We start from the raw sequence: 57671 nt of genomic DNA on the forward strand, positions 1-57671 counted from the left end.
GCCGACGGTCAGTGTTGAGCTGGAAGCGGCTAGCGGCGACATCTACAGCGCCGACGAAATCGCCGATGGCGTTAATGCCACCGTCACCCTGGGCAGCAGCACCGAAATCGGTGACACCCTGGTGGTCACCGACGGCAAGGGCAATGAGCTGTTCAACGGCGACGTCACCCAGGAGATGCTGGACAACGGCCTGACCGTGACCATCACCGACCTTACTGATGGCGATACCGACATCAGCGTTACCGCCACGGTCACCGACCCAGCGGGCAACAGCGACAGCGCCACGGATAACGGCGTTATCGACGCCACTGCGCCGACAGTTAGCGTGGCACTCCTAGGTGCGGGCGAAGATGATATCTATAACATTGACGAGATTGCTGCCGGTGAGCCTGATAGCGTAGAAGCTTTAGTCACTTTCCAAGCGGGTACTGAGGTTGGCGATACGTTGGTCGTTAAAGATGCGGGCGGTAACACCCTAACCACAGTGGTGCTGGAGCAGCAAGACATTGATAACGGCGTCACTGTTTGGGTCGCTGTGAGCCAAGGTGCGACTAACGTTAGTGTTAGCGCCACGGTCACCGATCTGGCGGGTAACAGCGCCAGCGATGATGACAGCAAAGGCGTAGCTAACGTTGCACCAGAAGCCACCATTGCAATAGATGCGCTCTTTGGTGGTGATGACTTCCTAAGTAATAGTGAGGCTAAAGAGGAACAGTCAATCAGTGGCTCCGTTGGTGGTGATGCTAAAGCTGGTGACACGGTTGAGGTTACAGTTGGCGGACAGACCTATATCACAGAGGTTGACCAAGACGGTAGCTCTTGGGTGGTGAATGTTCCCAGCGATAAGGTGGCGGGGCTAGCTTCTGGAGATGTGACTGCTAGCGTTGTAGGACAGGATCAATTCGGCAATGCCTATGGGGCAGAGGCTGATCGGCCATTTGAGGTTCAGCCACCGGCTTCACTCACTGTAGGGGGCAATGGAGATGACATCATCGAAAGTGGTGGTGGTGATGATGTCATCCTTGGCGACCGTGGTGGAAAAGTCACCATTATAGATCCGGCCGCTAATTACAATATTTCCCTTATTGTCGATGTGTCGGGAAGTATGAATAATAATTCGGGGCAACCTGGGTTGTCGCTGATGGAGCTGACCAGGCAATCCTTAGTGAACCTGACTAACCAGTTGAGAGATCATGAAGGTTCGATCAACGTTCAGCTAGTGCCTTTCTCAAGTCATGCATCAACCCCCATTGTCATTCAAGGGTTGGATTCGAGTAATGCACATCAGTTGATTAATGCTATCAATGCACTGCAAGCAGGTGGAGGCACTAACTATCAGGCTGCCTTTGAGCAATCGGTCGCTTGGTTTAATGCTCAGAATGGCCAGCAGGATGAGGGAGAGTTTGAGAATCTTACTTACTTCCTAACGGATGGTGATCCTACGTTCTACTACGATCAATCTGGCAACTTGAGCGGCCCAGGTTATGAAACCGATTTTGCCACCTTTGAGGCGTCAGTAAGAGCATTTGAAGGCCTGTCAAATATTTCCCCAGTCAATGCAATTGGTATTGGCAGTCGTGTGTCAGAGAACTATCTGCGCTTCTTCGACAATACTGAGACTGAAGGTTTTGGGTCTGAGAGCTTTGTTGTAGGGCGAGAGTATGTTGGTCGTTGGCCATTTGGTAAATGGCAAGATGTTGTTCGCACTGTCTCAGGGCCTGTTGGCGATGTTGAAATTGTCAATAACGCTGAAGACTTGGCCGCTGCGCTGGAGGGTAGTTCGGAGTTTGATGATCTTGAAGATCTGGGCGATGACATCCTGAAGGGGGGCGATGGCAACGATATTCTCTTTGGCGACACCATCAATACCGATCATCTTGAGTGGACTAACGGAGATACAGGCGTCTTCTTTGGTGCCGGTAGCCATGATGGGTTGGGTTACCAAGGACTACGCGACTACTTAAGGTGGGAAGTGAATAACGGCGCGTCACCTGAAGAGAGTCAGATTATCGACTATATTCGAGAAAACTGGGAATCTTTGGTTGATACCGCACGTACACAAGGTGGTAACAATACCTTGGACGGTGGAGCAGGCGATGATGTGCTCATCGGTGGTGCCGGAACAGACACCTTGATCGGTGGTGAGGGCAACGACATTCTAATTGGTGGTTCAGGTGACGATATCTTCCTTTGGCAGGATGGTGACCAAGGTACAGCGGATGCCCCAGCGGTTGATATTGTGAAAGATTTTGGTAATGGCAACAATGTCTTGCATATTGCCGACCTGCTCCAAGGAGAAGAGGATGCGGTTGATCTGAGTACTTATATCGTTGCGGAACAAGAGGGCAGCGACACAGTACTTTATCTAAACTCTCAAGGTGACCTGGCGGGTGATAAAGAGAATGCCGATCAAGTCATACGCTTAGAGGGCAAAACCTTCGCTGACTTTGGTGGGGGTAGCACTTCTCAACAAGTGATCGACTTTATGATCCAAAACGGTAAACTCGATATCGATCAATAGCCACTGTGTTTGCAAGGCCGCCTACCGGGCGGCCTTGCTACTCTTAGTGGAAGATTACGTTTAGCGACACTTAAGCGCTTTTACTTACCGAGGAAGCCGCTATGTTCTACATCAAACGCAATGCTCAAGGAGAAATTGTGATGCTCAGTAAAGAGCCGTCGCCTGAGTGTAATGACACTATCAATGAAGACTCGCCGGAAGTGTTTGCCTTTTTAGCTGAGCAAACGGGGCAGTCGGCGCAGTTTATTGCTTCTGACCTAGCCTTCGTACGAGTGGTGGAAGATATGCTAGAAGTGTTGTTAGAGAAAGGAGTGATTAGCTTTACTGACCTGCCTTCAGCGGCACAGAGCAAAATCATGGAGCGCAAGTCGTTGCGTTCTAAGAGCTCTGTCAACTTGTTAAGTGATGATGGCGACATTTTCTAACGCGGCAACTGTGACTATGCCGCGTTAGCATTTATGCGCCCTTAAATGCGAACGCCAGGCCCGGTAGCACCATCTACACCTACTTGGAAAAGAGTATCGAGTTCTGCCTGTTCGGTTACACCTTCTGCAATAACCTGAATGCCAAGGGAATGGCATAACGTCGACATTCCCCGCACGATAGTTTGCTGTTCATGCGACGCCTGAATACCACAAATCAAGCTGCTGTCTATTTTTAGGTAGGCCAGCCCGATATCGTGTAAATCCGCAAGCTTGGTAAACTCAGCCCCCACGTGCTCAATCCCAAACTGGCATCCCAGTGGCCTTAGCGCAGTGCAAAGCCCGCGCAGGCTGCCGATAGCCTGGGCATCTAAGGTGGCGGGTACTTCAAAACAGAGCTGCTTGGCCAATTGGGGCTGTTTTTCAAGCAGTGCTCTCAGCTCGTTAACAAATTGAGCATTGGTAATAGAGGCAATCGAGATATTAATGCCAATGCTATGTGTTGGATGGGCCGCTAGTTGCTCCAGGGCTTTTTTGACGACAGCGATATCCAGCCCAGGCTCTAAATGGAAACGCGATACCCAGGGAATAAACATGCCGGCAGTCTGCCAGTGGTTGGCGAGTTCCAGGCGTGCAGGACACTCGTAGTGCAGTATGTTTTGGTCGGCGTCAATAACGGGGAAGTAGGCTAACTGAGGCCCTTGTGTAATGGCGGCCTTCAGTGCTGAGCGCCATTCAATGTGGCTGTTGAAAAGCGAGGTTTGTTCGCGCTCTCGAACGACCACCATAATGTTTGAGCTCGCGCTTTCAGCTTCTGCTAAGGCATCATCTAAGGTAGCCAGCAGTTCGCCGCGTACATCCTGGGGAGTGTAAGCAACGAGTGCTGTGGGTAATCGGATCGTAGTGCCTGGAGCCAACCCTGCGACTGTTTCAAGCGATTGGTAAAGACGATCTACGAGTATTTTGCTGTTTTCTACTAAGGGCAGCATCAGCATAAAATCACTGCCGTTTAAGCGTCCAACAAGCGACTCTTCCGATGAGGGGGTAAGTTGAGAAAGTTGCTTAACTAACTCACTTAATAGTTGATCGGTAGCTTGGTGGCCAAGTTGCTCATTTAGCTCTTCAAGTGCTGGAACGCTTACCATCACCATGACCCCAGTGGCACGTGCATCATCACTACCAAGTAATGATGCCAGGCGCCCCATAAATACGTCGCGGTTAAGTGCACCGGTAACACGGTCGTGCTGAAGGTGGCGGCGGAGTTCGTCTAGTTTTTGACTCTCTTGGCTGAGCATTTGGCGAACATTGGCAGAGAGTATGTTCATGGCTTGTGCCACTTCTCGCAGCTCTAGCGTACGCGGCTCTTTGATGGTGGTAAAACGTCGAGCGCTAATATCTTTTGCCTGGGCGACCATGCGAACCAACGGGTGCTTGATGCCGCGCACGACGAGGGTGGCGATGCCGAGGCTAATGGCGCCAGCTAGCAAGAACCAGCCTGTTAAGCCCAGCATGCTCCGCCACAAAGAGGCATAGGCAAAACTGTGCTGGCTTTCTAGCTCCAGCGTGCCGAACTGCCGCCAGCCATCTTGAATGGTTGCGATGCCAGTAGGGACATCAAACTGAACGATGTTACGAAACCAAGCGGGCACATCACCACGGTACTCACTAGATGCCCGCTCAATAAGTACATCACCTTCGGCATCGCGCAGTACAATACGGCGGTAATAACCGGTATCGAACTGTGCTGAAATTAACAGTTCAAGTGTCACCATGTCCTTATCGAGCTGACTCATGGAGAGTGCCAGCGCCGTTGCATTGTCTTCGTTCTTAATGCGTACTTCTTGCTCAATATAGTCACGGCTGGAGGTAATGCTGATCGCAAGGCTGCCGATAAACGAAAGTAACAGTAGCGCAATAATGGCCAGCCAGAGTTGTTTGATCAGCGACATAGTGCTTTATCCTTTTAAATGAAACCCTGTGATTGCATACGTTCAATAACGTTACGCCAGCGTGATAGCCGTGCTAGGGGGTCGGCCCGTGATTCTGTTCCGCCGCCAGCCCAAAGGCCCTCACTATTGAAACTGAAAAGGGGGTCCAGGTCGGTTCGCTGGGAGGCTGGCGAAATGGAAGGCGCAATATTATCAAGTATCAACGGTTCGCCACTTGGCGTTGAATAATAACCAAGCACCATATGTGCCTGGGAGATCTGACTGCGACCAATACGCGCACGAACGTAAATCATCCTTAGACGTTCGCCTGGCACACCCAGTTGTTTCAGACTGACATATTTAGCAATAGAGTAATCTTCACAATCACCTTGCCCTTTCCCCAATGATTCAAGGGGGGTGGCCCAAAAGTCTTCTTGCCCCCACACGTGTATATCATCGACCCAACGGATGCGACGATTAACGAAGTCGTTGACGTCTCTTAGTTGGGTTTGAATATCTTGCCCGCGCAAGCGCTCAAGCATGGCAAACCACTCCTCCAAAACAGCAAGCCCAGATTGGCCATACTGTTGCTGCATGCTTTGGCGTAACCGCTGGGGGTTGAAGGCTGCGGCGGGAGCGGGGTGAATGCCTAGCCCAGCGCCCAATGCAACAGCGCCAACAGTCGCGAGAAACTGTCGACGCGTAAGTGGCTGACATTGATAGCGGGAGGAGGCAGGCATAAGCGCCGTCGTTAATAGTTAATAAGTGTTAAGACTACAAGTTGCGGCGTTGAAGTGCTATCTCTCCTCGGTAGAAAGTACCAACACAGTCGTAGCAAATAAGCATAAGGCCAAGCTCTGAGATCAGGCCGTGGTTAGCTAGAGGATGCACTAACCACGCTGTCGAGTAGCGGCTCTAGTTCAGGCCAAACATTTTCTAAAATAATGGGTTGGGCTTCAGCGGTTGGGTGTATGCCATCGCTTTGCATCAGCTCATCATTCAATGCCACGCCCTCCAGTAAGAAGGGCACGAGCGCTACGTTATATTCACCCGCAAGAGAGTGGAAAACGCCCGTAAATGCATCGCGGTAGGCTTGGCCGTAGTTAGGTGGAATATCAATGCCGAGAAGTAGAACATCGGCACCTGCCTGCTGGCTTTGCTCAATCATGCTGGCTAGATTGGCACGCATTTGGGTAGGAGGAAGCCCACGTAGACCGTCGTTACCGCCTAATTCTAATAGAACGATATCAGGCTGCCGCTGTCCGATGATGCTAGCAAGCCGCTGCGCACCACCGGAGGTCGTTTCACCACTAATACTGGCGTTCACGACCTGGACTTCATCTTTTAAGCGCTCTGCCAACAGCGTCACCCAGCCTTGCTCTTGTTCAATACCATAAGCGGCGCTAAGGCTATCGCCCATCACCAAGAGGGTAGGGCGTTGATCTGCGCTCAGCCCAGGTGCGCTAAAGATAACTATCAGTACTAGCAACCCAGCGGTTAACATACGGTTCAGTTTTTGCCACGCTACAGGGATTCTTTGCTTCATGTCTTACTCCTCTGACCAATCAGCCCATTTATCTGTCAATGACGCACGGCCCTCCACCGACACCTCAACAGTCAGCAAGGTTCCCCATAAGCAAGCTCACCAGCCGGTACTTCACGCTGAAAAACTGTCTAAACAAGTAAAAAGCGGGGAGCGTGCGCTGACCATCTTACACGACCTATATCTCAGCGTAGCGGCGGGAGAAAGTGTTGCTATCCTTGGCAAAAGTGGTGCCGGCAAATCGACGCTGCTTGGGTTGTTGGCAGGTTTGGATACACCAAGTGATGGCGAATTAACGCTGTTTGGTCAGCCGCTAAGTCGAATGGATGAAGACGGCCGAGCGTCACTGCGTGCAGGCAGAGTAGGATTTGTGTTTCAAAATTTTCAACTGCTGCCAACGTTAAGCGCACTGGAAAACGTGCTATTACCGCTAGAGCTTTCACCAAGAGCAGGCGAGACCCAAACGGCAGCGCAGTGGCTTGAGCGAGTGGGGCTGGGTGAGCGCATGGAACATTTGCCCAAGCAGCTTTCTGGTGGTGAGCAGCAGCGCGTTGCTATTGCGCGCGCCTTTGTCACCGACCCTGAACTGGTATTTGCCGATGAGCCCACCGGTAATCTGGATCCTGATACCGGTGCACAAATTATTGACCTTCTTTTTACCTTGAATCGTGAAGCGGGCACGACGCTCATTTTGGTGACCCATGACCATGCACTTGCTCGCCGCTGTGACCGATGTTTGCGTCTTGCTGATGGACAACTGATGCCGTTCGAGCCTTCCGCTGCTGCCAATGGGGGTGGCGATGAGTGATCTGAACTGGAGGCTTGCTGCACGCAGTTTGAGGCGCGACTTACGTGCCGCGGACGTTCGAGCGCTATTTGTGGCATTGGTATTAGCCGTTGCTGCTTCCACCATGATCGCTTTCTTCCTTGATCGCATAGAGCGTGGCTTGGAACGTCAGGCAGGGCAAATGTTGGGCGGTGATCTGGTGTTAGAGCAGCGTGAGCCGTTCTCTGAAGAGTTGCGAACGACGCTCGAACAGGCAGGCTTTGTCCTCAGCGACCAAGTTGACTTGGTTTCAATGATCAGCCATGGCGAGCAATTCCAACCTGCCAGCTTGAAAGCTGTCGATGACGTGTATCCTCATTACGGCGTGTCTCATGTGGATCGTGGTAATGGCGTTGAACAGATCGCATCAGGGCCGCCGCCTGGAGAAGCCTGGCCAGACCCGCGCTTAGCGCAGTTGATTGAGCTTGAATTAGGTGACCGAGTTCAAGTAGGTCAAACCGAACTGACCGTTAGCGGGATTATTGAACGAGAGGCAGATCAATCGGGTGGGTTTGGTAACTTCAACCCACGTTTGATGCTGAATACCGCGGACTTAGAGGCGACAGGGCTGGTGCAACCAGGCTCTCGTATCGGGTTCGAACTGCTGGCCGCCGGACCACCCGCAGCACTGGAACAGGTGCAGGCGTTACTGGCTGAGTTAAGGCGTGATGGTGTTGAGGTGCGCGATGTACGTGTTGATCGCCCTCAGTTGGGCAACGCTCTGCAACGTGCCGAAAGCTATTTAGGACTTGCAGGCTTGGCAGCAGTGCTGTTGGCAGGGGTAGCGGTGGCTATGTCTACCCGTCGCTATGTCGAGCGCCATCTGGATACTGCGGCATTGCTGCGCTGCTTTGGTGCTAGCCAATATCAGTTAGTGACTATTTTCTCTCTCCAGCTAATGGGGCTGGCGTTAATGGCGGCTGTGATAGGTGCTTTATTAGGCCTGGTTGGCCAGGCCGTATTGCTGTGGCTGCTCACTAGCTTTCTACCCATGACATTACCGCCGCCTGGCATTATGCCGCTGTGGCTGGGAGTTTTTACCGCGCTGGCGGTGTTAGTGGGGTTTGCAGGGCCAACACTGTTGCGGATTAAACGCGTCAGTGCGTTGAAAGTCTTGCGCCGCGAGCTTGACCCGTTGCCGCCGTCAGCTTGGTTGGTGGTGGGTGTCGCAAGCTTGGTGTTTGGTGGTTTGTTATGGCTTTACTCTGGTAGTTTTTCACTCGCATTAGCGTTGTTGATTGGTGGCTCAGCACTGCTTGGGTTGCTTTGGCTGGTCAGCGGTCTGCTGCTAAACGGCCTTCTGAAACTTGTCCAGCGACTCTCTGGAGGCAGCGAGTGGGGGCAAGCATTTAGACTCGGTGGTCGGCAGCTAGCTCGGCGCAAGGAGGCTGGGTTGGGGCAGCTATTAGCATTCGCCGTGACCTTTTTTGCCATGGCAATGATCGTTATGGTACGTGGTGATTTGCTGACCACTTGGCAGGATCAACTACCCGAGAACACGCCCAACTACTTTGCAATTAACATACAGCCCAGTGAGCGTGATGCTTTCGAAGACGCAGTTGCCCTGAGGATTGAGGCGCAAAGTACCCTCTATCCGATGGTGCGTGGGCGTATTAGCGCCATTAATGGTCAGCCGCCCAGGGAGGCTGTGCCACCGGATGCCAGGGGGGATAATTCGTTGCGCCGTGAGCTGAACCTCACTTGGCAATCAGAGCTACCTGAAGGAAATCAAGTAGTGGCAGGGCAGTGGTTTGTGCAAGCCAGCGAGCCGCAAGGGTGGATGAGCGAAGTGGTGGCAACGCCGCAAGCGGCTTCCGAGGTTGTACCTATTTCTATGGAAGATGGCTTGGCGGATCGTCTCGGTTTAGGCCTGGGCGATGAACTTACGTTCTCTGTGGGTGGAAATACAATTACCACGCGCATCGAGAGCCTACGTAGCCTTAATTGGGATAGCTTTAACCCAAATTTCTTCGTGATTTTCCCGCCGGGGGTTCTCGAAACCTTTGGGCATAGCTTCATCACCGCCTTCCACCTTCCGGAGGATGAACAGGGCTTGATTCGCCAACTGGTAAGCGACTTTCCTGGGGTGTCATTGCTCAATGTAGATGCCATTTTAGGTCAGGTGCGGGAAGTGCTGACCCAGGTCACCCGTGCTGTAGAGCTCGTGCTTATCTTAGTGCTTATGGCGGGGGTAAGCGTGCTTTACGCCGCGCTGACGGCTAGCCGCCCTGTACGTGCCCATGAAAGCGGGTTATTGCGCGTATTTGGGGCAGGTAATCGAATGATTTCTCGGGTGCAGGGGGCGGAGTATGCGCTGTTAGGTTTTGCCAGTGGCTTAATGGGGGCCGTGCTCGCGGAGGTTGCGACAGCTGCCCTGTATCTCTATTGGCTGGAGCTAACGCCACGTTTGCACTTAGGGCTTTGGCTTATCCTGCCATTAGGCGGTGCGTTAATGATAGGCGTTATTGGTCATGCGCTTTCTTATAGTCTCCGGCGCCAAGCGCCAGCCGCTAGCCTTGGGCTACTAGGGGAGACGTAACCTTTAATGCACGCCAACATGAAACATACTCATGCACGACCTGACGCGGATGCGATGAAAGTCGCGTCAGGCTGCGTTATGATAGCGCCCTAGCTTCTCCATGATGATCCTTTCGTAACGAGGTTCCCGCCGATGTTCAGCCGCGATATGACAATTGCCGGATTCGATGATGTGCTTTTTGATGCGATGCAAAAAGAAGTTGCACGCCAAGAAGCTCACATTGAATTGATTGCTTCTGAAAACTACGCTAGTCCACGCGTACTGGAAGCCCAAGGCAGCCAGCTGACCAATAAATACGCCGAAGGTTATCCAGGTAAGCGCTACTATGGCGGCTGTGAATTTGTCGATATCGCTGAAAACCTCGCGATCGACTATGCCAAGCAACTGTTCGGCGCTACCTACGTGAATGTTCAGCCTCATTCTGGTTCCCAGGCCAACAGCGCGGTTTTCCAAGCGCTGGTAAAGCCGGGCGACACCATCTTGGGGATGAGCCTGGATGCGGGCGGTCACCTGACTCATGGTGCCAAGCCTAACTTCTCCGGCAAACACTACAATGCTATCCAGTATGGGCTGAACGAGCAGGGCTTCATTGATTACGATCAGGTGGCTGAGCTTGCCCGCGAGCACAAGCCTAAAATGATCATTGCCGGTTTCTCTGCCTACTCGCAAATTGTCGACTGGGCTAAATTCCGTGAAATCGCTGATGAAGTGGGTGCCTACTTGTTGGTTGATATGGCACACGTCTCTGGTTTGGTCGCGGCCGGCGTTTACCCAAGCCCGCTGCCCCACGCCCACGTGGTGACATCAACCACGCACAAAACCCTGCGCGGCCCACGCAGCGGCGTTATTCTATCCGCTGAAAACGATGCGGATATCGAGAAGAAGCTGCAGTCAGCGGTCTTCCCAGGTGGTCAGGGCGGTCCGTTGATGCATGTTATCGCTGCCAAAGCGATCTGCTTCAAAGAAGCCATGGCTCCTGAGTTCAAAACTTACCAGCAGCAGGTGGTGAAAAACGCCCAGGCGATGGCCAAGGTGTTTATTGACCGCGGTTACGACATCGTGTCCGGCGGTACCGAAGATCACCTATTCCTGCTGTCTTTGATCAAGCAGGGGGTGACCGGTAAAGATGCTGACGCCGCTCTGGGCCGGGCTCACATTACTGTGAATAAAAATGCAGTGCCTAACGACCCGCAGAGCCCGTTTGTGACCTCTGGTTTGCGCATTGGTACGCCTGCCGTTACAACCCGTGGTTTCGGTGAAGATGAGTGCAGCCAGCTGGCCGGTTGGATTTGTGACATCTTGGATGTGCTCGCTCAGGGCGATGACACAAGCTCAATCGAAGCCCAAGTGCTCGATAAAGTGGCACAAGTGTGTGGCCGCTTCCCGGTTTACAAGTAATTCCTTGTCCGCCGCTATTTGTGAATAGTCGCTACTAGGATGTGGCAAAGAAAAAGCGCTAGCCCATGAGGGTTAGCGCTTTTTTATCGCGTGTCGCTGCGTTATTTTTTACCAGCCACCCTGGCCTTCTAACAAGCTGCGCAGGTTATTATCCAGTGGCAGCTGAAAGTCTGCGCTGCCTAGTACCATTGCATCGCCAACGCGTACTACCCGCGCGCTAACATAGAGGTAATCCTGTCCTTGGGCATAGGTTCCCATCAAAATAGAGCGCGCATTATGCTGGGCGCTAAGGCGCTGCACTTGGCGAGACAGAATTAACTCGCCCACGGTTTCTTCAATAAACATGCTGTCACGCATTTTAACTTCGCGCACTTGCATGCCTTGTTGCGCCAAGGCTGAGGCCATGATTTCTGAGCTGATGCGACCGAAGGTAGATGACTGACTAAGGTTGTCAATGCTCACAAAGGTTGCCGCAATCATCGGGTTATAGCGAGTAACATCTGGGTTATTGGCGACCATTTGAGCTGCGGCTTGATGAGCTAGCTCGGAAAGGCCCGGTTTAGGCTCAGCATTTCGCGCAGTATTGTTATTGCCAAGCGCGGCGCAGCCTACCAACAGCAGCGTCATCACAATGAGAAATAACAAACGAGAGCTGGCGGCGAGCCCGGGTAACTGAGACTTAAACGGCAGAGATAAACGCATTTGATTACCAAGTATCGGTGATAGAAACAGACGGTATTGTCGGTGCTTGGGGCACCCGGTGAGGCGCGTAATGGCGCCGGTCACCTGCGTTAATGTAATAAATGTTAGAAGATGAATAGAGAATTCGGTCTTCATCAACGATTTGGGTAGTAATGATAATTTCCTCATTTCCCACGTGAGTCCAGCTACCGTTGGTTGTGTCTGCTAGTATCGCAGCAGGAATTAAACCCAGTGCAGGTTGGCTCCAGTTGCTGAGCGCTATACTGGCAACGGCGACGCCGCCGGCAAGTGACGTATAAGTGCCAAAAGGTGGGCGTACATAGCCACGATCGCGATGTTCCACAACCTCAACGTCGATGTTTATAGTGGCGCCATGAGGATGCGGTTGGGTAGTCACGCTTCCGCCACCTGAGACCAGCTCGCTTGTTAGTAATGTGCGAAAGCCACGTTCAAACTCGCCACCTTGGTAGGCATTAGTAAGCGTGTGCTCCTGTACGGGGATATGTAAGTCCCGAAAACGTACCCGTTCGCTGCGCAGAATGCCAGCGGCTTCATGCTGAGCAAGCACTTCCCAGTGCTGGGCGGCCTGCATGCGCTGCTGTTCCGTGTATGGATAAGTTGTCGCAATTGGTGCTTGTGACGTATTGGCATAGAAGCAGCCGCTCAGCATTAAGCTAGCAAGTCCAATGCAGACAGGACGAAATAATTGGACAGTGGGTGATGACATAGGTCGAATGCGCACCTGATAGTTCCTTATCGCTACGAAACGGCTTTTGATAGACTAGTTTGCCACGCTTACCTTAGATCGGCCACGAGGTTAAAAACTTGAATGAGTGCTAACACCCATGCTTGAAGATCACCGCGCTGGTCCACGTCATGATTCCTTGCTAACGGCTTATCCTGAAGACGATAGCAACAGCGGTTGGATGATTAGCTATATCGATGTGATGACACTGCTGGTGGCATTATTTGTGATTATTATTGCTGCCGCTGGTGTGACTAACCCATCCTGGTCGCAGCCGTCTGAACCGGATGAGTATCGTTATGACGCGTTACCAACACTTGAAATACCACTGCCCGGAACGCTTGGTGATTTCCGGCAGCAGCACGAAGTTCTCCCAGTCATTCCTGCCCCAGAGGGGATGACACTTAGCCCGATGGCCATAAGTGCTGCACTGGGTGTTTCGGGGCTGCCGAAGCGTCGTGAGGTAGCTAGCGCGCCGCCTCCATTGCTTGCTCGTGTGACAGAGACCTCCGCTGTTGAGGATCAGCAGGCACTGGCGATTGATGTGATGTTGCCACGTTTGTTGCTGCCAACGGAGGATCGCAGTTCAACATCGCCTTTGGCAAATTATATGGTGCTGCTGACGGATCGCCCCCCAGTCAACGTACAAGAAGTGTCGAATGAGGCGATTAATAGCGCGCTAGCGCTTGATGAGTCGTTGACCGAGCGAGTGGAGACGTCGACGTATCTACCCAATCTCGATGGCGTAGAAGTGTCGCGGGTGGCTGAAGGTATTAGCTTGCGTGTCCAGGACCGCATGTTGTTTCCCTCCGCTGGTGCAGACCTCACAGAGGGTGGGTCGTCGTTGATAGGATCGTTGATGGATACCATCCAGCGTTTTGATGGTGAAGTGTGGGTGGAAGGACACTCAGACAGCCAGCCTATCAATACACCAGAGTTTTCCTCGAACTGGGCACTTTCCAGCGCCCGAGCGATTGCGATTGTTGAATCGCTGGAAGCGGCAGGCGTTGCACCTGAGCGTTTGCGAGCAGTTGGGTTGGCGGCCACACAGCCTCTTGAAGACAACACAACGGCGGATGGGCGTGCACGTAACCGACGCGTTGAAGTCGTTATTCACGTGGAGTAATGGTGGAGTAGTGTAAGAGGCAATTAATAAAAAAAGCCCGCCAGGGTAGGCGGGCATGAAAGGGCTTGGCTCACTGCAGCCCACTGACATCAGGTGAGGGGTGTACAAGGTTGTCAGTGGGTACAATTTGAGTATAGCTATTTGTGAGCTTTTGCCAAGGCTTTGTGTAAATTTTTTATTTTCCTGCGCATTATTTTGGTGCGTTTCGGCCGCATCGTTTTGGTGCCTTAACGGCTTGGCTCTGGAGTTGTTATTTAATTGTTTGATATTAAAAAATAAATCCCTATTGGCACATAAATTGCCTTGTTGCTTATCTTAAATGTGAAAGTGCGTTACGGCTTTTAAGATTGCAAAAGGTGGTGCTATGACCGAACTCACGTGTGCTGCATTGCCCAGAGATGCTTTACCGCCAGGCGGTATGGATCCAGCGCTACAACCTCGTTTGGTGGTCACTGATTTAGATGGCTCGCTTTTAGATCACCACAGCTATGATTTTTCTCCTGCAACCCCCTGGCTTGCACGTCTCAAGCAGCTAGGTGTGCCGGTTATACCGGTAACCAGTAAAACCCGCGCGGAACTCATTCCCTTGCGCGAAACCCTTGGGCTAACAGCCACCCCCTTTATCGCTGAAAACGGTGCTGTTATCGGTCTGCCTCCGGGCTGGTGTCATGCGCGTTTAGATCGTCCCGGAAGTGGTCGTGATGGCGTCGTCATTAAACATACCGGTGTTGACATCGGTTTTATCAAAGCACGTTTAAAGGTGTGGCAGCAGCGCCTGGGCGTTCGCTTCACTCGGATGGGGGAGATGAATATTCATCAGGTAATGGCGTTAACAGGCTTGGATGAAGCGCGTGCAAAAGCGGCGCGGCAGCGGGAAGGAAGTGAGCCGCTTATTTGGGAAGACGACGCCGCTGCACTTGAAGCGTTTCGTGTTGCGTTAGAAGGAGATGGTCTGGAGCTTACCCAAGGAGGGCGCTTTTGGCATGTTATGGGGCGCTTATCCGATAAGGGTGGGGCTGTGGAGTGGCTTATTAAGCGCTTTACTGCATTACGAGGAAGTCAGCCGCTTTCATTAGGGCTGGGCGATGGCCCTAACGATGTCACCATGCTGGAAACTGTCGACCAGGCCGTGGTCATTCGAGGTTGTCATGAGCTCAAGGTAGAGCCTCAAAATGCCTCGTTGTATCGGACTAGCGCCACAGGGCCAAAAGGTTGGGCTGAGGGGGTGGCTCATTGGTGGGGGCGAGATAATGGGCGTTTAGAGGCGGAAGCCGCAGTGCCAGCTGACAAGCCACGGGAGGCCAGCGTATGAGTGATTTCCATCAAAATGGTGTCATTACTGATTTCCACAACTTAACGCGTCGACCGGTTGAAGCGCTTGAACAAGAGCTTTGCCAGTTTTCCAAGCGTCGCCCGATGGGACTGATTTTACCCTCTCTTTTTTCTGAACTTGAAGGGCCTGCACTGTCTGCGATTGTTGATGAGTTAGTCAAAGTACCCTATCTCAATGAGATTGTGATTGGCCTAGACCGAGCCGATCGAGACCAATTTTTATATGCACGGGAGTTCTTTTCACGCCTGCCTCAGCACACACGAATCCTATGGAATGATGGTCCGCGTTTAAGAGCGTTAGATCAGGAGTTGGAGAGCCATGGTTTAGGCGCGTTAGAGCCGGGTAAAGGAAGAAATGTTTGGTATTGTGCGGGCTATGTACTCAGTTCAGGGCGCTCGACGGTGGTTGGTTTGCATGACTGCGATATCCTTACCTATGACCGCAGTTTATTAGCGCGCTTGATGTATCCCGTTACGCATCCCCGTTTCAATTACAGTTTCTGTAAAGGGTACTATCCACGTATTGCCGAGGGTAAGCTAAATGGCCGTGTCTCCAGGCTAATGGTGACACCGCTGCTACGTGCCTTAAAGACCGTCTGTGGCCCGCTGCCTTATCTAGATTACTTAGACAGCTTTCGCTACCCCTTATCCGGTGAATTCGCCATGCGCAGTGATGTGCTGGAAGGCATACGCATTCCAGCCGATTGGGGATTAGAAATCGGTGTATTGTCAGAATTGCAGCGTAATTACTCCCTCCGTCAGTTGTGCCAGGTAGATATTGCCGATACCTACGACCATAAGCACCAGCCCGTTAGCGAAGAAGATGCCAACAGTGGCTTGAACCGAATGAGCTTGGATATCGCCAAGGCGTTATATCGTAAATTGGCTACTCAGGGGGTTAGCTTTAGCAGTGAGGACTTCCGTACGCTGAAAGCGACCTACTATCGTTTCGCCTTAGATCTCATTGAAGCCTACGATCACGACGCGACAATGAACGGGCTAAGTTTAGACCGTCACTGCGAAGAGCAGGCGGTGGAATTATTTGCCAGTAACTTGCTTGAAGCGGGCAACCTGTTTTTAGACAACCCCCGCGAGCGCCCGTTTATTCCAAGCTGGAATCGCGTCCAGGCTGCCGTGCCAGATGTGCTGGCTCGTATGCACGAAGCAGTCGAGCTGGATAATCAAGGGAAGGTATAGCATCACCTAAAGCACCTCAAAGAAGGCGAGGTGCTGTCGACTCAGTGCTCCGCTGCTCCAGCAGCAAGCCATCTTGACCATGCTCAAGAAATGGTCTTAAATTCCAAAAAAGTATAAACATATAACATTTTATGGTCTATGATGGGCGCTAGCAGCATCACTTCTTGCCATTCGCCGGAGGCATAGAATGCAACGCCCAATTGTCACTCACTTTTTTGATGAGCCAACCAATACCTTTAGCTATGTAGTTCAGGATTCCGAGAGTAACGCCTGCGCTATTATCGATTCTGTGCTGGATTTTGATTATGCAGCAGGGCGTACAGATGTTCGCTCGGCTGATGAGATCATCGCCTTTATTCGCGACAGCCAACTTGAGGTGATCTGGATTCTAGAAACTCATGTCCACGCTGATCACCTCTCTGCGGCACCCTATTTGCACCAAACGCTAGGTGGAAAAACGGGGATTGGCGCGCATATTGTCGACGTGCAGGAAATTTTTGGTAAAGCATTTAATGCGGGCACTGAGTTTGCTCGGGATGGCAGCCAATTTGATGCCCTGTTTAGCGAAGGTGATACCTTTACCATTGGTAATCTTCAGGGACATGTTCTTCATACGCCAGGCCATACGCCTGCCTGCCTTACTTATGTGATAGGCGACGCCGCCTTCGTTGGTGACACGTTGTTTATGCCGGATTACGGCACCGCACGCTGTGATTTCCCCGGTGGGGATGCCCGAACGCTGTATCGCTCTATTCAAAAAGTTCTGGCGCTGCCGACGCAAACACGGCTGTTTTTGTGCCACGACTATAAAGCACCTGAGCGTGACGCCTATCAGCACGAAACCAGTGTTGAGGAACAGCGGCAAGCCAACATCCATGTGCATGAGGGCATTAGCGAAGATGCGTTCGTGAAAATGCGCACCGAGCGCGATGCTACACTCGGTATGCCAAAACTCATTATTCCTTCGGTTCAGGTCAATATGCGCGCAGGTGACATGCCGCCCGCTGAAGACAATGGCGTTGTCTACCTGAAAGTTCCCATCAATCGCTTTTAACGCGTTTTTAAGGAGTAATCCGTGGACTGGATGGTAAGCCTGCAAGGGCTCGTTGGTGGTGTGCTTATTGGGCTATCGGCCGTGTGGTTGATGGGGGCGATGGGACGCATTGCTGGCATTAGCGGCATTATTGGAAACTTAATCACCCAGCGACCCAAAGGTGACAGCGCCTGGCGAGTCGCTTTTTTAGCGGGACTGGTGAGTGGCCCATTACTGATAATAGCTGTCGGCGGGGGGCTGGGTAATGTTGCCGATGCTCCTGGTGCTGTGATCGGTGCGCCAGCGGGTGGTGTGCCGTTGATGTTGCTAGCCGGGTTGTTGGTGGGTGTAGGAACAGGTCTTGGCAGTGGCTGCACCAGCGGTCATGGCGTATGTGGCTTGGCGCGCTTGTCAGCTCGCTCGATGGCGGCAACAGGCGTGTTTCTAATCGTCGCGATTGCCACTGTGTATGTGATGCGCCATGTCATTGGGGGTGGTGTATGAGTCTAAAAAGTATGAGTGGCGTTGGTGTCAAGACGGCCGCTGGATACATAGCCGGGCTACTGTTTGGCTTGGGGCTTGCGATTTCAGGTATGACAGATCCTGCTCGGGTGCTTGGGTTCTTAGATATTGCAGGCGCATGGGACCCTACCTTGATGTTTGTGCTAGGAGGAGCGGTCGTCACTACCTTTATTGGCTTTCGTCTGGTGTTCGCCCGTGGGAAGCCTTTGTTTGCCGGTGGATTTCAGCTGCCAAGCAAGCAGGAGCTGGATGCTAAGCTACTAGGTGGTGCGGCGTTATTTGGGATTGGCTGGGGTCTTTCTGGCTATTGTCCAGGACCTGCTATTGCCTCGGTGGGTGGGCTGACAATGCCATTATTCGCCATGTTAGTCGCTATGGGGGCTGGCTGGTTTTTAGCGAGAGAACTCAGCCCTTAACCCATGCAAGCTGCTCCCACTTTGAGCACCTGTCTGAAGTGTAGACGAAAAACAACCCACCAGGGTGCCGTTTCAGTCACCCTGGTGGCGTTCGGTTTAAGGCGCTTCGCCGCCCATCATTTCAATCAACCGTTGCTCGGTGGGTAACCCCTGAATACGGTCGATACGCAAATGACCGTCATCGGTTTCACGTTGAAAGGCGCTAGTGGGGGTAGCATACAAGCCGAGTTCTTCAAATAGCTGATTGTTGGTGTATACCTGCTCTTCAATATCTCTGGGTTGGGCGCTGGCTTCGACCGACTCTCCCTCGCTGTGTCGATGCAGGGCGCTAGCTGGGTCATCTGCGCCTAAGATAGTCGCCGCAAGGGCCGGGCTGTTAGGCGCTAAGATGCCCACCATAATATGCCGGAGCTGAACATCGCCTGCGTCGACCCAAGGGCGCGTCTGTTGCCACAGCTGGCGGCAGTAAGGGCAGTTGCCATCAGTAAATGTATAAATAACTCTAGGCGCATCAGCGTCGCCGTCCTGAATCCAGTGACTCTCTTCAAGTGATTGCCATGTCTGCGCTTCCAACGGCACCCGTACATGCTCATCCAAATGTGCTTCCGTCAGATCGTTACCCTGGCTGTCCATTAACGTACCGACAATGGCATGCTCGCCATCGGGCGTTAAATAAATGGCCATATCTTGTCCTTGCACACTGGCACCATAGCCACGGATCCCCTCCGGCGTCTCAAATTGGCCGTGAATCGTTAATCCTTGATTGGCCAGCGCTTGAACAGGTGCGGGGAGTTCATCAGCAACGCTTGTGGCAGCAGAAGCAATAGTGGTGAGTAGTAACAGGCTACTGAGTCGGGTTAAAGAGAAGTGATGCATGTTTATGTCCTTATAAATGGATGGGAGAGAGCAAAACCAACACCAAAGCAGACGGATGATATCAACGCAAACGTTCCAAACCTTGCTGAAGCGTTGCACGCGAAAGCTCGCCAAAGTGGGTACTGACGAGCTTGCCTTCTGCGTTGTAGTAAAGAGTTGTCGGCATCGCGTGAGCCCCTGTTGCCTGGCCTAGTGCATTACGAGGGTCGAGCCAGACATTTTCTAATGAAAGCGCCTGCTGATCCATAAAGGTTTCAATGTGCTGGGCACTTTCGCCTTGATTGACGAACACGAATGTTATGTCTTTTTCAGCTTGTTGGGCATCCTCAAACACCGGCATTTCACGAATGCAGGGCGGACACCAGCTTGCCCAGAGATTAACAACCATAGGCTGTTGCTGCTGTTTGGAAAGTTGAGGCAGGCTAATGGGGTTACCACTCCGGTCTGCGAGTGTTATGTCTGGGAGAGGACGTGCCTGCTGTTCAATGAATGCAGCGCTGCCAGCGACCAGCCCCCAAGTGAGGCCACCCACCAGCAATGCACCGCTGAGGGGGATTCGTTGGCGCGGAGCTCGCCACAGCGCCCAGATAGCATAGCCGAGTCCCACTGTGATACCGCCGACAATATCAAACCCACCATCACGAATATCCAAGCGATCAACAATACCGTCGTACGCCCCCCAGTAGCGCACCACAAACACCGCGCGAGCGGCGATAAAAGCGACGAAAAGTACGGTAAATAGCGTGTCGCTCACCGCGACATGGTGCCGCCTCCCCAGCAATGCCCCCGTGAGAAGTGCCAACAAAAAAGCCAGTCCTATCACCAGCTGGTGAAGGCTGAACCCCATGGGGCCAAGCGCAATACTTTGCTGCAGCATAATCAGTCACAATCCCTATTATCGATTCATGCCACAGTGTGTCATTACTGGATTATTTGGCGATTATGTTTTGCCATCCTGAGACGTTATGCCGCAATTGAACTCACGCTTCAGCCACCATCCATCTGACAGCGTAGGGTGGCAGTGCTGTTTCTTGTTCAGCATTCTGAGGGGCAAGAGCGTGCCAATCATGTTGGCTGAGCACCTGTTCAACCGCATTTCCAACGTTGCTAAGTGGCAGCAGTGTATCGGTAACGTTAAACAGCGCTAATAAGCGGCGGCCATTGCTAAGTGGACCTCGCTCAATGGCTAATAATTCCGGTGGCGTAGGCAGGGCATGCTGTGGGGCATTCGGGTGGAAGCAGGGCTCGGTACGACGTAGATCTAACAAACGGCTGAGCGCATGGAAAACATCATGGGTTGGCGTCGATGGGCTTTCAAGCAGTAACGCGAGTTCATCGCGCTGCCAACGGCGGCGGTTGATAGAGCGCAAGCGACCGCTGCGCTCCACACCTTCTACATCGTTAAGTGTGCCTGTCAGCGTGTGAATATAGAGGGCTGGAATACCTTGCAGGGTCAGCATAATGGCCTGACTGCACAGGAAGCGGGCAATTTGCCAAGGATCTGGCCCTTTACGCGTACCACGCATGGCCTCGAACCAGGTAATGTTGATTTCATAGGGAGTATCACTGCCATCAGGATTGCTGCGCATGCTGACAAAGCCACCGAAGCGGTGCATCAGTTCTAGCAGCGCATCTCGCTCATGGTCAGGGAGCAATCCTTCTAAAGGACGCACGCCGATACCATCATGGCTGGCGGTGAAGTTTAAATAGGTGCAGTGTTTAGGTAGCACTGGCAGGCTGGAAAGCCATGTCTGGAGGGTGGTGGCTTCACCGCGGGTGAGCGTGTGTAAGAGCAGCGGCGGGAGAGCAAACTGATACACCATGTGGGCTTCGTCAGGGGGACCTTTCGCTATCCGCTCTAGGCCAAAGTAACTGATATTTTCCGCATGCGGCACATTGGTTTCGGTAATGATCAGCGTGCCTGGTGATACTTCATCTACAATGGCGCGCAGCAAGCGCACGACGGTATGGGTTTCAGGAAGGTGGATGCACGATGTTCCCAGTCGTTTCCATAAAAACGCCACCGCATCTAAGCGAATAATGCGCATACCTTGCTGGAGATAAAACAGTAATATGCCGACAAATTCCAACAGCACATCAGGGTTTTCAAAGTTTAAATCGATCTGATCTTCCGAGAAGGTTGCCCATACGTGGCGAGTGCCTCGTCGCGTAGAGATTGGCACTAACAGTGGGCTGCTGCGGGGGCGGGTGACCTGGGAGACATCCGTTTCTGGATCAACCTCAATAAAATAATCACGCCCAGGCAGGCTGCCAGTTAAATAATCCACAAACCACAGTGATTCACGTGACACATGGTTAAGCACTAGATCGGCCATCAGATCATAGTGGTTGGCCAGTTCGCGGATGTGCTCCCAATCGCCAAGTTCCGGATTAACTTCTCGGTAATGAATGACCGAAAAGCCATCATCGCTACTCCAGGGGAAAAAGGGCAGCACATGCACGCCGCTTATGCGTTCGCCCAGGTAGTGCATCAGAAAGGCGTTTAGAACGGCAAGGGGAGGCGCATCGTCTGCCACAATAGAGTCACCATAACTGATGACCCACTGATCCTTTTCGCTCCACATTGGTGCATTGACACTCTCAGTGGCACTGTTTTCTGTGGCAGCTGGCGCCTGTAATGTGGTGCGAAAATGCGCAATATGCTGCCCAAGGCGGCGCTGCACCTCGCTAGCACGCGGCCCGTAAAGGTGCGATAGGTAGCGATGAACCGTCTGCTCAAAAGGGGGCATAAGTGAGTCCTCTAAAACAACCTACGACAAACGCTGCAGCTTGTGTGCCAAATCGTTACAATGCTAGGTTAATGCCGCGTTTAATGAAGCGATTATTTCTGCTTGCAAGCGCGCTGTTACCGCATGCTGTTGTAGCGCGTGGCTACTTCGCTGCTAATAATAGTTCACAATATGCTGATATGTGCCGTTATCCGCACTCGCTGCACGTACTGACAACAGGTTGACTGCCATGCATTGCCCTTTTTGTGGTGCTAATGATACTCGAGTGACCGACTCGCGGCTGGTAGCCGACGGTGACCAGGTGCGCCGTCGTCGCCAGTGCGCTAGCTGCCATGAACGCTTCACCACGTATGAAACTGCTGAGCTCATCATGCCAAGAGTTGTAAAGTCGGATGGCTCCCGCGAGACGTTTAATGAGAGCAAGCTTCGGGCAGGCATGCTGCGTGCGTTGGAAAAACGCCCAGTGAGTGCAGAGGCCATAGAGGCTGCCGTCGAACGTATCCGCCAGTCACTGCGTGCCCGAGGAGATCGCGAAGTGAACGCCCGCGATATAGGCGAGGCGGTTATGACAGCGCTGAGCAACCTGGATCAGGTCGCCTATATTCGCTTTGCATCGGTCTATCGTAAGTTTCAGGATTTAGACGAATTTCGCGCTGAGATAGACCGTCTTTCTCAGGATCCTGGCGATCATTCTGCATCAGCCCACAGAGATCCACATCGCGGAGAGGGTTGATGAAAGAGTTGATGGAAGAGTTGATGGAGAGAGACTTTACCAGTGCTGATCATCAATTTATGGCGCGTGCGTTACAGCTGGCGGCCCAAGGCCTCTATACAACGGATCCTAATCCTCGGGTTGGCTGCGTTATTGTTCGTTACGACCAGCATAGAGAGGGGCGCGTTGTCGGCGAAGGGTTCCATGTACGAGCTGGCGAGCCTCATGCAGAGATTCATGCGCTTAACGCGGCAGGTACAGAGGCAAAAGGGGCGACGGCTTATGTCACATTAGAACCTTGTTCTCACACAGGGCGCACCGGCCCTTGCGCCGTTGCGCTAGCTGATGCCCAGGTTGAACGCGTGGTGGTGGCCATGGTTGACCCGAACCCTCAGGTGAGTGGGCGCGGCATTAAGCGTTTGGAAGCGGCGGGGGTTCAGGTTGATATAGGCTTGCTTGAACAAGACGCTCGTGCATTGAACCCAGGCTTTATTTCGCGCATGGAACGCAAGCGCCCCTTTGTGCGCTTAAAAATGGCCATGAGCTTAGACGGCCGTACCGCGATGGGGTCCGGAGAATCCCAGTGGATTACCGGTCCAGAATCCCGCTGTCAGGTACAGCGTCTGCGCGCGCGCTCAAGCGCTATTTTAAGTGGCGTTGAGTCCGTTATTATGGATGACTCTCGGTTAACCGTGCGTGCAGATCAGCTGTCACTTGATAACGCTGCTGCCGTGTGTCAAAGGCAGCCCTTGCGGGTCATCCTGGATTCTCGCCTGCGGCTGCCGTTAGCGGCTGCTTGCCTGCGTGAGCCAGGTCGTACGCTAATCATCACGACGGATCAACACAGCGAAGAAAAGCGCCGCACATTAGAAGCGGCAGGCGCAGAAATCCAGGTGTTTCCCGCTGACCAGCAAGGGCGGATAGCGCTGGAGGATATGCTGTATTGGTTGGCAGAGAATGAGCAAGTCAATGAGCTGCTCGTTGAAACCGGTGCGACGCTGGCGGGAGCACTGTTAGATGCGAATGTGGTGGATGAGTTGCAGTTATTTGTCGCTCCTACGTTGTTGGGCGGCGAGGCGCGGCCGCTATTTGCACTGCCCGGCATGACGCGTATGGCAGATCAAAAGCGCTTAACTATCAAAGAAGTACGAGCCGTTGGGGGCGATTGGCGGATTACTGCCGAACTACTTGCCGACTAGCGCGCACGGCCATAGCAAGGTACCCTGACGCGCGAAATCGCATCTAATGCGACCACTTTTTTTGGAGATTCCATGGCGCACTCCTCTTCAGAAGGTTTGTCCCCCATCGCTGAACTGGTGGAAGATATCCGCCAGGGTAAAATGGTCATTCTCATGGATGATGAGGACCGCGAAAATGAAGGCGATATCATCATGGCAGCCGAAAAAGTCCAGGCTGAGCATATCAACTTCATGGCACGCTACGCCTGCGGCCTGATCTGTATGCCGATGACCCGCGAGCGTTGCGAGCAGCTTAACTTGCCGTTAATGGTGCGCGATAATGGCTCTGGTTTTGGTACCAAGTTCACGCTCTCCATTGAAGCGACCGAAGGCGTTACCACCGGTATTTCAGCGGCAGACCGCGCGCGCACTGTTCAGGCGGCCGTGGCTGCAAATGCCAAACCATCAGACATCGTACAGCCTGGGCACATTTTTCCGTTGATGGCTGAGCCGGGTGGCGTGCTACGTCGAGCTGGACATACTGAAGCCGCGTGTGACCTAGCCGCGCTGGCAGGCTGTGATCCAAGTGGTGTTATCTGTGAAATCATGAACGACGATGGCAGCATGGCGCGTCGTCCTGAGCTAGAAGTGTTCGCTAAAAAGCATGGCATTAAGATCGGCACGATCGCTGACTTGATCCACTACCGGATTATTAACGAACAAACCGTTGACCCGGTCGAAACCACCACCGTTCAGACGGCTTCTGGTGAGCTAGCGCTACACGTATTCCGTGATCGTATCCAGGGTGCCCATCATCTCGCCTTGGTGAAAGGCCAGCCAACGCCAGGGCAGCCAACTACCGTCCGCGTTCATCTGGCTGATACGCTCCGTGATGTTGTGGGGTTGATGAAAGGCGAACAGTGTCGTTGGGATGCTCACCGCGCGCTGGAAGAGATTGCTAATGCACCAGCAGGCGTTTTTGTGCTGATTGACGATGGTCGTCCTCACCAGGATTTAAAAGATCAATTAGATATTTTTCTAGATCGCGTGCGTCAGCCGCGCACCAGCGATTCAGATGGGGCAGGTAACTATTTAACGATTGGTACTGGCTCGCAAATCCTACGTCACCTAGGTGTAGGCAAAATGCGGTTACTTAGCTCTCCGTGGAAATTCTCGGCGCTCTCAGGTTTTGACCTCGAAGTGGTTGAGCGCCTGGGACCCAATGACACGGCGTATGAGCCAACTTCTCAGCAGGAATAAATTGATGCAATCCCTTTCGCAAGTTGAAGGTACTTTTGTGGATGTCGATGGTCGTTATGTCATCGTCGTAGGTCGTTTTAACCATCACGTTGTCGATAGCCTTGTGGAAGGCGCTGTCGACAGTCTGACACGCCACGGTGTTGACGCAGAACATATTCATATTGTTCATGTGCCCGGTGCCTGGGAACTGCCGCTGGCCGTTAAGCGTGTTCTTAAGACAATGAAACCGGATGCGGTGATTGCACTTGGGGCGGTGATTCGTGGCGGCACGCCGCATTTCGAATACGTGGCAGGCGGCTGTAACACCGCGATTAACCATCTCCAACTTGAGTTCGATACACCGGTGGCAAACGGTGTGCTGACGGTTGAGTCCATTGAGCAGGCGATTGAGCGCGCAGGCACTAAAGCAGGTAACAAAGGCACAGAAGCCGCGATGGCTGCGATGGAAATGGTGTCACTGCTTCGTGCACTGCCGGCAGGAGATAACCAATGAGTGAACGTCGTGAGCGTCAGCCCACTGCCGCGCAGCTAGGGCGCCACGCCGCACGTGAGCTAGCGGTTCAAGGTCTTTACCAATGGCAAATGACTGGGAAATCAATCACCACTATCGAAGCTGAGTTTCGCAGCCAGGTAGCCGATGATGACCTGGAAGATTACGAAAATTGGGTCAAAGTAATGGAAATCGCCGACAAGGCGCTGTTCCATGAACTACTGCACAACACGGTAAGATTCAAAACTGAATTGGATCGTGAAATTGCTCCCTTGCTAGATCGCCGTTTAGAAGACTTGGATGCTGTCGAGTTAGCTATCCTGCGTCTGGGCGCCTACGAGCTGTCTCGGCGGATGGAAGTACCCTACCGAGTCGTCATTAATGAAGGCGTTGAGCTGGCCAAATCATTTGGTGCCACCGACGGCCACAAATACGTGAACGGCATTCTCGATAAGCTAGCGAATCGCTTACGAAGTGCCGAGGTCAGCGCTCGCCGTTTGTAAGGCGAGCCTCCTGATAATGCGTTTAAGGGGCCTTTGTGCTTGGCGAATTTGAACTGATTCAGCGCTACTTCATGTCGCCGCAGGAGGCGCACGCGACAGCAGGGATAGCGCTTGGAAATGGCGACGATGCAGCGCTTTTGGTGCCCCAAGCAGGTCAACAGCTTGTGGTAAGTGTTGATTCGTCTGTTGTTGATGTCCACTTCCCCCACGATGCCCCGGCACATGCAATAGGGCATCGTGCGCTGGCCGTGGCGCTCAGCGATTTAGCCGCCATGGGAGCAACCGCGCGCTGGAGCCTAATGGCTCTGACGCTGGATAAGAGCGTCTTTAACGATCGTGCAGCTGCTGAGCAATGGTTGGCTGAGTACGCTAAAGGCTTCCATGCGCTTTGTCAGCAGCATGCCACAGCGCTTGTTGGTGGCGATGTGACCGCAGGCGCATTGACTATCGGCGTTACCGTCATGGGCGAAGTGCCTTCAGGCATGGCGCTGACCCGCTCAGGCGCACAGGTGGGCGACGTGATCGCCGTGACCGGTGCGCTTGGTGGCGGTGCTGGCGGTCTTGCGCTTTGGCGTCAAGGAGAGCGGGAACTAACACACCCGCTGTTAGCGCGTTATTTACTCCCTCAACCGCGTTTAGCCGCAGGCGTGGCATTACGTGGTTTAGCCACCGCAGCAATGGATATCTCTGATGGTTTGTTAGCGGATCTGGGGCATCTGCGTAAAGCATCCCAAGTCGGGTGCTCACTTGAGGTGGATGCACTACCGCTGGCGGAAGGGTTGCAAGAAGCGTTAGGGTTAGAGGCTGCACGCAAGGCTGCTCTATCAGGTGGTGATGACTATGAACTACTGGTTACGCTAGCGCCGGAGAACGTGGAAACGGCACGGCAGCGTCTCACTGAGCTGGGTTTAGCGTTGACCGTGATAGGTCATTGTAACGATAACCCAGGCGTGACAGGCGTTGCGCGTAGTGACAACGAAGGTTGGCAGCATTTTAGCGGGGTAGCGCCATGAACCATGCACCATCGAGCGTTTGGCGGCGGCCAACCCATTTTTTTGCGTTTGGCCTCGGAAGTGGTGCAGTCCCTTGGGCACCGGGTACCTTTGGAACGCTGGCGGCGATTCCTTTTTACTGGATAATGGCCGATTTGCCCTTAAGCTGGTACCTAAGCATCGTATTTGTTGCGTTTGTGGTTGGGGTTTGGCTGTGTGATAAAACCTCTCATGACTTAGGGGTGCATGACCACTCCGGTATTGTGTGGGATGAGTTTGTTGGTTACTGGATCACCATGGCTGCTGTGCCCTTTTCATGGGAAGCGGCCTTGTGGGGATTTGTGGTTTTTCGTATTTTTGATGTTTTTAAGCCCTGGCCCATTCGCTGGGCAGACCGGCGAGTAGCCGGCGGGTTTGGCATTATGATTGATGATGTAATGGCGGGAATCTACGCATGGAGTACCATGCACCTGTGGTTCTGGCTGCATTAAATTATGAATGAATCAATGCCTCTAAAAAAGCATTCTCTAAATAATCATTAAAAAGCAACAGTAGTTCAGGCAACGTCGGTGGCGAATACCTCCTCAATGTGGGGTTGTTCAAGGAGAACGCATGCGCAAGGAACGTCTGATCGTCCCTATTCTCGCGGCAATAGCGGTTGTGTGGGTAGTGGCGCAACTGCTATCGAGCATTCTATTTGAGCGTAGTCTTCGCCAAGCATTAGAAGATTTAGAAGCGCGCGGTGAATGGCGTGTCAGTCGAACTGAGAGTCGTCAAGGGTGGCTAACGTCTCAGGGAAAGCTGCTTTTGTCACCTCTTTTAGGCCGCCCCTGGCGTTTAGAGCTCACCTACCGTGCCCGTCATGGTGTATTAAGCACGGATGTAGAAGGCACCTTACTGCCACGCCTGGATAGCGTCTTGCAAAAAGCCGTGGGCGAAGTTTCCGCACCCTCGATTCCTCGATGGCAGGGACGTTACCACACGTTGAGTGGACGAAGTGAGCTGCGTTTGGCGTTGGCTCCCTTTGTTATCCAGCAAAATGGTCGAGAGTTAGAAGTGCGCGGCGCTCGGTTACGTTTAGAAGGTGTTTTTGGCGATTGGCGGTTGCGAGCATTACTTGACCAGCTAACGCTAACGGATGGTCTGGCTCGACTAACGTTAGGGCCTTCATCACTTGAAAGCCGCTACACCTACATTGAAGATGCCTACCATTTTGCCCAACGTGATCACCTGCACATTGAAGCCCTTGCGCTCCATTATCCTGCTTACGATATTCATTTGTCGCCACTGGATGCTCATAGCCACATGGTGCTTGACGAAAAAGAGCTGCGTTTAAATGGCGAGCTGATTATTGGTGATGTCAGTGTTCCCAGTGAAGCGCCTGATACCCCTTTGTTTAGTGGCCGGTTTGAAGCAGAGCTATCGCGGTTAAACGCGGATGCGGTGCGTCAAGCAATTTTACGTCTGCGACAGGAAGCCGCTTGGGGCGATGCCAGCCTTCCCATGGCAGAAGGGTTGCTTGAGCGTTTGGCACCCGATTTGATGGGGATATTAAAAGACTCCCCACGGCTAGATGTAACGACAGTGGCTATCGAAAGTCCGTTGCTAGGCATTAATGTTAACGCCGATGGTGCCCTGTTTTTTGATGCCAGGCGGTTGGATGAATTGAATTTGCCAATGCTAGACAAGCCAGAGGAGCGCGCTCGTTGGTTAGAACGTGTCGATGGTGATTTCACTTGGCACGATGCCCCCACCGTGGCGGCACTTTGGCTAGGGTTGCCGCTAGGAACACGAGAGTTAGAGTTTGATGTGATTCGTGGCGAGTGGCGTGTTAATGGTAGGCCTATGCCACAGCTGTGGCCTCAATAGGTAGCTGGTCTCTTGCCCTTATAAGCCTAAGTATCAGCCATCTCTAATGGTTAAAAGGGTTGAAGTTTCCGCTCTGTGCCCACATTCCATAAGCAACGCTAAGCGGTTCGAGCCGCTAGCCACTGTTGATGGGAGGGCGCATGAGCGACCAGGATTACGACCGCGATAATGAACACCTCGACTGGCTGACGGATGATGAGCCAGACGCGCAGCAAGATGACACCTCTGACAGTGAAGAGCATCGTTCAGACGGTGAAAAAGTTAACTCGTTAGTGCCCGCCAGCGATATGCTTCCTGAGCGTATCTATCTACTGCCAATTCATAATCGGCCATTTTTTCCCGCCCAAGTGCAGCCGCTGGTGATCAACCGTGAACGCTGGGAAGAGACCATGCGTCGAGTGGGGAATACGCCCCACCACACGATTGGTGTTGCCTTTGTGGGCGAGCAGGGCGTTGAGTCGTTAGATCACGAGGGTTTTCCGGCCATTGGCACGGCAGTCAAAGTACATAAGCTCCAGAGCGAAGATCAACAGATCCAGTTTATCGCTCAGGGGGTCAAGCGTTTTAAGATTCAGCGTTGGCTATCTAAAGAGCCGCCTTACCTGGTTGAAGTAAGCTACCCAAAAGAGCCGGTAGACGCTGAAAATGAAGAAACACGTGCCTACGCCATGGCGATTATTAACGGGATTAAAGAGTTACTGCCGATTAATCCGCTGTATGGCGAAGAGTTAAAGCACTACCTCAATCGTTTTAGTCCCCACGAGCCCGGCCCACTGACGGACTTCGCGGCCGCTATCACCTCTGCCAAAGGCCCAGAGCTGCAGGATGTGCTTGCCACGTTGTCAGTCGCTGAGCGTATGCATAAAGTTCTACCGCTGCTACGCAAAGAAATTGACGTTGCCCAGCTGCAAAGCGAAATTAGTGAGCAGGTAAATGCTCAAATGCAGGAGCGGCAGCGGGAGTTCTTCCTACGCGAGCAGCTTAAAGTTATTCAGCGTGAACTGGGTATCTCTAAAGATGATCGTGAAAACGATGTCGATACCTTTAGAAATCGTCTCGAATCTCTCGTGGTGCCTGAGCGTGTTCAAGCGCGGATTGATGACGAGCTGAATAAGCTGAGTGTTTTGGAGACCGGCTCGCCAGAGTACGGCACTACCCGCAACTATCTTGACTGGCTCACCTCGCTACCCTGGGGTGTCACAAGCCAGGATAAGCTTGATTTGGCGCATGCGCGAGAAGTGTTAGACCGTGATCATGATGGCTTAAAAGATGTCAAAGAACGAATTATAGAGTTCCTGGCAGAAGGCACATTTAAAGGGGATGTTGGCGGCTCTATTGTCCTGTTAGTCGGCCCGCCTGGAGTGGGTAAAACCTCGATAGGCCGCTCCATTGCGCAAGCGCTGGGGCGAGAGTTTTATCGCTTTTCCGTTGGTGGTATGCGCGATGAGGCTGAAATTAAAGGCCATCGTCGTACCTACGTGGGCGCAATGCCCGGCAAGCTGGTACAGGCCTTTAAAGAAGTTGAAGTCGAAAACCCAGTGATAATGCTGGATGAGATTGATAAGTTGGGCCAATCGTTCCAGGGAGATCCCGCCTCTGCCTTGCTTGAAGTGCTTGATCCCGAGCAAAACGTCGACTTCCTGGATCACTATCTTGATGTCCGTATGGATCTATCCAAGGTGTTGTTCATCTGTACGGCGAACACCCTGGACTCCATCCCTGGGCCACTTCTTGATCGAATGGAGCAGATCCGCCTTTCAGGTTATATCGCGGAGGAAAAGCTGCAGATCGCTAAGCATCATTTATGGCCGAAGCTGCTTAAACGCGACAACTTGCCTAAAAAACGGATTAATTTGACGGATGCCGCGCTCAAGCAGGTGATTGATGGTTATGCACGTGAGGCAGGCGTCCGCCAACTCGAAAAGCAGTTACATCGTATTGTCCGTAAGGCAGCGGTGAGGCTGCTGGAAGAGCAGTTAGAGACGGTAAAAATTTCGGTCAAAAACCTGGAAGAGTTTCTGGGGGCTCCTCTATTCCGCAAAGAGAAAGTGCTAAAAGGCGAAGGCGTTGTGACTGGCCTGGCCTGGACCTCCATGGGGGGCGCGACGCTTCCCATCGAGGCGGGCAAAGTCCATGCGCTGGATCGTGGCTTTAAGCTGACCGGTAAGCTTGGCGATGTGATGAAAGAGTCTGCCAATATTGCCTACAGCTACACGCTGGGACATTTGCAGGAATATGGCGCTGATGCCGACTTTTTTGACTCTGCCTTTGTCCACTTGCATGTGCCGGAAGGGGCAACGCCCAAAGACGGCCCGTCGGCAGGTGTCACGATGACCACGGCGCTGCTCTCACTTGCTAAGCATCAGGCGATTGATCGCCCCTTGGCAATGACAGGTGAGTTGACCTTAACTGGGCAAGTGCTACCCGTCGGCGGAATTCGAGAGAAAATCATCGCCGCGCGGCGGAGCGATATTTTTGAGGTCATACTACCAGAGGCTAATAAGCGCGATTATGAAGAGCTTCCCGATTATTTGAAAGAAGGAATGACCGTGCATTTTGCCAACCGCTATCGTGATGTGGCCAATGTGGTGTTCACCTAGGTCATTCATTTATAGCTAAAAAACGACCGTTTAGTTAAAGCGCCGCACTGAAGAGTGCGGCGCTTTTGCATAGTTATTCAAAGGTTAAATTCGCTTGCAACAGAGGATAATAGAAGCAAATCAAAATTAAAAAGGCTCAAGGGAGGCTCTCTGCATGCGCAATAACCAACCTGTTACTCAGCGCGAGTATAAGCTCGATGATGAGACGGTGCTGATCTCACGCTCAGATTTGAAGGGTAACGTGACCTACGCGAATGCAGCCTTCGTCGAGGTAAGTGGCTATACCCGCGATGAACTGATGGGAGCTCCCCATAACTTAATTCGCCACCCAGATATGCCCGAAGCGGCCTATGCAGACTTCTGGAAGACCATTCAGTCAGGTGCAACCTGGCAGGGGACGGTCAAAAACCGCCGTAAAAACGGCGATCACTATTGGGTCAGTGCCACTGTGGCCCCGCTCAGAGATGGTGACCGTATTGTGGGGTATACCTCGGTGCGTCGTAAGGCACCAGCCCACAGCATTGCGCTGGCTGAAACCGTCTATAAAGAAATACGCGAAAAAGGCAAGTCTCGCCGTTACACACTGTCCCAAGGCGCGCTTAAACGCCGTGGGCTGGGGGGCTTTTTGGCGCGTTTTCAGTTTAATAGCCTAAAAGCTAAGCTAACGGGCATGGTAGTGGCGTCACTTATTTTGTTAGGGCTGGCAGGTGGTTTGGGAATGTACGGCTTAACGGTTTCTGGTGAGCGCCTAGATACATTAAACCGCACAGGGCTAGAAGCGGTCGCCAACCTTCAGCGGTTAGAGCGCCAAATTGGTCAGGTGATTACCCTGTTGGAACCTGCTGTGCGCAATCCCCGTCGAGTCGATATTGAAGCGGTAACCGCATCAGTTAATGAGTACTCCCAGTCAATACAGACGCTTTGGAACGAGTACCTTACCGACAGCAATGCCAGTGCAGAGCGCCTACAAACCTTTGACTCTGGATTAGCTGAATGGGGTAACAGCGTTGATACCGCGATGACAGCGATCAGCGAAGCAAACGGATTTGCCGCTTTCGAAGCCTTTAACGACGGCGTACAGCCTACCACTGAGCAGTTAAGAGAAGGCAGCAGTCAGCTAGTCAGTGATGAGCGGGCAAGTGCCGAAGCGCTGGTCGGTAAGGCGCAGCAGGGGCGTCAGCAAATGTTGGTGGCCCAAGTGGCGTTGTTGGTCATTGGTTTACTCTTAATGATAGGTCTCAGTGCTGTGATTTTAAGATCTGTGCTGCGCAGTGTGGAAGGGGCGCGGCATATTACTTTTCAAATCGCAGCAGGTAATCTAGCTGCACGCGAACGTCGTGAAACGAAAGACGAGCTGGGCGAGTTGCTTTATTCGTTGGACACCATGCGCTTTAGCTTGGCGAGCATTGTCGGTGACGTAGAGCATCGGGTGTCGGTGGTCACGCCTGCCGTTCAGCAAATTGCTGCCGAAAATGAAGAGCTTGCTTCTCGCACCGAACAGCAGGCGTCTTCACTGCAGCAAACGGCCTCAAGTATGGAAGAGATGACTTCCACGGTGCAGCAAAACACTGAGAACGCCCGCCAAGCGACGGAGCTGGCGGTGCAGAATGCCTCAAGTACCCGCGATACCCGAGAGCAAATGCAGCAGTTAGTCGCCAGAATGCAGCGTATTGCTCAAAGCGCTGAAAAAATGACGGAGATGATAGGCGTCATTGACGGGATCGCTTTCCAAACGAATATCTTGGCACTCAATGCATCGGTCGAAGCCGCTCGTGCCGGTGAGCATGGCCGAGGCTTCGCGGTGGTTGCTAGTGAAGTACGCAACTTAGCAAGCCGCAGTGCGGATGCGGCCCAAGAGATTCGCAAGATGATCGATAGCACGACACAAGAAGTCAGTGGTGGGCGCGGCGCGGTTGAACAAGCTGAGCTTGCCATCGACAATGTGATGCAGCAGGTTAGCCGTGTCAGTGAACTAATGGAGTCCATTAGCACCGCCTCGAGCGAGCAAAGCAGCGGCATTGGCCAAATTAACTCCGCGATTGCCGAGATGGACAATGTGACTCAGCAAAATGCCACCAAGGTACAAACCATCGCGGCTTCTGCCGATAACTTAGCGCTAGAGACGTTTGAGTTGGCGAATGTGGTGGATGCCTTCCGATTGGAAGGTGCTCAGGAAGAAAATGTCCATTCTGCCCGGGAAAAGCTACAGCAGGTTAATCAAGCGCAGCGTAAAGCGTCACTGAGCCTGCCTTCAGGGGGAGGCTCTGCAGCAAGGGGGCTGGCTAACCAAGCTCCCTCAGAGCAGTGGGAAACGTTTTAACACTGTGATGGGTAAGGCAGCAAGGCTGTTTCTCTCAACATCTAGTCTCCGCGGTGCGCTCATGCCACAATCTAAGGCCGCTGGATTCACTTGCCTGTCGCCAAGAATGCGGCAGGCCATGATAAAGATGTAGAGGACACCATGCCCGAGTATCGCTCCCGTACGACCACTGCTGGCCGCAATATGGCCGGTGCCCGCGCCCTTTGGCGCGCCACCGGTATGAAAGATGACGACTTCCATAAGCCCATTATTGCGGTTGCGAACTCGTTTACTCAGTTTGTGCCGGGCCATGTTCACTTAAAAGACATGGGTCAGCTGGTCGCACGTGAAATTGAAAAAGCAGGCGGTGTTGCTAAAGAGTTCAACACCATTGCGGTAGACGACGGCATCGCGATGGGTCACGACGGCATGCTCTATTCGCTGCCCAGCCGCGATATTATCGCCGATAGCGTTGAGTATATGTGTAACGCCCACTGCGCCGACGCGCTGGTGTGTATTTCCAACTGCGACAAAATTACCCCTGGGATGCTGATGGCTGCCATGCGCCTCAATATTCCGGTGATTTTTGTCTCGGGCGGGCCCATGGAAGCGGGCAAAACCAAGCTGCTAGATCACGGACTAGACCTTGTCGACGCTATGGTTATGGCGGCTGATGATAGTGTCGATGATGAAACCCTGGCAGAAGTCGAGCGCAGTGCTTGCCCCACCTGCGGCAGTTGCTCGGGCATGTTTACTGCCAACTCTATGAACTGCCTAATGGAAGCATTAGGTCTGGCGTTGCCCGGTAACGGCACTGTGCTGGCGACTCACTCTGACCGTCGCCGCCTGTTTGAAAATGCGGGCCACCGCATTGTGGAGCTGGCCAAGCGCTACTACGAAGGTGACGAAGCCCACCTATTGCCCCGTGCGATTGGCAATAAAGCCGCGTTCAGAAATGCCATGACGTTAGATATTGCCATGGGTGGTTCCACGAATACGATTCTGCATTTGCTGGCAGCGGCTCAGGAAGCGGAAGTTGACTTCTCCATGGCGGATATTGATCGGCTTTCCAGGGAAGTGCCGCAGCTATGTAAAGTGGCCCCGAATACCCAGAAATACCATATTGAAGACGTTCACCGCGCGGGTGGTATTATGGCCATTCTAGGCGAGTTGGATCGCGCGGGTGTGCTGGATACGTCAGTGCCGACTGTCTACGGCGATAGCCTAAAAGCGGCGCTGGAAGAGTGGGATATTATGCGCTCGCCAAACGCTGAGGTGGTCGAATTCTTTAAAGCAGGCCCTGGTGGCGTTCCGACCCAAACGGCTTTCTCACAAAGCGCCCGCTGGCCAAGTCTAGATGGTGATCGGGCGACCGGTTGTATTCGCGACCTAGCGCATGCGTTCTCAACAGAAGGTGGCTTGGCTGTGCTTTACGGCAACATCGCCCTCGATGGTTGCGTGGTTAAAACGGCAGGCGTTGATGACTCGATTCTCGTGTTCGAAGGCAAAGCCCACGTTGTTGAATCCCAAGACCAAGCGGTAGCCAATGTCTTGGATGGAAAAGTCAAAGAAGGCGATGTGGTGGTGATTCGCTACGAAGGCCCTAAAGGCGGCCCTGGCATGCAGGAAATGCTCTATCCGACCTCGTACTTAAAATCTAAAGGGCTAGGTAAAGCGTGTGCGCTGCTAACGGATGGCCGCTTCTCTGGCGGTACTTCTGGGCTTTCCATTGGCCACGTTTCCCCTGAAGCAGCGGCGGGTGGCGCGATTGGTTTGGTCGAGCAGGGCGATACTATTTTGATCGATATTCCCAACCGCACGATTAACGTACAACTGTCTGATTCTGTGTTGGCGAAACGCCGTGAGGCGATGGAGGCCAAAGGCAAAGACGCCTGGAAGCCCGTAGAGCAGCGTCCCCGTAAGGTAACGCCCGCACTGAAAGCCTACGCATTACTGGCAACGTCAGCAGACAAAGGCGCGGTTCGCGATCTTTCCAAGCTCGACTAAGACTAGGCGCTATGTAAAACAGCCCGTGCAAAGCGGGCTGTTTTATGTGGACTGCTTTATTTGGACTGCTTTATGCCCAATGCAAACCGTCAAAACGACTAAGGAATGTAATGAAGGCGATTATTAACGTCGGCCTCGTTGGCTATGGTTTTGCGAGTAAAACGTTTCATGCGCCGCTGATTCAGGCCACAGAAGGCTTGGATCTGGTGGCAGTATCTTCCAGCGATTCCGCTAAAGTGCATGCTGATATAGATGTCGAGGTTGAAAGCCAAGCGCTGGCGCTATGCCAGCGCAGTGACATTGACCTCATCGTTATTCCAACGCCTAACGACACGCATTTTCCGCTAGCCAAGGCCGCGTTGATGGCAGGTAAGCACGTGGTGGTTGATAAGCCGTTTACCGTCACGCTGTCAGAAGCCAAGCAGCTAAAAGCGCTGGCCATTGATAAAGAGTGCTTGGTGTCGGTGTTTCACAACCGTCGCTGGGACAGTGACTTCCTCACGGTTAAAGCGTTGCTGGAAGCCGGTACCTTAGGGCGTATCACGGGGTTTGAGTCGCGTTTTGATCGTTTTCGGCCTGAAGTGCGTGATCGCTGGCGCGAAAAAGCCATTCTTGGTGGTGGCATTTGGTATGACTTAGGCCCGCACTTGCTCGACCAAGCCTGCGAGCTGTTTGGGATGCCGAATGCCATCATGCTAGATCTAGGCGTGCGCAGAGACGACGCTACAGTAGATGATGACTTTTTAGCGCTGTTAGAGTACGACGGTTGCCGCGTTAGCCTTAGTGCTGGTGCGTTGATCGCTGAACCAACACCGCGGTTCCGCATTCATGGAACAAAAGGCAGCTATCTTAAATATGGTTTAGATCCGCAAGAGGATCGTTTAAAAGCCGGTGAGACGCCTACGCCTGCATGGGGCGATGACTCTCCTGGCACGCTGACCCTTCGTGAGGGTGAAACGGAAGACGCGCCGCTGATTCGCCACGAGCATGATACCCAGGCGGGCGACTACCTCGCATATTATCAAGGCGTGTCCGCCGCGATTCGCAATAATACACCGCTGCCTGTCGATATTGATGATGCGCTACGCAGCATGACGCTGTTGGAAGCTGGCCTAGATAGTCACCGCCAACGCCGCTGGATACCGCTTAAGCATCATTTGTAAGCACCAATACGGCGGCTCAGTGCTGGAGTAAATGCTCTGCCGGCGTCGTTCCGCCGCCTCTCGCGGGTGCCGCCTACGCTCGTTCCTCGCGAGAGGCGTTATCTCTCGCTACATAACCCACTGGATTCATAGGTTTTGTAGTGCGGTGTAAGCATTAGCGCACTCGCAAAGGCAGCGCGGTTTTACAACAAATCCATTGCGTTATCACGTTTCTCTTCGCGCAGCTTATCCCTGGCGATATAGAGTGCGGCGATGGCGCGGGCCTCATGGAAGTCGTCCCGCAATAGCAAGGCGGGTAGCTCTTCAATGGCGTGGGTTTCGACAATCAACGGTTCTGGCTCGTCGCCTGGCAGGCGCTTGGGATAAAGGTCGGTGGCCATCAGCACCTGCATGCGGTGGCGCATATAGTTGGGTGCTAACGAAAGCTCTACTAGCGGCTCAATGCGGTGCGCGCCAAAGCCACACTCTTCCATTAGTTCACGGTTGGCAGCGGTGACAATATCTTCGCCAGGATCAACCAATCCCTTTGGCAGCGTCAGCACATAATCTTCAAAGCCAGCAGCATATTCACGGATAAGCAGTACATGTTCCGGGTCGGGCATGGCAATGATCATCACTGCGCCCCGGTCAGCGCCGGTCAAGCGTTCGAACTGGCGTTCCTCACCGTTTGAAAAGCGCAAATCAAGCGACTCAATATGAAATAAACGGCTCTTGGCGACGCTCTCTCTCGCCAAAATTTGCGGCTTACGAGGGTAGCCGCTGTGGGTGTCGCCGGGTGATGATTCGTAGTTAGACATCATGCCTCCGTGGCTGCAAAAAACGGGTTACGCTACAATAGCACGCTTACTCTCTTTTAAGACTGGAGCAGCAATGATTGATTGGCGCGGGATTGATACCGTCTTGCTCGATATGGACGGCACGCTGCTGGATCTGCATTTCGATAGCCACTTCTGGCTAGAGCATCTGCCGAAGCGCTATGTCGAGCTTCATCAGTTAGATGTCGCTAGCCAGGAAGCGCTGCGCGCCCGCATCATTGGTGAACAAGGGACACTGAATTGGTACAGCTTAGCCTACTGGAGCCGAGAGCTTGGCGTCGACATTGTGGCTCTAAAACGCGAAGTGCAGCACCTGATTGGGTTACGCAGTGATGCTCTGGACTTTCTAACATGGCTGAAGAAAGCTCATCCGCGCGTTGTACTGGCCACCAACGCCGACCGCGCCAGTTTAGCGCTTAAGCTGCCGTTAACGGGGTTGGAAAACTACCTCGATGCCATCATCTCATCAGAAGACGTGGGTGCTGCTAAAGAAGAGCAAGCATTCTGGTTCGCACTTCAAGAACGCGAGCCGTTTGATCCAGCGCGTACGCTATTCATTGATGACAATGCCAGCGTGCTTGAAAGTGCCCGAGAATTTGGCATTAAATATCTTTTGGGTATTAAACAGCCTAATAGCCAGCGGCCTGAAAAAGAGTTGCAAGAGTTTATTGCCCTAGATCGGTTTGCCCAACTGCTGCCAGACAACCTACCTGGGCAGCGAGGAGAGCGTTAATGAGCGACAGCGTTCGCTTAGATAAGTGGCTATGGGCTGCGCGGTTTTTCAAAACCCGCGCCTTGGCCAAAAAAGCCATAGAAGGTGGCAAGGTTCACTATGACGGTGCCCGCGTAAAAACCAGTAAAAATGTCGAGCTAGGGGCGCTCATTCGTGTCCCTCAAGGCTGGGATATTTTTGAGGTCGAAGTCATCGCCCTTTCTGACCAGCGACGCGGTGCGCCAGAAGCGCGCAAGCTCTACGCTGAAACCGAAGAAAGCGCCCAGCGCCGTGCGAAAGAGGCCGAGGTGCGTCGCTTGACCAACGAGGCGATGCAGCATCCCCTTAAGCGGCCCGACAAAAAACAGCGGCGTGATATTCATCGCTTCCAGCGCCAACAGGGCGAATGAGCGCCATCGCGTTCATACTTACCCGCCACCCAAGCTTTCTCCTTTTTCTACGGTCTTGTTATGTCTGATCAAATCCAGCGTTTCCTGTTCGACCAAACTAACGTACGCGGTGAAATCGTTACGCTTAGTACTGCCTACCATGAGGTACTAGACTGCCATGCCTACCCGCCAGCGGTTAATGAGCTGTTAGGTGAGTTGCTTGCCGCCGTTGCCTTGCTAACGGACACGGTAAAGCTAGACGGCACGCTGAGCATTGAAGTGCGTGGCCGGGGAACGCTGTCGCTGTTGATGGCCGAGTCCAACCCTGGCGGAGAATTACGCGCCATCGCGCGTATTGCCGAAGACGCTGTGCTCCCCAGTGAATATGCCAGTTTCCGAGAGCTGGTCGGCGAAGGCCAAATTGTGATTACCCTCGACCCACGGGAGGGACATCGCTATCAAGGCATTGTTGCGCTGGATCACGATACGCTAGGTGGCTGCCTCGAGGCCTACTTCGGCCAATCAGAACAGCTGCCAACCCGCCTTTGGCTGTCGGCAGACGGCGAACGAGCTGGTGGGTTATTGCTTCAGCGTTTGCCTGATGCGTCACAAAATCAAGATGTCGATGCCTGGGAGCGTAGCGTTCATCTCGCCGATACTATCAAGACGGAAGAGCTGCTAGGGCTTGAGCAGCGTGAGGTGCTGTACCGTCTTTATCACGAAGAAACGGTGCGGGTGTTCGAACCTAAAGCACTGCGCTTTGGTTGCACCTGTTCTAGGGAGCGAATGAGTCACGCGCTTTACACGCTCGGGGCAGAAGAGCTGCGTGATATTTTGCGCGAAGAGGGCGCTATCGACACACAATGCCACTTTTGCCATACGAAATATCACTACACAGCTGCAGATATTGAGATTTTATTAGAAAATCCAGACGCACCTCCTCCCGTAATCCACTAGTTCTGTAGTCGCAGCTGAACATGGGTCCTAAAAACCGTTTTAGCAGCGTACTAGGTATAGTAAAGGCTACAGGTCGCCTGTCGAACGTCTGTTTGAATATTTACTGCGCCGCAACACAAAATATGGTGTCGCTGTAGTAGTTTAACTACAAGATATTTGATTAACGCCCCCGTTTCCTGGGGGCTTTCTTTTTGCCATAATGCGCCGGACTTCAGCGCACTCAGCCCATGTCTATTGGAAACAATACGGGGCTGAGATGATTTCTCAAGGCGTCGGTGACGCCCGGTAAATTCGAGACCCAGGAATCGACATGACCACGACTCAAGCCGCTCCCCAAGCCCACGTTAATCTTAGTAGCGCCGAACTGATCGAGCGCGCCGTGGCCCGTGGTGAAGGCCGCCTGTCGGCTAACGGTGCGCTGGTGGTAAACACCGGCCTGCGCACAGGGCGTTCACCGAAGGATCGCTACATCGTCGATGAGCCATCCACCCGCGATAGCATCGACTGGGGCAGCGTTAACCGCCCATTTGATGCTGAAAAGTTTTCAGCGCTTTGGGCTCGAGTAGAAGATTATCTGGGTAGCCGTGAGCATTTCGTGGCAGAGCTGCATGTGGGCAGCGATAGCACACACTACCTACCGGTACGCGTGTCCACTGAAACCGCTTGGCAAAACCTATTTGGCCGTACCATGTTTGTACGCCCTCAAGCCTACAATCCTGCGGTTAAAGATGAGTGGACAATTCTTAACGCAGCGGGCTTTGAGTGTGACCCCAGCCGCGACGGTACTAACTCTGATGGCTGCGTCATTATTAACTTTGCTGAGCGCAAAGTGCTGATTGCCGGTATGCGCTACGCTGGCGAAATGAAGAAAGCCATGTTCTCGGTGCAGAACTACCTGTTGCCGGAAGCCGATGTACTGCCGATGCATTGCTCCGCTAACGTCGGTGAAGACGGTGAAACCTGCCTGTTCTTTGGCCTCTCTGGCACCGGTAAAACCACTCTGTCCGCTGACCAAGCGCGCTACCTGATTGGCGACGATGAGCATGCGTGGGGCGACGGTATTGTCTTCAACATGGAAGGTGGCTGCTACGCCAAGTGTATCGACCTTTCTGAGAAGAACGAGCCGGTTATCTGGAACGCGATTAAGTTTGGTACCGTGCTGGAGAATGTCGTTCTGGATGACCGTCGCGAGCCGGATTACGCTGACGATAGCCTGACCCAGAACTCCCGTGCCGCTTACCCGTTAGAGCACGTTGAAAAGCGCGTACCAGAAAACCTGGCAGGCGAGCCCAATGCCATTGTGTTCCTGACCTGTGATATGTCAGGTGTTCTACCGCCTGTATCGATTCTTTCTAAAGAAGCTGCCGCTTACCATTTCTTGTCAGGCTACACCGCGAAAGTAGGGTCGACCGAAATGGGCTCTTCAGAAGGTTTGGCCGCCACGTTCTCTACCTGTTTTGGTGCGCCTTTCTTCCCGCGTCCCGCACGCGAATACGCTGACCTGCTGGTCAAGCGGGTAGATAAGAAAGATGCCCAGGTTTATCTCGTCAATACTGGCTGGACAGGCGGTGCCTACGGTGAAGGAGGTTCACGCTTCTCTATCCCGACGACTCGCGCCATTATTAGTGCCATTCAGTCAGGCGTGTTACGTGACGTTGAGACCACGCTTGTTGAGGGGCTGAACCTGCAAGTGCCGCTGGCTGTACCAGGTGTAGATTCAAGCCTGCTCAACCCTCGCGAAACATGGGCTGACAAGGATGCGTACGATCGTCATCTTCAAGATCTGGCCACTAAATTCGTCGATAACTTTAAGAAGTTTGAAGGCGTTAATGACGCGATTATCAAAGCAGGTCCACAGTTAACCTGATCGATAATTAACCTAATTTGCACGTTAGAGTGTAAGTTGTCGAACGCTTGAACAACTAAATAGTCATAATGGGGTAGTGCTAACGCGCTGCCCCTTTTTATTGCCTATTTATTGCCTATTTCCCTTACATTTTGAAAGGGGGTTTATATGAAGCGTCGTCACTTTTTAGGCCTTGCCGGTTTGACTGGGTTAGCTGGCGTTATCCCTGGTGTGTCGTTTGGCTTTCCTCGTTTGAATCTTGAAGCAGCTCCTGGTCTGGAGACGCTTGAATTAAGCGAAGATGAATGGCGTGAACGTCTTTCCGACGAAGCATTTCATGTGCTGCGCAAGGAAGGGACAGAGCGTGCGTTCTCCAGCCCTTTGGATGAAGAAGTTAGGGAAGGGGAGTATCGCTGCGCAGGTTGCGATTTATTGCTGTTCACCAGTGCGATGAAATATGACTCAGGTACCGGCTGGCCCAGTTTTTTTGAGCACGTTGAAGGTCATTTGCTTAGCAAGCTGGATTTCAAGCTGGTATGGCCGCGCACCGAATACCACTGCGCTCGTTGCGGCGGACATCAAGGCCACGTCTTTGGAGATGGCCCCGAGCCCACTGGCCTACGTTGGTGCAACAACGGCGTCGCGTTGCGGTTTATCGCTGCCTGAGGCGTTTAAGCAGCGATTGTGGTACCTTGTCGACACCTCGAATGCTGCATGAGTTAGTTGCACGTTATGGATGTCAAACAACGCATTATTTTGCGCTTAGCCAATGAGCTAAACGTACGGCCTGAACAGGTCTCCGCCACGGTAGAGCTTCTGGATGGTGGCGCTACCGTGCCGTTTATTGCCCGTTACCGTAAAGAGGTAACGGGTGCCCTCGATGATATTCAACTTCGTCAGTTGGATGAGCGCCTGCGCTATTTACGCGAGCTGGAAGAGCGCCGTGAAGCCGTACTGGCGGCTATCGATGAACAGGGCAAGTTGGATGCCACGCTGAAAGCAACGATTCAGGCAGCTGAAACTAAGCAGCGTCTGGAAGACTTATACCTGCCGTTTAAGAAAAAGCGCCGCACGAAAGCACAAATTGCGCGCGAAGCGGGGCTAGAGCCACTGGCGGATGCCCTATTGGCCAACCCTGTGCTTCATCCCGAAAGCGAAGCAGCGGAGTACCTGCGCCCGGCGGAAGGCGATATTCCAGCCATTGAAGATGCCAAAGCCGCCCTTGATGGTGCTAAGCAAATTCTAATGGAGCGCTTCGCTGAAGACCCTGAACTGATTGGTCAGCTGCGTGAACGGTTATGGCAAGAGGGCGAACTAAGTGCCCGTGTGCTAGACGGCAAGCAGCAGGAGGGTGCGAAGTTCTCTGACTACTTCGAGCACGACGAAAAACTGGCCAAAGTGCCCTCTCACCGTGCGCTTGCTATGTTCCGTGGTCGCAACGAGGGCATTCTGAGTCTGGCGATTCGCCTGCCTGGCGAAGAGGACGCGCCGATTCACCCGGCTCAAGTGACCATTGCCAAGCAGGTGGGTATTAGCGATGAAGGCCGCCCCGCCGACAAATGGTTGGGCGAAGTCGTGCGCTGGACGTGGCGTGTCAAACTCTACACCGCGCTTGAAACCGAGTTGCTAGGTCGCCTACGTGAGCAGGCAGAGCTAACTGCTATCGAAGTGTTTGCCGCCAATCTCAAAGATCTTTTGCTGGCAGCGCCTGCCGGGCAGAAGGTCACCTTAGCCATTGACCCAGGCCTGAGAACCGGCTGCAAAGTAGCGGTAGTCGATGCGACGGGGCAATTTGTCGACCAAGCCACTATTTATCCCCATGCGCCGCAAAATCGTTGGGACGAATCGCTCAACGTGCTTGCTAAACTGGTTAAACAGCATGGCGTTCAACTTATTGCCGTTGGCAATGGTACCGCCAGCCGTGAAACCGACAAGCTGGCAGGCGATCTGCTGAAAGCGTTAGCGCCCGAGCATCGGTTGAGCAAAGTGATGGTGTCTGAAGCGGGTGCGTCGGTTTACTCTGCGTCGGAATACGCTTCCCGGGAGCTACCCGATCTTGATGTCACCGTACGTGGCGCTGTCTCTATTGCCCGTCGCTTGCAAGACCCGCTCGCGGAACTGGTGAAAATCGAGCCAAAATCCATTGGTGTGGGCCAGTATCAGCATGATGTTTCCCAGGTGCAGCTGTCACGCAGCCTGGAAGTGGTTATAGAAGACTGCGTGAACGCGGTTGGTGTGGATCTCAACACCGCATCGAGTGCGCTGCTTTCCCGCGTTGCGGGGCTAAGTGCTGCCATTGCGGAAAACATTGTTGCCCAGCGCAACGTTCAAGGTGCCTTCAAAAGTCGTAAAGAGCTGTTGGAAGTTAGCCGTCTTGGGCCAAAAACGTTTGAGCAGTGCGCTGGTTTCTTACGCATTAGTAACGCCGAAAATCCGCTGGATGCCAGCGCCGTTCACCCAGAGGCTTACACCCTGGTAGAGCGTATCGCTAAGCAGAATAGCCGAGATATTAAAGGTTTGATTGGTGATAGTGCGACGCTAAAAGCGCTTAAACCCGCCGACTTCGCCGATGAGCGTTTTGGTGTGCCTACCGTCAGCGATATTCTCAAAGAGCTGGATAAGCCTGGCCGTGACCCGCGCCCTGAGTTTAAAGCGGCTGAATTCCGTGAAGGGGTCGAAACCCTCAAGGATCTTAAGCTGGGAATGGTACTGGAAGGTACCGTCACCAACGTGACCCATTTTGGTGCTTTCGTGGATGTGGGGGTTCATCAAGATGGGCTTGTGCATATCTCAGCGCTCTCCGATCGCTTTATTGATGATCCGCGTAGTGTCGTGAAAGCGGGCGACATCGTTACCGTTAAAGTGATGAGTGTCGATATACCCCGCAAGCGAGTAGGGCTTTCCATGCGCTTGGACGACGAGCCAGAGCAAGTGCAAAACGCACCGAGTGCCACGACTAGCAGCGAACCCCGCAAGCCGACGCGCAACAATCGACAGGGTGGCCAGCGTCAAGGCAACACGTCCAGCGAAGCGCCTGCTGCGATGGGAGCACTGGGGGCAGCGCTACTCAAAGCAAAGCAGGGCAAATAGTCGCGCGTCTTGAATATTTAACGGTTGCCGCCATATCCTGCTTTCTACGCTGAGTAGAAAGCAGGATAAAACATATGGCGATGCCAGCTGATTTCAACAAGGCCTGCTTTAAGCAGGCCTTACTAAGAAGGAGTGTTCACTTTGTCTGAACCTCTCACTGTGCCATCTGCGCTGACCGCCCAGGTAGAGCGTTTGCTCCCCAGCGCACGCTTAGGCCGTCTAGGTCGCCTGCGTCGCGGATTGGAAAAAGAAGGGCTGCGCGTTGACGCCAGCGGTCATATTGCTCAAACGCCGCACCCCCACGCGCTGGGTTCAAAGCTAACCCACCCGCATATCACGACGGATTACTCCGAAGCGTTATTGGAGTACATCACGCCGGTGTATTCAGAGCCTAAAGAGGCGCTAGCATTTTTATCCGACCTGCACACGTTTACCTATCATCATTTAGAAAACGAGTGGATCTGGCCCGGTAGCATGCCCTCTCGGCTCTCTGGGAACGCCAGTATTCCGATTGCTGACTACGGAAGCTCCAATGTCGGCACCATGAAGCATGTTTATCGTAAAGGGCTGGATGTGCGCTACGGGCGTATCATGCAAGCTATTGCAGGGGTGCACTACAACGTATCGTTACCCGATGATATGTGGCACGGCCTGCGTGAAATGGAAAAAGCCACCAATATTCCCTTTAACGATTATCGCTCTACGCGTTATTTCGGCATGATCCGGCATTTTCGTCGACATAGTTGGTTGTTGCTTTACCTATTTGGCGCATCACCAGCTATCGATAAAAGCTTCCTGCCGACAGGTAACGTGCCTGAAAAGCTGCAGTCGCTGAGCGACGACACCTATTACGCCCCCTATGCGACCACGCTACGCATGTCGGATTTGGGCTATCAGAATAAAGTACAGTCGCAGCTTAAAATCTGCTTTAACTCGCTATCTAACTACGTCAACACGCTGCGCCATGCCATTTCAAGCCCCTGGCCCGATTACGAAAAGCTGGGCGTAAAGAACGGCGATGACTGGCAGCAACTAAATGCCAATATTCTGCAGATTGAAAACGAATACTACAGTGACATTCGCCCCAAACGAGTCGCCAAGCACAACGAAACGCCCAGTCAGGCGCTCGAAGCACGTGGGGTGGAATATATCGAAGTGCGCTGTTTGGATCTCAACCCCTTTGATCCGCTGGGGGTCACCGAAACCCAGATGCGCTTTGTCGATACCTTCTTGATGTGGTGTCTGCTTAGCGATAGCTCGTGGATCTCAGATGAAGAGTGTGATCGTTTAGACGACAACCGTCGTTTAGTGGTAGAGCGTGGCCGCGATCCGGCGCTACGCCTAGTACACAACGGCGAAACGACCTCCGTTCGGGAGTGGGGCGGGCATATATTTGCTGAAATGGCCGAGGTAGCACGTTTGTTGGATGCAGTGGAAGAAGGGGCTCCCCACGCGGCTGCACTGGAGGCGTTAGCGCCGCGTCTTGAAGACCCGTCACTAACCCCGTCGGCGCAAGTGCTGGCGCACTTGGAAGCCGGTAATGGTTCACTAAGCGATATGCTATTGCACTTAGCTCAAGAACAAGCGGATAAGCTTAAGTCCACGCCAATGCTGCGTTCCCGTGAAGCCTTACTTGCTCAATTGATTGAGACCTCACACCAGCAGCAACACGATATTGAAGCCGCCGACCAAGTGAGCTTTAGCGAATTTCTCAATAGCTATTTTACCAAAGCGCGTGAGTCTAGAGCGCTGTCTGCGATTTCACCAGAGGATGGTCAATGACGTCATCAGCCGTTCGTCCAGCCGCGTTAGCAGGCTTCATCTTTTGCGTAGCAATGATGGCCGTAGCGTTGGGGCTTGAGCACATTATGGGGCTAGAGCCTTGCCCGCTGTGCGTATTTCAACGAGTAGCGGTGATTGCCGCGGGGATAGTGTTAGCCATCGCCGCTATTCATAATCCCAGCGGTAACGTAGGCAAAGTTATCTACGGTGTGCTGGGGTTAGCTGTGGTAGGCACGGGTGCTTTTATTGCTGGGCGGCATGTCTGGCTGCAGAGCTTGCCTGCCGATCAAGTGCCCACGTGTGGGCCAGGCCTTGAGTACATGATGGACATTTTGCCTATGCAAGAAGTGGTCGCCATGGTGCTGACGGGGTCAGGCGAATGTGCGGAAATTGATTTTATGTTGCTAGGCTTGTCGCTACCTGCCTGGACCTTGATTGGCTTTTTGTTGCTGGCGATTTCGCCTCTACGCATTTTATGGTCTGTAAAAAAGCGTTAAAAAAGTGCTAAGGTTCTGGCATATTGATTGGTATCATTTTATTAAGTAAACCGTACCCGCCAGGATTGACAGTTGACCATGGACGCGCGAGTCTAACTCTGTTGAAGGCGGCTATCTGCAAGGAGAAAGCCCCATGCTCGAAGATTGCAAAAATGCCCTGGAGCGCTGGGGGGGCGTGCATAGTTTGATCGACCGCTGGCTGGATCAGCGCCGCTCGCTTCTGGTCAGTTTTATTGAGCTGAAAGACGCCTGTGATGCCGAGCTTGAAGAAGTAAGCAAAGCGCGTATTGATAGCTTCAGCGAGCTGTTGATGGACTACATTAGTGCGGGGCACTTTGAAATCTATCCACAGTTAGCTGAAGAAGCGAAAGCATTTGAGGACGAAGCGGCGCTGCTGATTGCTGCACAGTTACTTGAGCGCTTAGAGATGTCGACGGCAATGGTGTTGGAGTTCGATGAAGACTTTGCCTCACCAGTGCGCTGCCAGCAAAATCTAGTGCGTTTACCCGCCTGGATTGATCGCTTAGCGAAAGGCCTCACTGAACGTTTTGCACTTGAAGACCAGTTGATTGTTCGCCTGCACGCCGCCCACAGCCCTAAGCAGATGGAGTCACCTGCTTAGCACTATTCAATCGTTATTTAGCAATAGCGCTGCCCCGCGAATGGTGGCTGATTAGGTAACCTCGCGCCTTAGCTTCCCGCCTATCACTAACATGCAGGGGGTGAGCAATAGTGTAAGGCCGGTGGCGAAAGTTAAGCCGCCAGCGATGGCGCTAGACATCTGGGTCCACCACTGGGCAGAAGGGGCGTTAAAACCTAGTGCCGGGGCAAATAGATTAACGTTGATGCCGAGCACCATGGGCATTAGCCCCAGCACGGTGGTAATGGCGGTTAGCAATACCGGGCGCAGGCGCAGGGAGCCAGCTTCTAATGCCGCGTCAGCGGGGGGCATGCCTTGGCCGCGCAGCTCGTTGTAGGTGTCGATCAAGACGATATTGTTGTTCACGACAATACCCGCCAAAGCGATGACCCCCATCCCCACCATGACAATACCGAATGCCTGGCCAGTAATAAGTAAGCCCATCAGTACCCCAGCGGTAGAGAATACAATGGCCGAGAGCACCAGTGCAGCCTGATAGTAGCTATTGAACTGCGTTACTAGAATCAACGCCATCAGCCCAATCGCAATCAAGAAGGCACTGATTAAGAACTGCATTGCCTCTTGCTGATCTTCCTGCTCACCCGCCACGTTCACCATTAAACCATCGGGGAGTTGATCGCCACCGGCATCCAATAGTGTCTGTAAGCGTTCGTCCGCCAAGTAGCCCTCGGCCAAATCTGCTTGAATAGTCACCGCCCGACGGCCATCAATACGGTTCAGGGTGCCGACTTTAGGGGCGGGTGTAATCTCTACAAAGTGCGAGATAGGCACCTGGCCGCGCGGTGTGTTAATGGTCAAACGCTCAAGCTGGTTGAGCGTTCGCCAGTTCTCCGGTAGGCGTACTCGAATATCTACTTCATCGTTAACCGTGGGAGGGCGGTAGCTTGCCACTTGAAGCCCCGTGGTGAGTAGTTGCACAGCACTGCCGATCGTTGTGATATCAGTGCCCATCCTGGCCGCCGCTTCCCTGTTGACGTTCACTTGCCACTCGACTCCTGGCAAGCTGCGGTTATCTTGAATATCAGTAAAGCCGCCAAGTTCACGCATGAACGCGGTAATTTGGTCAACACCTGCGTTAGCCACCTCTGGGTCGCTGGCACTGACTTCGAGCACAATCGGTTTGCCGCCGCCAGGCCCCATCTCCTGTTCACGAAACTCTAATGTAATGCCGGGCAAGTCCTGAGTCCGTTCAGCCATATCCGCCAGGATAGTGCGGGCAGGGCGGCGGTGATGCCAATCCACAAGCTGAAACTGCAACACACCAATAACATCGTTGCCCATTTGCTGGTTTGGCACTGCAAACGAACGTGCATAAAGGGCTTCGACTTCTCCCATGCCGCGTAATCGCTGCTCGACCCGCTGCAGGATGGCATCGGTTTCGTCAGCGGAAAAATCGCCGCGGGCGCGTACCAATACTTGGGCGCTATCCGGTTCAACATCGGGAAAGAAATCAACGCCATGATTAAAGCGTGCATAGCCAGTGTATAACAGTGCAATCAGAAGTAGGGCAAACACGAGTACCCAAGCAGGGTGTTGCAGTAAGCGCCCTAACAGGCGGCGGTAGCCACGCCCAAAGGCGGTGCTTTCAACAATGCGTGTGCTTCCCTCTGGGGCGGCGGAAGACGTACGCGTAAACAGCCTGCCCAGGGTGGGGAGAAATATCAACGCCATCGCCAACGACGCGAGCAGGCATAAAATCACCGTGGCAGGCAGGTATTTCATAAACTGGCCAACCACGCCGGGCCAGAAGAGCAGTGGCACAAACACCGCTAAGGTCGTGGCCGTGGAAGCAATGACCGGCCAGCTCATGCGTGACGCAGCGTTAAGCCATGCCTGATGAGGTGTTTGCCCTTCTTGGAGGTGGCGATCAGCAAGCTCACTCACCACTATCGCGCCATCGACCAGCATGCCAGCTACCAAAATGAGCGCAAACAGCACCACAATATTGAGCGTAAAACCAAATGCCCAGACCAACAGAATACCGGTTAAAAACGCTCCAGGAATGGTTAGGCCGACCAGTAGCGCCATCCGCCAGCCCATCACGGCCACGACGACAATCAGCACCAGCACAACAGCGGTGAGTACGTTATTCAACAGTTCAGAAAGCATATTTTGAACCGTGACGGACTCATCCAAGATGGTGGTAATACGCAGCTGTTCCGGCAGTAGGTCACCGGCTTGGTCAAATCGCTCCCGAACTGCGTCAATGGTCGCGATAATATTTGCCCCAGCGCGTTTAGAAATCTCTAGTACCACCGCAGGCTGGCCATCGATACGGGCAAACCCTTCGGGGTCTTTGTAGGTCGGCAAAATCCAGGCAACGTCACCGAAGGTAACCACTTGGTCTTCTTCAACTTTTACTGGCATGTCCATGACATCGTCTAGCGATTCGATAATGCCCGGTACTTTTAACGCTAACCGCCCCGCGCCGGTATCCAGGCTGCCGGCAGCCACCAAGCGGTTATTTCGTGAGATTTGATTAAACAGCGCATCGAAATCTACGCCATAGCTCTCTAACACCAGTGGGTCGACAACGATTTCTAACAGGTCTTCACGCTCCCCAGCAATGTCCACCTCGAGGACATCGGCAATGCCCTCTATCTCCTCTTTTAAACGACGCGCAATGGTAACGCGCTCACGGGTATCCAGCTCACCGGAAAGGCCGATGCTCAGCACTGGAAACTCAGAGACGTTAACCTCCATTACCCGTGGTTCATCCGCCTCATTGGGCAGACTGCTACGGGCAATGTCGACTCGTTCGCGGACATCGGAAAGCGCGGTGTCGGGGTCAAACCCCGGGTCAAATTCCAGCGTGACCGAGCCATGCCCCTCGCTAGATTGTGCGGTGAATTTACGCAGCCCCTCAATGCCCCTTAGTTCCTGCTCCATTGGGCGGATTAGCAGACGCTCACCATCTTCTGGGCTGACACCTTCCAGTGACAGTGCGACATAGATAATTGGGATGGTGACGTCGGGGTTCGCTTCTTTCGGAATGATCAGCCACGCGGTAATGCCTGCTAATAACAGCCCTACCAGGAGTAACAGCGTGGTGCGTGTACGAGTAAGGGCTGCATTAATTAGCTGACGCATGACCATCTTCCTGGTTAGCCATCGGCACGGGTACTACTGCTTCCCCCTCAGTAACTAGGCCGGCGCCAAGGGTGATGAGTTTCACAGTGTCAGGGAGGCCGGCCACGTAAGCGCGCTCGGTATCTGTGCTGATCAGCTCAATAACCGTTTGAGCAACGCGATCCTCATCCACGATGTGCTTAACGGCCAACTGACCTTGTTCGTTCAGGCTGAACAGGGCAGGCGAAAGGGTATGTACCTGACGCGGGGGAAGTGTGATAGTGAACTCGGCACTGCCACCCGCCAAGCGCTGCCTGTCTGGATTGTCCAGTGTTACTTCAATATAAAAGGTACGGGTGGCTTCCTCAGCACGGCTACTGATGAAGGAAACTTCTCCGGAAAGCGTACTGCCGTTGAGTAACCGAGCAGTCACAGGCAGGCCGACAGTAAGTTCGCCTATTTGCTGTTGAGCCACCCAGGCCGTGCCGGTTAAGCGGCGGTCATCAATCAGACGTGCCCACGTTTCACCTGGCTGAAGAAGATCGCCAATCTCAACCTGAATACGGTCCAACACGCCTTCAAACGGTGCTGTGGGGCGTGTGTCCCTAAGCTGTTTTTCCAACTGAGCAACCTGAGCAGCGCTGGCACTGAGCGCACTTTGTCGACGCAGTAAATCCGGCTGGGATATCAGCTCTCGGCGGCGTAAATTTTGCGCCCCTGCATACTCCGCTTCAGCAAGCGCGAGCTCATCGCGTGCCTGTTGTAAACGTTCGGGAAGCGCATCATTGTCCAGTATCAGTAGCGTGTCGCCTCGCTTGACCATTTCCCCCTGGGTCACAGGCCGTTCGGCGACATAGCCTGTGACATTAGCGCGCAGCAGCGTTTCACGCTGAGCCGTTAGTTGGCCTTGAAATACCTGCTGGGGAACGTAAAGCGTGCTCTGCTGCGTCACGACTTCTACGCGGGTAGCAACGTCTTGCTCAGTGGCGTCTGAATCTGGGGGCGCGTTTTGGAAGCGTTGGAAATCGCCAACGGCCAACCATATCACCAGTGCCAGTACGAGCAGGCTGGCAAGCGCGTAAGAGTAGGGGATTCGTCGCATGGGGTGTTTATTTCCGTATTAACCCAAAAAATCACACAAAGTAAGTCATGCTGAGGGGTAAGGCTTATCGACCGACACACCATAGCGCAACTGGCGTCTGGCAGCGAGTACCAAGCGGCGGCGCGGATGGGTAGTAGTCTCATGTCTGATTGAGTTTTTATACATCTGGGCATACCATCTTGGCGTCTTGAGTTCTGTCGACCCACTCTCAGACGAGAACCCACACTAGGCGAACCATCAAGGAGCAGTGATGAAAGATCCAGTACGTATTGCGATTACCGGCGGTGCCGGCCAGATTAGTTACTCTCTTATTTTCCGCATCGCCGCTGGCGACATGCTGGGGCCGGATCAGCCAGTCATTCTCCAGCTGCTCGAAATTCCCCAAGCCATGGATGCGCTGAGCGGCGTCGTCATGGAAGTCAACGACTGTGCCTTCCCGCTGGTGCAAGATATCGTGGCCACTGACGACCCCAATGTTGCCTTCAAAGATGCTGATTTTGCTCTGTTGGTAGGCGCACGTCCGCGTGGCCCGGGTATGGAACGTAAAGATCTGCTGGAAGCCAACGCTGCAATCTTTTCTGTACAAGGTAAAGCGTTGAACGATCACGCTAGCCGTGATGTGCGCGTGCTGGTGGTAGGTAACCCCGCGAACACCAACGCATTGATTGCTTCTTGCAATGCGCCGGACCTAGACGCAGGTCAGTTCACCGCCATGACGCGTCTGGATCACAACCGTGCACTAACGCAGCTGGCTCAGAAAACCGGCAAGCATGTCACTGATGTTGAAGGCATGATTATCTGGGGCAACCACAGTGCTACCCAGTACCCAGATCTGGCGCAGTGCAAAGTAGATGGCAAAGCCGCCTTCGACCTGGTTGAGCGTGATTGGTACGAAAACGACTTTATCCCCACCGTTCAGCAGCGCGGCGCGGCGATTATCAAGGCTCGCGGTGCATCTTCTGCAGCCTCGGCGGCATCTTCAGCCATCGATCACATGCGCGATTGGGCGCTGGGTTGCGACGGCATCGTCAGCATGGCGATCCCGTCTGACGGTAGCTATGGCATTGAAGAAGGCATCATTTACTCCTACCCAGTTCGTTGCCAGGGTGGCAAGTATGAAATCGTTCAAGGCTTCGAACTGGACGCTTTCAGCAAAGAGAAAATGCAGGCCACCGAGAAAGAACTGCGTGAAGAGCGCGCGGCAGTTGAGCACCTGCTCGGCTAAGCACGCTGGCTGGCGTTCTTTGAACTGTTTTTAGAACAGTGCTCAGTAATAAAAAACCCCGCAAGCTTAATGCTTGCGGGGTTTTTCAATTTGGTCACTTACGACTCACCACAGTCGTCATTCCCGAATGGGGTAATCGGGAATCCACCTTGACCTTTGCCGCTGGGGCTCGAAAACCAAGGTCAAAATAGATTCCCGCTAAGGGCGCGCGGGAATGACGGAGGTGGGAGCCTAACTACTCAATCACGCAAGCTCATAATGCGCCATTGGCGCTCTTCGGCGACCTGGCGGAGCGTGTCATCAGGGTCGACGGCAACTGGGTGCTCCACTTGTTCAAGCAGGGGAAGATCATTGTGGGAGTCACTGTAAAACCAAGCGCCATCGATCGTGAACTCTTTATCCTCAAGCCACTGTTGCAGCCGAGTCACCTTACCTTCGCGGTAGCTGGGAATGCCTGCCACACGGCCTGTGTAACGGCCATCTATCATTTCAGGGTCGACAGCAATGAGGTCATCTACACCTAATCGCTCTGCAATGGGCGCAGTGATAAAACGATTAGTGGCGGTGATGATCAGCAGCGTATCGCCTTTAGTGCGATGGCGGGCGAGAAGCTCTTCTGCCTTTGGCAAGATATGTGGCTCTATTTTGCTGGCCATAAACTGCTGGTGCCAGGAAGCCAGTTGCTCGGGGGTATTATCTGCCAGCGGCTTTAATGCCATTTCTAAAAACGCTGCCATGTCTAACGTGCCCGCATTGTAGTCAGCCATGAAACGCTCATTGGCTTCCCGGTAGGCAATGGGGTCAACCGCACCTTGCTCAAGTAAAAACTCGCCCCAGGCATGATCGCTGTCGATGGATATCAGCGTATTATCCAAATCGAAAATGGCCAGACTCACGGCGCTCCCCTTATGGTGTTGGTTAATTGTGCTGGTCGTTAGCTTAGTAATGAACGTCAGTAACGGTTTGCAAAGCGGCGAATTATCGCAGAGTCACCATGGTTTAACCACTTAGGGTGATATTGTATTGATACGCTTGTCTTCCTTGTGGAAAAATGGGGACAACTGAAAATTTATATAAGGTGATGTCCGTGATCGACGCTGACGGCTTTCGCCCCAATGTTGGCATCATTATTGCCAATAGCCAGGGGCAGCTGCTTTGGGCGCGTCGTGTAGGGCAAAACGCGTGGCAATTTCCCCAGGGAGGCATTAAATCAAGCGAAACTCCACAACAAGCACTTTTTCGTGAACTGTTTGAGGAGATCGGCTTAACCGCTGACGATGTTGATATTGTCGCCTGCACCCGGGGTTGGCTGCGCTACCGTCTGCCACGACGCATGATTCGCACCCACTCGCGACCGGTCTGTATTGGCCAGAAGCAGAAGTGGTATTTACTCAAGATTCGTTGCCAAGAGAGCCGAATCTGTATGACATCAACGCCTAAACCAGAATTCGACGGTTGGCGGTGGGTCAGTTACTGGTATCCGCTAGGACAAGTGGTGCCGTTCAAACGAGAGGTATATCGGCGCGCGCTAAGAGAGCTTTCTCCTCGCGTTCAGCGCTTGGCGCAACAAGACGACGGATAACGCGCACTCCACTGCCCAACGAAGGCAGTGAAAGCTGGCCGACAATCCCTCAGCGAGGCAAATAATAGTGAATAGTAAAACGTCCATGCTTGAGGTGCTGCGACGCGTTATTCAAGAAGTGAATGGCGCACGAAACCTCGACGCCGCGCTGTCAACAATGGTACGCCGCATACGCAAAGCCATGCAGACGGATGTTTGCTCCTTTTACTTGTACGACAAGGAGCTAGAGTCGCTGGTATTAATGGAAACCATCGGCCTGCGCACGCAAGCGGTAGGACGCGTTGTGCTTCCACTGGGTGAAGGCCTGGTTGGGTTGGTAGCCAAGCGCAGTGAGCCGCTTAATCTGGAAGACGCTCAGGCACACCCACAGTTCCGCTACTTTGAAGCCACTGGGGAAGAGCGTTATTCCAGTTTTCTCGGTGTGCCGATTATCCATCAACGCTTGATGCTAGGCGTGTTGGTTGTACAGCAAGCTGAAAAACGCAGTTACGATGATGAAGATGAAGCCTTTCTAGTGACCATGGCGGCTCAGCTAGCAGGGGTGTTGGCTCACGCACTTGCTACTGGCAACCTAGCACGCCCCGCGTTGCCTGGGGGGCAGGCCATGTTTACTGGCGTGGCGGCTTCTCCTGGGATGGCCATGGGGGAAGCGGTGGTGATTACGCCGCCGGCGGACCTCAACAGCGTGCCCGACCTTATTCCTAGTGATCAAGAGTACGAAATCGTGCGGTTGAAAGAAGCGATTGGCAAAACCCGCGATGAAATTCGTGCGGCAGCCGAACGCTTGGTGAACCGCATTTCGTCCCAAGAGCTGGCGCTATTTGATGTCTACCAGCAAATGTTAGGCGAAGCCGCGCTATCTGAGGAAGTGGAAAAACGTATTCGTGAAGGGCAGTGGGCGCCTGGGGCGTTAGCCGATGTGGTGCGCCGCCATGTGCAATACCTAGAGCGGGTAGATGACGACTATTTACGAGAGCGTGCAGCAGATATTCGTGATTTAGGCCGCCGTGTACTAGCGCACTTGCAGGAAGACACTCCTTCCACCCCAGAAACCTATCCCGATAATGCGATTTTGGTAGGCGATGAAATTAGCGTTGCCATGTTGGGAGAAGTGCCGCGGGATAAGCTCAAAGGGCTGGTATCCGTTCGTGGCTCAAGCACGTCCCACGTAGCGATTGTTGCCCGTGCGATGGGGATACCCACCGTGCTGGGTATGGTGGATTTACCGCTTCCACGCTTAAACGGTGCGCCGGTAGTGCTCGATGGGCATCGTGGGCGTTTATTTGTACGCCCAGCGCCAGAGCTAACAACGCGCTATCAAAGCCTAATTGCCGAAGAGGCTGCGCTGAGTGAGCTTCTCGAGCACGAGCAAGATCAGCCTAGTGAAACGCCAGATGGCTATGCCATGCCGCTAATGGTGAACACTGGGCTGGCCGTTGACCCTTCAGCGCTACTGAAAAGCCGTATTGGAGGGGTAGGGCTGTACCGCACCGAAGTGCCCTTTATGATTACCGAGCGCTTCCCCGGTGAAAAAGAGCAAATGCGCATGTACCGCGAGCAGCTGGAAGGCTTTGCGCCGCTGCCGGTGGTGATGCGTACGCTAGATATTGGGGGGGATAAAGACCTTCCTTATTTCCCCATTGAAGAAGCTAACCCGTTCCTGGGCTGGCGCGGTATGCGTGTCACACTGGATCATCCAGAGGTCTTGATGGTGCAGCTGCGCGCGATGCTTAAGGCATCCCATGACTTAAGCAACCTTTATGTGCTCTTCCCGATGATTACCAACGTGGAAGAAGTCGACGAGGCTATCCGCCTGTTGGACCGCGCTATTCTTGAGCTGGGCGAAGAAGGCATCCACGTTGAACGGCCCATGGTCGGTGTCATGATTGAGGTGCCGGCGACTATCTATCAAATGGATGCATTAGCGAAGCGGGTCGACTTTTTCTCCGTGGGCAGTAACGACTTAACGCAATATCTGCTAGCGGTAGATCGAAACAACCCGCGGGTGTCGAGTCTTTATGATGCGCTACACCCCGCGTTGTTAGGGGCACTGCAAGAGCTATCACAAGATGCCAAGCGTCTTGATAAGCCGATTTCGCTATGTGGAGAGTTGGCCGGAGATCCTGCCGGTGCGCTGCTATTAATGGCAATGGGGTTTACCAGCTTGTCGATGAACGCACCCAGCTTGCCGAGAGTGCGTGCCGCTATACGTCGGGTACCGATGACGGATGCTCAAACGCTGCTTGAAGAAATTATGCAGCTGGATACACCGGCGCTTGTACATGAGCACCTTAATAAGCGCATGGACGAGTGGCAGCTTTCTCACCTGTTACCACCCCGGGATTAAGACTGCCCGCTTGCATTGCTTCCACAGCTTAAGCAGTTGTTAGTGTGGTTTCACCCTCAAAACGGCCGAGCGGACCAAACCGCTGCTCGGTCATTTCTATTTGCCCGTCGTGATTTAACGTCAGCCATGTAGTGGCACGGGTACCGTACTGCTCACCGACGATAAAAGCAGCTGAAAGCTGGCGCTCCAGCGTAAGTCCTACGCCGGTATCCGGCAGCTGCTCATCGGGAGCCGTTTGCGCATTATGAAGCGCGCGCTGAGTTGTTGTACGCCACCTGTCGGCAGGGCTATTTGCCAATGCGTCGCGCACCAGCGTCAGTTTTGGCCAAGGCGTATTCAAAGTGGCATTAGAAAGGCCGTGCACGCCCGGAGGAACAAGCGAAAGTGACACGCCATGACGGCCGCGATGTAAGTGCCACAAGCGGCTTTTTGTCGCAACTAGCAGATTAAACCCAGCATAGTGCGCGGCAGTATTGCGCTCAAGGTCCTTAAGCCAGGATTCCACATCGCCATTTTGCAATGCGCACGTGACAAGCTCCCCACGACTGGGGGCATTGGCAGGTGTTATCAGGCCTGGGTCACGCACATTAGTAAGCGCAGCCACGACACCTTGCTTGCTAGCGGCTAACCATGTGCCACCCGCCTCTA

General features: G+C 53.3%; 48 protein-coding genes (1 of these 48 running past the window's edge). 35 read left to right on the forward strand and 13 right to left on the reverse strand.

What is annotated here, in order from left to right; genetic code table 11:
• Both HZS79_RS16850 and HZS79_RS00010 read left to right on the forward strand, forming a co-directional pair.
• Positions 1–2521, forward strand: a 2521-nt coding sequence (locus tag HZS79_RS16850) for an Ig-like domain-containing protein (RefSeq protein WP_179926732.1), incomplete at its 5' end; no start/stop codon positions are given.
• A 101-nt stretch (positions 2522–2622) separates the two neighbouring features.
• On the forward strand, positions 2623–2946 hold the full coding sequence (locus HZS79_RS00010; RefSeq protein ID WP_162218352.1) for a tryptophan synthase subunit beta like protein: 324 nt from the start codon (positions 2623–2625) through the stop codon (positions 2944–2946).
• A 41-nt stretch (positions 2947–2987) separates the two neighbouring features.
• Here the strand turns inward: HZS79_RS00010 and HZS79_RS00015 are convergent, their stop codons facing one another.
• The 3 genes from HZS79_RS00015 to HZS79_RS00025 all read right to left on the reverse strand — a co-directional run bounded on the left by HZS79_RS00015 (position 2988) and on the right by HZS79_RS00025 (position 6417).
• Entirely contained in the window at positions 2988–4892 is a 1905-nt protein-coding gene (locus HZS79_RS00015; protein ID WP_179926733.1) for an EAL domain-containing protein, read from the reverse strand.
• A gap of 14 nt (positions 4893–4906) precedes the next feature.
• On the reverse strand, positions 4907–5611 hold the full coding sequence (locus HZS79_RS00020) for a transglutaminase-like cysteine peptidase (protein ID WP_162218350.1): 705 nt from the start codon (positions 5609–5611) through the stop codon (positions 4907–4909).
• 134 nt (positions 5612–5745) lie between these two features.
• On the reverse strand, positions 5746–6417 hold the full coding sequence (locus HZS79_RS00025; RefSeq protein WP_179926734.1) for an arylesterase: 672 nt from the start codon (positions 6415–6417) through the stop codon (positions 5746–5748).
• Here HZS79_RS00025 and HZS79_RS00030 point away from each other — a divergent pair.
• From HZS79_RS00030 to glyA, 3 genes are all read left to right on the forward strand, one after another.
• The gene (locus HZS79_RS00030) at positions 6416–7222 is read left to right on the forward strand and encodes an ABC transporter ATP-binding protein (protein ID WP_179926735.1); all 807 of its coding nucleotides are present in this window, start codon (positions 6416–6418) and stop codon (positions 7220–7222) included. The two genes, HZS79_RS00025 and HZS79_RS00030, sit on opposite strands and share 2 nt — an antisense overlap.
• Positions 7215–9779 carry an ABC transporter permease gene (locus HZS79_RS00035; protein ID WP_179926736.1) on the forward strand — a complete coding sequence of 855 codons (2565 nt, stop codon included), beginning with the start codon at positions 7215–7217 and terminating at the stop codon, positions 9777–9779. Before HZS79_RS00030 ends, HZS79_RS00035 begins: the two co-directional genes overlap by 8 nt.
• A 132-nt stretch (positions 9780–9911) precedes the next feature.
• Positions 9912–11177, forward strand: a complete 1266-nt coding sequence (gene glyA, locus HZS79_RS00040; protein WP_162218346.1) for a serine hydroxymethyltransferase — start codon at positions 9912–9914, stop codon at positions 11175–11177.
• Positions 11178–11285: 108 nt separating this feature from the next.
• Here glyA and HZS79_RS00045 read toward each other — a convergent pair whose 3' ends face one another.
• Both HZS79_RS00045 and HZS79_RS00050 read right to left on the reverse strand, forming a co-directional pair.
• Positions 11286–11879, reverse strand: coding sequence for a FlgO family outer membrane protein (locus HZS79_RS00045; RefSeq protein ID WP_179926737.1), 594 nt, complete (start codon positions 11877–11879; stop codon positions 11286–11288).
• 4 nt (positions 11880–11883) lie between these two features.
• A complete protein-coding gene (locus HZS79_RS00050; protein ID WP_246311379.1) occupies positions 11884–12471 on the reverse strand; it encodes a hypothetical protein in 588 nt (195 codons plus the stop codon).
• 253 nt (positions 12472–12724) lie between these two features.
• On the opposite strand from HZS79_RS00050, the gene HZS79_RS00055 reads away from it, so the two are divergent.
• The 6 genes from HZS79_RS00055 (at position 12725) to HZS79_RS00080 (ending at position 18250) form a co-directional block, all read left to right on the forward strand.
• Positions 12725–13750, forward strand: a complete 1026-nt coding sequence (locus HZS79_RS00055; RefSeq protein ID WP_179926738.1) for an OmpA family protein — start codon at positions 12725–12727, stop codon at positions 13748–13750.
• A gap of 364 nt (positions 13751–14114) precedes the next feature.
• Complete coding sequence (locus HZS79_RS00060; protein WP_162218343.1) at positions 14115–15062, forward strand: HAD-IIB family hydrolase; 948 nt, start codon at positions 14115–14117, stop codon at positions 15060–15062.
• On the forward strand, positions 15059–16279 hold the full coding sequence (locus tag HZS79_RS00065; RefSeq protein WP_179926739.1) for a glycosyltransferase family protein: 1221 nt from the start codon (positions 15059–15061) through the stop codon (positions 16277–16279). The genes HZS79_RS00060 and HZS79_RS00065 overlap by 4 nt, the downstream gene beginning before the upstream one ends.
• Positions 16280–16466: 187 nt before the next feature.
• Positions 16467–17333: an MBL fold metallo-hydrolase gene (locus HZS79_RS00070; protein ID WP_179926740.1), complete on the forward strand. Its 867-nt coding sequence runs from the start codon at positions 16467–16469 to the stop codon at positions 17331–17333.
• Between the two features lie 21 nt (positions 17334–17354).
• The gene (locus HZS79_RS00075; protein WP_179926741.1) at positions 17355–17816 is read left to right on the forward strand and encodes a YeeE/YedE family protein; all 462 of its coding nucleotides are present in this window, start codon (positions 17355–17357) and stop codon (positions 17814–17816) included.
• 11 nt (positions 17817–17827) lie between these two features.
• On the forward strand, positions 17828–18250 hold the full coding sequence (locus HZS79_RS00080) for a DUF6691 family protein (protein ID WP_179927041.1): 423 nt from the start codon (positions 17828–17830) through the stop codon (positions 18248–18250).
• Positions 18251–18346: 96 nt separating this feature from the next.
• Here HZS79_RS00080 and dsbG read toward each other — a convergent pair whose 3' ends face one another.
• The 3 genes from dsbG to HZS79_RS00095 form a co-directional block, all read right to left on the reverse strand.
• A complete protein-coding gene (gene dsbG / locus HZS79_RS00085; RefSeq protein ID WP_179926742.1) occupies positions 18347–19126 on the reverse strand; it encodes a thiol:disulfide interchange protein DsbG in 780 nt (259 codons plus the stop codon).
• A gap of 61 nt (positions 19127–19187) precedes the next feature.
• Positions 19188–20003 (reverse strand): TlpA disulfide reductase family protein, encoded by an 816-nt coding sequence (locus HZS79_RS00090; RefSeq protein WP_179926743.1) that lies wholly within the window; start codon positions 20001–20003, stop codon positions 19188–19190.
• A gap of 103 nt (positions 20004–20106) precedes the next feature.
• Positions 20107–21876 carry a sugar phosphorylase gene (locus HZS79_RS00095; protein WP_179926744.1) on the reverse strand — a complete coding sequence of 590 codons (1770 nt, stop codon included), beginning with the start codon at positions 21874–21876 and terminating at the stop codon, positions 20107–20109.
• Positions 21877–22105: 229 nt separating this feature from the next.
• On the opposite strand from HZS79_RS00095, the gene nrdR reads away from it, so the two are divergent.
• The 12 genes from nrdR (at position 22106) to HZS79_RS00155 (ending at position 36949) form a co-directional block, all read left to right on the forward strand.
• Positions 22106–22609: a transcriptional regulator NrdR gene (nrdR, locus tag HZS79_RS00100; RefSeq protein WP_162218331.1), complete on the forward strand. Its 504-nt coding sequence runs from the start codon at positions 22106–22108 to the stop codon at positions 22607–22609.
• On the forward strand, positions 22609–23787 hold the full coding sequence (ribD, locus tag HZS79_RS00105) for a bifunctional diaminohydroxyphosphoribosylaminopyrimidine deaminase/5-amino-6-(5-phosphoribosylamino)uracil reductase RibD (RefSeq protein WP_238401415.1): 1179 nt from the start codon (positions 22609–22611) through the stop codon (positions 23785–23787). The genes nrdR and ribD overlap by 1 nt, the downstream gene beginning before the upstream one ends.
• 72 nt (positions 23788–23859) lie before the next feature.
• The gene (gene ribBA, locus HZS79_RS00110) at positions 23860–25026 is read left to right on the forward strand and encodes a bifunctional 3,4-dihydroxy-2-butanone-4-phosphate synthase/GTP cyclohydrolase II (protein WP_162218330.1); all 1167 of its coding nucleotides are present in this window, start codon (positions 23860–23862) and stop codon (positions 25024–25026) included.
• 4 nt (positions 25027–25030) lie between these two features.
• A complete protein-coding gene (gene ribH / locus HZS79_RS00115) occupies positions 25031–25519 on the forward strand; it encodes a 6,7-dimethyl-8-ribityllumazine synthase (protein ID WP_162218329.1) in 489 nt (162 codons plus the stop codon).
• Entirely contained in the window at positions 25516–26019 is a 504-nt protein-coding gene (gene nusB / locus HZS79_RS00120; protein ID WP_162218328.1) for a transcription antitermination factor NusB, read from the forward strand. The genes ribH and nusB overlap by 4 nt, the downstream gene beginning before the upstream one ends.
• A 35-nt stretch (positions 26020–26054) precedes the next feature.
• Positions 26055–27032 (forward strand): thiamine-phosphate kinase, encoded by a 978-nt coding sequence (gene thiL, locus HZS79_RS00125; RefSeq protein ID WP_179926745.1) that lies wholly within the window; start codon positions 26055–26057, stop codon positions 27030–27032.
• Positions 27029–27502, forward strand: a complete 474-nt coding sequence (locus HZS79_RS00130; protein WP_162218326.1) for a phosphatidylglycerophosphatase A family protein — start codon at positions 27029–27031, stop codon at positions 27500–27502. The genes thiL and HZS79_RS00130 overlap by 4 nt, the downstream gene beginning before the upstream one ends.
• 121 nt (positions 27503–27623) lie before the next feature.
• A complete protein-coding gene (locus tag HZS79_RS00135) occupies positions 27624–28880 on the forward strand; it encodes a DUF945 family protein (protein ID WP_162218325.1) in 1257 nt (418 codons plus the stop codon).
• A 140-nt stretch (positions 28881–29020) separates the two neighbouring features.
• Positions 29021–31480: an endopeptidase La gene (gene lon, locus HZS79_RS00140; RefSeq protein WP_179926746.1), complete on the forward strand. Its 2460-nt coding sequence runs from the start codon at positions 29021–29023 to the stop codon at positions 31478–31480.
• A 154-nt stretch (positions 31481–31634) separates the two neighbouring features.
• Positions 31635–33800 carry a methyl-accepting chemotaxis protein gene (locus tag HZS79_RS00145; RefSeq protein WP_179926747.1) on the forward strand — a complete coding sequence of 722 codons (2166 nt, stop codon included), beginning with the start codon at positions 31635–31637 and terminating at the stop codon, positions 33798–33800.
• A 141-nt stretch (positions 33801–33941) separates the two neighbouring features.
• Positions 33942–35786 carry a dihydroxy-acid dehydratase gene (gene ilvD, locus HZS79_RS00150; RefSeq protein WP_162218361.1) on the forward strand — a complete coding sequence of 615 codons (1845 nt, stop codon included), beginning with the start codon at positions 33942–33944 and terminating at the stop codon, positions 35784–35786.
• Between the two features lie 110 nt (positions 35787–35896).
• Positions 35897–36949, forward strand: coding sequence for an oxidoreductase (locus HZS79_RS00155; RefSeq protein ID WP_179926748.1), 1053 nt, complete (start codon positions 35897–35899; stop codon positions 36947–36949).
• A 182-nt stretch (positions 36950–37131) separates the two neighbouring features.
• Here HZS79_RS00155 and nudE read toward each other — a convergent pair whose 3' ends face one another.
• Entirely contained in the window at positions 37132–37746 is a 615-nt protein-coding gene (gene nudE / locus HZS79_RS00160; RefSeq protein ID WP_179926749.1) for an ADP compounds hydrolase NudE, read from the reverse strand.
• A 73-nt stretch (positions 37747–37819) separates the two neighbouring features.
• On the opposite strand from nudE, the gene yrfG reads away from it, so the two are divergent.
• The 9 genes from yrfG (at position 37820) to rsd (ending at position 47659) form a co-directional block, all read left to right on the forward strand.
• Positions 37820–38497, forward strand: coding sequence for a GMP/IMP nucleotidase (gene yrfG / locus HZS79_RS00165; RefSeq protein WP_162218320.1), 678 nt, complete (start codon positions 37820–37822; stop codon positions 38495–38497).
• On the forward strand, positions 38497–38886 hold the full coding sequence (gene hslR, locus HZS79_RS00170; protein WP_162218319.1) for a ribosome-associated heat shock protein Hsp15: 390 nt from the start codon (positions 38497–38499) through the stop codon (positions 38884–38886). The genes yrfG and hslR overlap by 1 nt, the downstream gene beginning before the upstream one ends.
• 60 nt (positions 38887–38946) lie before the next feature.
• Entirely contained in the window at positions 38947–39822 is an 876-nt protein-coding gene (gene hslO, locus HZS79_RS00175; protein ID WP_179926750.1) for an Hsp33 family molecular chaperone HslO, read from the forward strand.
• Between the two features lie 310 nt (positions 39823–40132).
• A complete protein-coding gene (locus HZS79_RS00180; RefSeq protein WP_162218317.1) occupies positions 40133–41689 on the forward strand; it encodes a phosphoenolpyruvate carboxykinase in 1557 nt (518 codons plus the stop codon).
• Between the two features lie 147 nt (positions 41690–41836).
• Entirely contained in the window at positions 41837–42334 is a 498-nt protein-coding gene (gene msrB, locus HZS79_RS00185) for a peptide-methionine (R)-S-oxide reductase MsrB (protein ID WP_179926751.1), read from the forward strand.
• A gap of 66 nt (positions 42335–42400) precedes the next feature.
• Entirely contained in the window at positions 42401–44758 is a 2358-nt protein-coding gene (locus tag HZS79_RS00190) for a Tex family protein (RefSeq protein WP_179926752.1), read from the forward strand.
• Between the two features lie 141 nt (positions 44759–44899).
• On the forward strand, positions 44900–46540 hold the full coding sequence (gshA, locus tag HZS79_RS00195) for a glutamate--cysteine ligase (protein ID WP_162218314.1): 1641 nt from the start codon (positions 44900–44902) through the stop codon (positions 46538–46540).
• Positions 46537–47037 (forward strand): disulfide bond formation protein B, encoded by a 501-nt coding sequence (locus HZS79_RS00200; protein ID WP_162218313.1) that lies wholly within the window; start codon positions 46537–46539, stop codon positions 47035–47037. Before gshA ends, HZS79_RS00200 begins: the two co-directional genes overlap by 4 nt.
• A 133-nt stretch (positions 47038–47170) precedes the next feature.
• The gene (rsd, locus tag HZS79_RS00205) at positions 47171–47659 is read left to right on the forward strand and encodes a sigma D regulator (RefSeq protein ID WP_162218312.1); all 489 of its coding nucleotides are present in this window, start codon (positions 47171–47173) and stop codon (positions 47657–47659) included.
• Between the two features lie 51 nt (positions 47660–47710).
• Here rsd and HZS79_RS00210 read toward each other — a convergent pair whose 3' ends face one another.
• Positions 47711–50788: an efflux RND transporter permease subunit gene (locus HZS79_RS00210; protein WP_179926753.1), complete on the reverse strand. Its 3078-nt coding sequence runs from the start codon at positions 50786–50788 to the stop codon at positions 47711–47713.
• Complete coding sequence (locus HZS79_RS00215; RefSeq protein WP_179926754.1) at positions 50772–51869, reverse strand: efflux RND transporter periplasmic adaptor subunit; 1098 nt, start codon at positions 51867–51869, stop codon at positions 50772–50774. Before HZS79_RS00215 ends, HZS79_RS00210 begins: the two co-directional genes overlap by 17 nt.
• Before the next feature lie 250 nt (positions 51870–52119).
• On the opposite strand from HZS79_RS00215, the gene HZS79_RS00220 reads away from it, so the two are divergent.
• Positions 52120–53094 (forward strand): malate dehydrogenase, encoded by a 975-nt coding sequence (locus HZS79_RS00220; protein WP_162218309.1) that lies wholly within the window; start codon positions 52120–52122, stop codon positions 53092–53094.
• Positions 53095–53333: 239 nt separating this feature from the next.
• On the opposite strand, the gene HZS79_RS00225 is transcribed toward HZS79_RS00220, so the two are convergent.
• Complete coding sequence (locus tag HZS79_RS00225; protein WP_162218308.1) at positions 53334–53990, reverse strand: histidinol-phosphatase; 657 nt, start codon at positions 53988–53990, stop codon at positions 53334–53336.
• A gap of 191 nt (positions 53991–54181) precedes the next feature.
• Here HZS79_RS00225 and HZS79_RS00230 point away from each other — a divergent pair, with 191 nt between their 5' ends.
• Positions 54182–54676, forward strand: coding sequence for an RNA pyrophosphohydrolase (locus HZS79_RS00230; RefSeq protein WP_162218307.1), 495 nt, complete (start codon positions 54182–54184; stop codon positions 54674–54676).
• A gap of 85 nt (positions 54677–54761) precedes the next feature.
• The gene (gene ptsP, locus HZS79_RS00235; RefSeq protein ID WP_179927042.1) at positions 54762–57023 is read left to right on the forward strand and encodes a phosphoenolpyruvate--protein phosphotransferase; all 2262 of its coding nucleotides are present in this window, start codon (positions 54762–54764) and stop codon (positions 57021–57023) included.
• A gap of 28 nt (positions 57024–57051) precedes the next feature.
• Here ptsP and HZS79_RS00240 read toward each other — a convergent pair whose 3' ends face one another.
• A protein-coding gene (locus tag HZS79_RS00240; RefSeq protein ID WP_179926755.1) for an NRDE family protein crosses the window boundary here: on the reverse strand, positions 57052–57671 show its 3' portion. The gene runs 142 nt beyond the window's last position; 620 of the gene's 762 nt are visible here — the last part of the coding sequence; its start codon lies beyond the right edge, outside the window; it ends in the stop codon at positions 57052–57054.

Source organism: Vreelandella zhaodongensis (assembly GCF_013415115.1).
GTDB lineage: Bacteria > Pseudomonadota > Gammaproteobacteria > Pseudomonadales > Halomonadaceae > Vreelandella > Vreelandella zhaodongensis.

Coding starts and splice junctions, on each gene's coding strand:
- HZS79_RS00130 (WP_162218326.1), top strand. CDS start 27,029: ATGAACCATGCACCATCGAGCGTTTGGCGGCGGCCAACCCATTTTTTT.
- HZS79_RS00065 (WP_179926739.1), top strand. CDS start 15,059: ATGAGTGATTTCCATCAAAATGGTGTCATTACTGATTTCCACAACTTA.
- HZS79_RS00155 (WP_179926748.1), top strand. CDS start 35,897: ATGAAGGCGATTATTAACGTCGGCCTCGTTGGCTATGGTTTTGCGAGT.
- HZS79_RS00055 (WP_179926738.1), top strand. CDS start 12,725: ATGCTTGAAGATCACCGCGCTGGTCCACGTCATGATTCCTTGCTAACG.
- dsbG (WP_179926742.1), bottom strand. CDS start 19,126: ATGCATCACTTCTCTTTAACCCGACTCAGTAGCCTGTTACTACTCACC.
- ribD (WP_238401415.1), top strand. CDS start 22,609: ATGAAAGAGTTGATGGAAGAGTTGATGGAGAGAGACTTTACCAGTGCT.
- HZS79_RS00145 (WP_179926747.1), top strand. CDS start 31,635: ATGCGCAATAACCAACCTGTTACTCAGCGCGAGTATAAGCTCGATGAT.
- HZS79_RS00135 (WP_162218325.1), top strand. CDS start 27,624: ATGCGCAAGGAACGTCTGATCGTCCCTATTCTCGCGGCAATAGCGGTT.
- HZS79_RS00020 (WP_162218350.1), bottom strand. CDS start 5,611: ATGCCTGCCTCCTCCCGCTATCAATGTCAGCCACTTACGCGTCGACAG.
- HZS79_RS00035 (WP_179926736.1), top strand. CDS start 7,215: ATGAGTGATCTGAACTGGAGGCTTGCTGCACGCAGTTTGAGGCGCGAC.
- HZS79_RS00015 (WP_179926733.1), bottom strand. CDS start 4,892: ATGTCGCTGATCAAACAACTCTGGCTGGCCATTATTGCGCTACTGTTA.
- HZS79_RS00080 (WP_179927041.1), top strand. CDS start 17,828: ATGAGTGGCGTTGGTGTCAAGACGGCCGCTGGATACATAGCCGGGCTA.
- hslO (WP_179926750.1), top strand. CDS start 38,947: ATGTCTGATCAAATCCAGCGTTTCCTGTTCGACCAAACTAACGTACGC.
- HZS79_RS00215 (WP_179926754.1), bottom strand. CDS start 51,869: ATGCGACGAATCCCCTACTCTTACGCGCTTGCCAGCCTGCTCGTACTG.
- hslR (WP_162218319.1), top strand. CDS start 38,497: ATGAGCGACAGCGTTCGCTTAGATAAGTGGCTATGGGCTGCGCGGTTT.
- HZS79_RS00060 (WP_162218343.1), top strand. CDS start 14,115: ATGACCGAACTCACGTGTGCTGCATTGCCCAGAGATGCTTTACCGCCA.
- lon (WP_179926746.1), top strand. CDS start 29,021: ATGAGCGACCAGGATTACGACCGCGATAATGAACACCTCGACTGGCTG.
- HZS79_RS00090 (WP_179926743.1), bottom strand. CDS start 20,003: ATGCTGCAGCAAAGTATTGCGCTTGGCCCCATGGGGTTCAGCCTTCAC.
- yrfG (WP_162218320.1), top strand. CDS start 37,820: ATGATTGATTGGCGCGGGATTGATACCGTCTTGCTCGATATGGACGGC.
- HZS79_RS00200 (WP_162218313.1), top strand. CDS start 46,537: ATGACGTCATCAGCCGTTCGTCCAGCCGCGTTAGCAGGCTTCATCTTT.
- HZS79_RS00095 (WP_179926744.1), bottom strand. CDS start 21,876: ATGCCCCCTTTTGAGCAGACGGTTCATCGCTACCTATCGCACCTTTAC.
- HZS79_RS00030 (WP_179926735.1), top strand. CDS start 6,416: ATGTCTTACTCCTCTGACCAATCAGCCCATTTATCTGTCAATGACGCA.
- HZS79_RS00050 (WP_246311379.1), bottom strand. CDS start 12,471: ATGCAGGCCGCCCAGCACTGGGAAGTGCTTGCTCAGCATGAAGCCGCT.
- nrdR (WP_162218331.1), top strand. CDS start 22,106: ATGCATTGCCCTTTTTGTGGTGCTAATGATACTCGAGTGACCGACTCG.
- HZS79_RS00220 (WP_162218309.1), top strand. CDS start 52,120: ATGAAAGATCCAGTACGTATTGCGATTACCGGCGGTGCCGGCCAGATT.
- HZS79_RS00045 (WP_179926737.1), bottom strand. CDS start 11,879: ATGCGTTTATCTCTGCCGTTTAAGTCTCAGTTACCCGGGCTCGCCGCC.
- nudE (WP_179926749.1), bottom strand. CDS start 37,746: ATGTCTAACTACGAATCATCACCCGGCGACACCCACAGCGGCTACCCT.
- HZS79_RS00025 (WP_179926734.1), bottom strand. CDS start 6,417: ATGAAGCAAAGAATCCCTGTAGCGTGGCAAAAACTGAACCGTATGTTA.
- ribBA (WP_162218330.1), top strand. CDS start 23,860: ATGGCGCACTCCTCTTCAGAAGGTTTGTCCCCCATCGCTGAACTGGTG.
- HZS79_RS00190 (WP_179926752.1), top strand. CDS start 42,401: ATGGATGTCAAACAACGCATTATTTTGCGCTTAGCCAATGAGCTAAAC.
- HZS79_RS00210 (WP_179926753.1), bottom strand. CDS start 50,788: ATGCGTCAGCTAATTAATGCAGCCCTTACTCGTACACGCACCACGCTG.
- HZS79_RS00010 (WP_162218352.1), top strand. CDS start 2,623: ATGTTCTACATCAAACGCAATGCTCAAGGAGAAATTGTGATGCTCAGT.
- glyA (WP_162218346.1), top strand. CDS start 9,912: ATGTTCAGCCGCGATATGACAATTGCCGGATTCGATGATGTGCTTTTT.
- HZS79_RS00070 (WP_179926740.1), top strand. CDS start 16,467: ATGCAACGCCCAATTGTCACTCACTTTTTTGATGAGCCAACCAATACC.
- ptsP (WP_179927042.1), top strand. CDS start 54,762: ATGCTTGAGGTGCTGCGACGCGTTATTCAAGAAGTGAATGGCGCACGA.
- ribH (WP_162218329.1), top strand. CDS start 25,031: ATGCAATCCCTTTCGCAAGTTGAAGGTACTTTTGTGGATGTCGATGGT.
- rsd (WP_162218312.1), top strand. CDS start 47,171: ATGCTCGAAGATTGCAAAAATGCCCTGGAGCGCTGGGGGGGCGTGCAT.
- HZS79_RS00180 (WP_162218317.1), top strand. CDS start 40,133: ATGACCACGACTCAAGCCGCTCCCCAAGCCCACGTTAATCTTAGTAGC.
- msrB (WP_179926751.1), top strand. CDS start 41,837: ATGAAGCGTCGTCACTTTTTAGGCCTTGCCGGTTTGACTGGGTTAGCT.
- nusB (WP_162218328.1), top strand. CDS start 25,516: ATGAGTGAACGTCGTGAGCGTCAGCCCACTGCCGCGCAGCTAGGGCGC.
- ilvD (WP_162218361.1), top strand. CDS start 33,942: ATGCCCGAGTATCGCTCCCGTACGACCACTGCTGGCCGCAATATGGCC.